Origin of the sequence: Roseococcus sp. SYP-B2431 (assembly GCF_004336745.1) — a bacterium.
Classification (GTDB): Bacteria; Pseudomonadota; Alphaproteobacteria; order Acetobacterales; family Acetobacteraceae; genus Roseococcus.
On the sequence record NZ_SJXD01000022.1, the window covers coordinates 609224 to 664092 of the forward strand.

A 54869-nucleotide genomic window follows, 5' to 3' on the forward strand; every position below is an offset into this window, starting at 1 on the left:
AGCCGATCACCGGGATATCCGGCCGCGCCGCCTTCAGCGCCGCCCGCAGCCGCTTCGTGGGGGCGATCACCCATTCGCGGAAGGCGCTCGGCGGCAACTGGCCGGCCCAGCTGTCGAAGATCATCAGCACCTCGGCGCCCGCCTCGGCCTGGGCCAGGAGATAGGCCAGGGTGGCCGCCTCGAGCTTCGCCATAAGCTCGCAGAAGAAGGCAGGGTCCTCGTGGACCAGCCGGCGGGCTTGCTTGAACTCGCCGCCGCCCTTGCCCTCGACCATGTAGCAGGCGACCGTCCACAGCCCGCCCGCGAAGCCGATGAGCGTGGTCCCGGGGTGCTCGGCCGCCAGCGCCGCGCGGACCCGCCGCACCGTCCCCATGATCGGTGCCGCCCTGGCCACGGCGCCCTCGACGTCCAGCGCCGCCAGCCCCGCGCGATCGCGGATCGGCGGCAGGCGCGGGCCTTCCCCTTCCGCGAAGGTCAGGCCCTGTCCCATCGCCCAGGGCACGATCAGGATGTCCGAGAAGAGGATCGCCGCATCCACGCCGTAGCGCCGGACCGGCTGCAGCGTGACCTCGGCCGCCAGCTCCGGGTTGAGGCAGAGCTGCATGAAGCTTCCGGCCTGGGCCCGCGTCGCGCGGTACTCGGGCAGATGCCGCCCTGCCTGGCGCATGAGCCAGGCGGGTGGCGGCCAGACGCTCTCCCCGGAGAGCACCTGCAGAACGGGTTTGGCTGACATGGCCGGGACCAAACCAGAGAAATAAGAAAAGAAGAAGAGTCTGTGGTGGTAGATAGGGCCTGTGGATAACGGGTAGGCAATTCGCCCCGGAACCATCCACAGGCTTGTCCCTGGGATTGACTCGACGGGAATCCCCCTGGCCGCCAGCCCGTCCCGCCGATGTCCCGAATCCCGGCCCTGGCCTTCCGGGATCATACAGGCCGGGGAAAGATGTTCCGGTTATCCCCGCTGACCCGGCCGGCATTGCGGCGGGCCCCGATCCATCCCCATGATCCCCGGAACACAGGCAATTCATCCACAGGCCCCCATGGCGATCCGCCAAACCAACCTTCACCTGGTCTCCGACAGCACCGGCGAGACGCTGAACAGCATCTCGCGCGCCGTCATCGCCCGTTTCGACAGTCCGGGCATCGTGCAGCACCGCTGGTTCCTGGTCCGCTCCCGGATGAACCTCGACCGCGTGATCGAGGGCATCGAGCAGGAGCCGGGGCCCGTCATCTTCACCCTGGTCGACCGCAGCCTGCGCCACACGCTGGAGGAGACCTGCTCGCGCCTCGGCATCTCCTGCCTTTCGGTGCTCGACGGCGTCACCGAGCTGCTCCAGGCCGAGATCGGCGCCCGGGCCATGGAGAAGCGCGCGGCCCAGCACGTCATGGACGCGGATTATTTCCGGCGGATCGACGCCATGCACTACGTGCTCAGCCACGACGACGGCCAGGGCACGGCCGGCATCGCCAATGCGGACGTCGTCCTCGTCGGCGTCTCGCGCAGCAGCAAGACGCCCACCTGCTTCTATCTCGCCAACCGCGGCGTGAAGGCGGCCAATATCCCGCTCGTCCCGGGCGCGGCCCTGCCGCCCGAGCTCGAGAACCCGCCCTGCCCCGTGGTGGGCCTGACCATCGACGCCGTCGCCCTGCTCGACATCCGCCGCCATCGCCTCCGCATCATCGGCGCCGACGGCATGCGCATGGGCGAGAGCGAATATGTGGACCCCGAGGCGGTGAAGAAGGAGATCCTTGCGGCCCGCCGCCTCTGCGCCGCCCGCGGCTGGCCCGTCATCGACGTCACGCGCCGCTCCATCGAGGAGACGGCGGCCACAGTGATGCAGCAGGTCGATCTCTGGCACGCCAAGCACGCCCGGCGGGCCGCGGCCCCGGAGGACCCGGCCGCCTCGATCCTGGGCACCAGGGCGTGAGGCTCATCCTCGCCTCGCAGAGCCTTGCCCGCCGCGCCCTGCTCGAGGGCGCGGGGCTGGAATTCGACTCCCTGCCCGCGTCGGTGGACGAGGCCACCATCAAGGAGAGCGCCAGGGCCGAGGGCCTGCCGCCGGCCGAGGCGGCGGCGCTGCTGGCCGATGCGAAGGCCTCGCGCATCGCCAGGCGCCATCCCGACGCGGTCGTCATCGGTGCCGACCAGCTCCTGGTCTGCGAAGGGGAATGGTTCGACAAGCCGGTCGATGTCGAGGCCGCGCGCGCGCATCTGCACCGGCTGCGCAACCGCGCGCACGAGCTCGTCACGGCGACCGTCGTCTGGCGGAACGGCGGGCGCGCCTGGCATCACGTCGCCACGCCGCGGCTCGCAATGCGCGATTTTTCGGAGGCCTTCCTCGACGAATACCTCGCCAGGGAAGGCGCCTATGTGACCTCCAGCGTCGGGGCCTATCGGTTGGAGGGGCTGGGGATCCAGCTCATGCGGGAGATTCGCGGCGACCACTCCGCGATCCTGGGGCTGCCGCTGCTGCCGCTGCTCGCCTATCTGAGGGAGTCGGGCGTCATCCCAAGGTAGCATCCGAGGGGGCTTTGCCCCGGGCAAGCCTGCGGGAAGCTTGCCTTCCTGCAGCACCGATCGGTTGCCGGCGGGCGAGCGCCGCGCTACCAAAAATCAAAACCAGGAACTGTCCCAGATGAACATCACCCGCCGCGCCGCATTCGGCACCGCCCTTGCCATGCCCGTTCTCGCCACGCCCGCCCTCGCTCAGGCTTGGCAGCCCACGCGACCTCTGCGCCTGATCGTCACCTATCCGCCCGGCGGCGTGAACGACATCGTCGGCCGCATCATCGCCGACAGTCTCGGCCGCGAGCTCGGCCAGCCCGTCATCATCGAGAACCGCGCGGGCGCCGGCGGCAATATCGGCACCGTCGCGGCAGCCCAGGCCGAGCCCGACGGCTATACGATCCTCTTCGGCACCACGGCCATGTTCGGCGTGAACCCCATCCTCTACGCCAGTTCCGGCGTGGACGCCGCCCGCGACTTCGTCAGCCTCGGCACCGTCGGCGAGGTCGCGAACGTCCTCTCCGTGGTGCCCGAGCGCGTGCGGGCCACCAATCTCCAGGACTTCATCCGGGAGGCGAAGAGCCGGCCACTCGTCTACGGCTCGGTCGGCAACGGCTCCTCCTCGCATCTCTCGGCGACGGTCTTCCTGCGCATGGCCGGCATCGAGGCGACCCACGTGCCCTATCGCGGCTCCTCGCCCCTCGTGGCCGCCATGCTGGCGAAGGAGGTGGATTTCGGCTTCGACACCACCGCCACCTCCACCGCGCAGATCCGCTCGGGGTCCTTGCGTCCGCTGGCGGTGACCACGACGCGCCGCGCCAGCGCCCTGCCCGACGTGCCGACCATGATCGAGGGCGGGTTGGCCGGCTATGATCTCGGCATCTGGTTCAACCTCGGCGTGGTGAAGCGCACGCCGGAGCCGATCGTCGCCCGCCTGACCGAGGCGCTGTCCAAGGCCCGCGACGAGCAGACCGCCCAGCGTCTGCGGACCGCCTTCGTCGAGCCCTTCATCGTGCCGGCCGCGGAGAACCAGAGCTTCGTGGCGCAGAGCGCGGCCCGTTGGCAGGACATTGCCCGCCAGGCCCGGATCGCAATCGACTGATCCTGCCGGATTTGGCATGATCCGGCCCGCGCGGGCGTGCCGGAATGGTAGACGGAAGGGACTAAAATTCTCGGGACTTTAGCCCCACCCCGGTCCTATCTCCGCAGCTAGGAAGCGTCCTTCCGCAAATCCTGTGCAATACAGCCGCATCTATATTAGATCGGGAAGCGTCCTATGTGACAGGCTTTAGATTGCGCATCAAAATTCGCTGAAATCACCTTCTTTGGCCCGCAAGAATCCGGCCTGAGGCGGGCCAATAACTGGCTTACTAGTTCCCGCTAGGCAGCGCTTCGGTGCAGCTTGCTGCACCATTCACTCACCATGTTTCCGCCGGGCCTCTTCCTCCTCCTCCGCTCGTCGTTCGTACTCTTCCTCAGCCCGTCGTTCGTTGAGCGCATCTCTTTCTAAATCAACATCGTACTCGGGAGGTGGTTCCTCTGAACGATTCGGGGGAGTCGGGGGAGGAGGGATGCTAGTGTTCTCCGGCTGTTCCATGTGCCTAAGAGGGCCAGCTACGGTGTCGCCCCATTCGGACAGACCCCATCCATAAGATCGGCTTGCAACAAAACGACCGTTCCCATAGCGAGCAAGTTGGTTTCCCAGATCGGTTGTAGCAGCCCCTGGCCTTCCTCTCCCGAGGTCAAAGCTTCCTTCGATATTGAGCATTTCCGCCAAATCGATGGGACGGATACGACGTTGCTCACGAGAAAGAATCTCAGCGGCCTTTTCGGCAATCATTGCTCCTCTGGGAGGCATTTTTGCAACCGATGGCCCCGGTACTCTGGTAGGATAAGCCGCTGAATCCAAGGTGAATGCTGTAATGCGCCTAGGCTTTTCAGGCTCCCCCGCCAATTTACGGAGGACCGCGAGGGAAGTCCTAAGGTCGTTGACCCAACGCTCTGCTTCTTCCGCGTCAATCCGCAGTTGAGCAGCTCTCTCCTCCGCCTCACTCAGCTCGGCTTCGAGTCTGTCAATATCCATCTTTCGATTCCCCGGCTCAAAACGACTATAGATGCCATCACTCGAACCACAAAGGGTGAATGAGTGAGGGGATGCTAGATAGGCCTTGACCGGCGCGATCGAACAACCGCACTGTCCTGAGCATGACGGTGGCTGCGGAATCGGCGGAACAGCCCGGGGTGGTCAATACCCCGGGCCGCCGTGAAGTGGATCATCATGCCGATTTCCCGGCGTGCGTCTCCCCGGAAGGGAGCCGGATCAACCCCGAGCGGTTGGATTCTGGCCCGCCCGAATGCGGAGGTCAAGGGAATAGCAACCGCATAAAGGCATATGCATATGCACACTATCCCCCTACCCTCTCCCCTCCCTCTCGTGCAAGTCCGCGCATATGAGCGCACGCGCCTCGGGCATCTTGAATACGTCATCAAACACGTGCGCAGCTGGCCCGGGAGCGGTCGCCGCTATCGCGGGGTGCCGCTCACGGCCGGTGATCCGACTCTGTTCTGACTGGAGTGGTTGGGCGGCGGCAAGACCGTCGCCCATCTGTTCGGCGTTTCAGGTGCAGCTATAACTACACCGCATCCCCCAGCGATCGCTTGGTTCGACAATACCCCGTCACAGGGTGTTGGCCGTCACAACGAGGGGGGTTGTGGCATCCGCCCGGATGGCGAAATGGTAGACGCAAGGGTCTTAAAAACCCTGACCTTTCAAGGGTATGCGGGTTCGAGTCCCGCTCCGGGCACCATGTATTGTGACGATGAAAAGGGACTTAAAATCCCTCGGCCGCAAGGCCGTGCGGGTTCGAGCCCCGCCGCCCGTACCAGATTTCGCCGCCCGATCGGCGTAGAAGGCGTCATGACCCTCTCCTTCTCCGAGGAGGAGCAGGCCGGCTGGCTGGCGGGCCGGCTCTCCGCCCGGCCGGCGCCGCCGGTCGCGCCGCCGCTGCCGCCCGGGCCGGGGCGCCCGCTCGGCGCGGGCGAGGACCGGCCCGTGCTGCACGTGCCGGCGGATCTGCCCGGGGGCGGCATCCCGCTGATCGTGATGCTGCACGGCGCCACCTCGAATCCCACCCGCGCGCTGGGGCGTCTCGGCGAGGAGCCGGACCGCCGGAAATGCCTCGTCCTCGCCACCAAGTCCCGCGGTTCCAGCTGGGACATCCTCGAGGGCGGCTATGGCTTCGACGTCGCGATGCTGGATTATGCGCTGACGGCGACCTTCCGCCGCTTCCCCATCGATCCCCGCCGCATCGCCATCGCCGGCTTTTCGGACGGGGCCTCCTATGCGCTGTCGCTCGGCGTGGCGAATGGCGACCTCTTCACCCATGCCATGGGCTTCTCGCCTGGCTTCGTGGTGCCCGGCCCGCGCCGCGGCCGGCCTTCCCTCTTCGTCTCGCACGGGCGCGAGGATGCGATCCTGCCCATCGACCGCTGCGGCCGCCCCGTCGCCGCCCGTCTGCGCGAGGAGGGCTATGCGGTGCGCTACCTGGAATTCGAGGGCGGCCACGTCCTGCCGCCGGAGATGGTCGCCGCGGCAATGGACGATTTCGAGGCAAACGCCCAGGACTCCGGCGGCGCCTGACCTCATCCCCGGCGAATTGCCGGTCTTCCGGCCGCATTTCGCTTGCATGCGGGACTTCCGGACGGACAGGCTCGCGCGGACAGGGAAAGGACCTCCGCATGCGCCTTGCCGCCATGGCCGTCTTTGCCGCCGCCCTCGCCCTTCCTGCCGCCCCTGGTCCCGCCGGCCTTCGCGCCGCCCGGGCCGCCGATCTGAACCTCGCCGTCGGCGGCGCCTTCTCGGCGATGGACCCGCATTACCACGACCTCTCGCCCAACCACGCGCTGACCCAGCACATCTTCGAGCAGCTGGTGATGACGGATTCGCGGATGCGGCCGATCCCCGGCCTCGCCCTTTCCTGGGAGGCGCTGAACGACAATCTCTGGGAAGTGAGGCTGCGCCGGGGCGTCATCTGGCACGACGGATCGCCCTTCACGGCCGATGACGTGGTCTTCACCTATTCGCGCATTCCCCACGTGATCAACAGCCCGACCTCGCTGGCGCGCTACACCCAGGTGGTGAGCCGCATCGAGGTGATCGACGACCACACGATCCGCCTTCACACCCCGACGCCCGTGCCGCTGATGCCGATGATGCTGGGCGCCTTCACCATCATCTCGCGCAGGCACGGCACCGGCGCGCTGACCAGCGACTACAATTCCGGCCGCGCCGCGATCGGCACCGGCCCCTACCGCTTCGTCAGCTACGCGCCGGGGGACCGTGCCGTCTTCGCGCGCCATCCCGGCTGGTGGGGCCCGACCCAGGCCTGGGACCGCGTGACCTACCGGATGATCCCGAATGACAGCGCCCGCGTGGCCGCGCTGCGCGCCGGCGACGTGGACGCGATCGACGCCGTGCCCACGCGCGACGTCGCCGCGCTGCGCCGCAGCGGCAACCTGCGCATCGTCGAGAAGCCGGGCCTGCGCCTCATCTACCTCTATGTCGACGTGAACCGGCCGGTCACGCCCTTCGTCACCGATCATAACGGCCGCGCGATGACGGTGAACCCGCTGGCCGACGTGCGGGTGCGCCGGGCGCTCTCCATCGCGATCAACCGGCCGGGCATGGCGCGCCAGCTCATGGAGGGCTTCGCCGTGCCCACCGGCCAGCTCATGCCCGAGGGCGCGCTGGGCTACGATCCCACCATTCCCGTTCCCGCCCATGACGTGGAGGGCGCGCGCCGCCTGTTGGCCGAGGCCGGCTATCCGCAGGGCTTCCGCATCACGCTGAACGGCCCGAACGACCGCTACGTGAACGACGCCGAGATCGTGCAGGCCATCGCGCAGTTCTGGACGCGCATCGGCGTGCGCACCGAGGTCGCCACCATGCCGGCCAGCATGTTCTTCAGCCGCGGCCTGCGCGACGAGTATTCGGTGAGCCTGACCGGCTGGTCCTCCTCAACCGGCGAGGCCGACACCTCGCTGACGGCGATGTCCGCCACGCCCGATCCGCCGCGCGGCCGCGGCTCGGCGCTGCGGCCCTCGCACTACACCAACCCGGCGGTGGATGCGCTCATCGACCGGGCGCTCGCCACCATCGACACGCGCCAGCGCGAGGCGCTCTACCAGCAGGCCATCCGGGATTCCATCCAGCGCGACATCGCGGTGATCCCGCTGCACCACCAGGTGAACATCTGGGCGACCAAACCGGCCCTCACCTATTCGCCGCGCATGCAGGAGCTCACGCGGGCGATGGAGTTCTCGCCCGTGACCGGTGCGGTCGCCGGTGCCGGCGGCCCCGCGCGGAACTGACACGGGAAGGGCGTCAGCCCTTCACGTCCATCGCCTGGCGCAGCCCGTCGCTGACGAGGTTGAAGCAGATCGAGGTGACGAAGATGCAGACGCCGGGCAGCACCGCCACCCAGGGCTGCACATAGATCGCGGTCCGCAGCGTGTTCAGCATCAGCCCCCATTCCGGCTCCGGCGGCCGGGTGCCGAGGCCGAGGAAGGAGAGGCCCGAGGCCAGGATCATGCAGACGCTGATGAGCGAGGTCGAATAGACGAAGATCGGCCCGAGCACGTTCCCCAGCACATGCACCCGCACGATGGTGAAGGCCGAGGCGCCGGAGGCGCGCGCCGCATCCACGAAGTCGAGGTTGCGGACGCCGGTCGTCACGGATTCGGCGACCCGGATGATCGGCGGCACGAAGACCAGCGTGAGCGCCAGGATGGCGTTCATGATGCCCGCCCCCAGCGCCCCCGAGATCGCCACCGCCAGCAGCACGGAGGGAAAGGCGTAGAAGACGTCGGTCACGCGCATGATCAGCATGTTCAGCCGTCCGCCCGCGAAGCCCGCCAGCACGCCCAGCGTGGTGCCGGCCAAGAAGGCCAGCGCCACGGGAACGATCCCCATGAACCAGGAGAGACGCCCGCCATAGATCAGCCGCGTCAGCATGTCCCGCCCCAGCTCGTCCGTGCCGAGCGGGTAGTTGGGCGTGCCCATCGGCCGCAGCCGGCGCATCATGCTGCCCTGATAGGGATCATGCGGCACGATCCAGGGCGCGGCGAGGATGACGAAGAGCATCGCCAGCAGCACGCAGGCGCAGGCGATCGCGACCGGGTCGCGCCGCAGCCGCTTCCACACCCCGGCCCAATAGCCCTGCGACTTCGCGACGGCCTGCCTGGCCTGGACGGCGAGTTCCGCGCTCGCGGCGGTGGTGGTGGTGCTCATGCGCGTTTGATCCGTCGCGCCGGAGGCGCGCTGAGGTGGGCGCGGATCATGCCCTTTTGATCCGCGGATCCAGTGTCGTCTGGATGAGGTCCACGACGAGGTTCAGCCCCACGAAGAACATCGCCAGCACCAGGATGGTTCCCTGGAGCACCGGCAGGTCGCGCTGGAAGATCGCGCTGTTCAGCAGCAGCCCCGTCCCCGGCCAGGAGAACACCGTCTCCACCAGGATCGAGCCGCCCATCAGATAGCCCAGCTGCAGGCCGATCACCGCCAGCGCGTTGGGCGCGGCGTTCTTCACGACATGGAGGAAGATGTTCCACGAGGTCAGCCCCTTGCCACGCAGCGCCGTCACGAACTCCTGGTTCATGATCTCGGCCACGATGCCGCGCACCGTCCGCGTCACGATGCCCATGGGGATCACCGAGAGCGTCACCGCCGGCAGGACCAGGTGCTGGATGTGCTCCCAGTTCCAGACCCAGTCGGAGCTTCCGCCCGGCCCCGCGCCCATGGCCGGCAGCCAGTTCAGCTGCACCGAGAAGATGACGACCAGCACCATGCCGAGCCAGTAATGCGGCACCGAGACGCCGGCGACGGCCACCGTCACCGCCGCGCGGTCCAGCAGGCTTCCCCGGAAGGTTCCCGCCAGCCCGCCCAGGATGCAGCCCAGGACGAAGCCGAGCATCGAGGCCGCGGCCGCCAGCATCAGCGTGTTGCCGATGGCCGAATGCAGGTCGCTCCACACCGGCCGGCCCGTCGCCAGCGAGCGCCCGAGGTCGCCCTGCACCACCTTCCACAGCCAGATGCCGAACTGTACGGGCAGCGGCTTGTCCAGCCCGTAATCCTTGCGGACCTGCTCCACCACATCCTGCGGCGCGTCGGGCGGGACGATCGCGTTGATCGGATCGCCCGGCGCGATCTGGACGAGCATGAAGCACACGAAGCCCACCGCCAGGGCGATCGGCACCGCATAGAGCAGGCGACGCAACAGGTAGAAGAACATCGCCTAGCCCCCCGTGCGCGGGGCTCTCGCGCCCCGGCCCATCGTTTCGCGATGTCCTTTCATGCCTCGGTTCCTTACTGAATGCTCGGCAGGCGCAGGTCCACGAACCAGCTCTGCGGCTGGACATGGCCGCGCACCCGGGGGCTCATGGCGCGCGGTCCGACGTCATGCGCGATCCAGATGAACAGCGCCTCGTCCACGCCGGCCGCATGCAGCCGCGCGAGCGCCGCGTCGCGCTCCGCCGGCGCGAAGGAGTTGCGCGCGGCGGCCACCAGCTCGTCGAAGCGCGGGCTGTTGAACATGCCCCAATTGTTGCTCGTGGGTGCGGCCATCTTGCTGTCCCAGAAGCGGACCATGGCGAAGAAGGGATCCATCGCCGCGAAGGAGACGTTGATGGCATGCGCGCCGCGCGCCGAGGCATGGCCGCAGCCATTGCGCCAATTGGTGAAGAGCGCGTTCCACTCGATCACGTCGAACTCGATGTTGATGCCGACTTCGCGCAGATCCTGCTGCAGGAACTCGTTCATCGAGAGCGGCTGCATCTGGCCCGAGCCCGAGGCGCTGATCTGCACCCGCAGGGTCAACGGCCGCTGCGGCCCATAGCCGGCTTCGGCCAGCAGGCGCCGCGCCTCGGCCTTGTCGGTGCGGATGTTGAAGGAGGGATTGCCCCACCAGGGATGTCCCGGCGGCACCGTGCCCACGGCCGGCTGCATCATGCCGCCCAGCAGCGTGCGCAGCCCGTCACGGTCGATCGCGAGGTTCACCGCGCGGCGGACCCGCACGTCGCTGAGCGGCGAGGAGGGCAGGAAGCAAGGCTGCCAGGGCCAGACATGCGGCTGCGGGTTCGAGGCGATCTGCATGCCGCGCTGGCGCAGCTGCGGCACCGCGTCCGGCGAGGGCGCCTCGATCCAGTCCACCTGGCCCGAGAGCAGCGCGGCCGTGCGCGCATTGGCCTCGGGGATCGGCAGCAGCACCACCCGCTCCAGCTTCGCCTTGGTGCCCCAGTAGTTGTCGTTGCGCGTCATCTCCGCCCGCTCACGCGGGACGAAGCGCGTGAGCCGGAAGGGCCCGGTGCCGCTGGGCTGCGCGGCGAAGGCGTTCCATGTCGCCTCGGCCGTCGGGTGGCGTGCGCGCAGCGCCTCCCAATGCGTGGGGCTCGCCATGAAGAGGTTGGTGAGATTGATGGGCAGCAGGCTGTCCGGCTCGCTCGTGATGAGCGCGACGGTCATGTCGTCCACCTTCTCGGCGCGGCGTAGCGTGGGCATGCGGCTCGCGGTCAGGCCCACCTGGCGCGGGTCGAAGTGCGGCGCCTCGCGGTCCAGCACCTTGCGCACGTTCCAGACCACGGCATCGGCGTTGAAGGGGCTGCCGTCATGGAAGGTGACGCCGGGGCGCAGGCGGAACACCCAGCGCGTGCGGTCGTTCGCGTCCACCGCCCATTCGGTGGCGAGCCCCGCGATGACGACCGAGGCGCGCTCGGCGCTCGAGAGGTCCCAGGCGGTCAGGCCGTCATAGAGCGGGATGCCGGTGAAGCGGTTGCCCTCGAAGCCCTGGTCGGGCTGGCCGTGGGTCAGCGGGATGTCGGCCGCCGTCATGCCGATCCGCAGCGTGCCCTGCGCCTGGGCGGGCGCGGCAAGCGCGAGGCCTGCTGGCAGCAGCGCTGCGAGAAGAAGGTGGCGCAGACGCATGTTGTCTCCCATCGCGTTTCTTGCAGGGATCTATCTAGCGCCCTGGGGACCTGGCGGGGCAAGCAGCATGAAGGCCGGTTTAGCGGACAGCCCTCTTGCCTTTGCCCAAGCCTGGGGCAGAACTGCCTGCCGATGAAGCTCCTCCTCCTCAACGGCAACACCGACCCCGCGATCACCGAAAGGCTCGCGGCCGCGGCGCGTGGGATGTGCGGCCACGAGATCGTCCCGGCCACCGCCCGCTTCGGCGCGCGCTACATCGCCACGCGCGCGGCCTCGGCCATCGCGGCGCATGCGGTGCTGGACCTGCTGGCCGAGCGCGTCGGCGCCGACAACCCGGAGGGCTTCGGCGCCGCCATCATCGCCTGCTTCGGCGACCCTGGGCTCGACGCCGCGCGCGAGATGCTGCCCATCCCCGTCCTCGGCCTGGCCGACGCCTCCATCCCCGCGGCCCTGCGCCTCGGCGCGCGCGTGGCGCTGCTGACGGGCGGGACGGCCTGGGTGCCCATGCTCCGGGAATTCGCGTTGCTGCGCGGGTATGCGGCCGACCAGGTGCGCGTCGCCGCCGTCGCGCCCACCGGCGACATGATCGCCCGAGAGCCCGACCGCGCGCTGGACCTGCTGGCCGAGGCGGCGGAGGAGCAGGCCGCGGCCGGGGCGGATGCGGTGGTGCTCGGCGGGGCGGGGCTGGTGGGCCTTGCGGACCGGCTGCGATCGCGCGTGAGCGTGCCGGTGCTGGACTGCCTGCGGGTGACCCTCGAATCCGCCCAGGACGCACGGCCCGGCACCACGCCGATGCAGCCGGCGCCGAGCGTGGGACTGAGCGACGCGCTCGCGCGCGCCCTGGAGGGCTGAGACGGGTCACGGATCACGGCCAGCAGGCCTTCAGCGCCCGCGGGATGTATCGGCGCCCGGCGACGACGCCGATGCAGCGCCGCATGGCGCGGAGCCAGGCGATGGCGCGCGCCTTCGGCTGGTCCCGCAGGGTGGGAAGGCGCCTCCACTGCAGGTCGAAGAGGATTTCGGACAAATCCGGATCGGGGCACATCCAGGGCGGGGCCGGCAGGGCGCGCTTGAGGTTCAGGCGGCGGGCGAGAAGGATGATGCGCAGGCCGCGGAGGCGGATGGCGCGGCGGGCGGCGCGGCAGATGGGGCCGAGGAGGCGGCGGAGCGGGTGCGATTCCGGCACCGCGGCGAGGGCGAGCAGGATGCGCTCCCAGAAGCCCTCATGGGCGAGGCGGCGGAAGTAGCGGGAGATGGTGTCGGGCTTGCCGTAGGTCTCGGGGAGGTCGCGCCAGGGGCCGTCGGTGGCGGCGAGGCGGAAGATGGCGTCGAAGCGGGCGCGGTGGTCGCAGGGGCGGCCGCGGTGGCAGCGGAGGACGAAGGGGCCCAGGGCCTCCCATTCGGCATCGGAGAGGGGGGCGTGGGGGATGCGGAGGGGAGAGGCCATCTCCTGAGAATAGGAAAAAAGTCTGGAACAAAGCAAGAAAATTCAGGGAAGAGCGGGGCCTCGCCCCGCACCCCGCCCGGGGCCGAAAGGCCCCGGACCCCAAGACTTCAGTCGCTCTCGGGGGGGATGACGTTGGTCTGGAGGCCGCGGACCAGCACGTCGCGCATCGTCTCGGCGGACTTCAGGCGGATGTCGTCCCAGGCCTCGGGGCTGTGGAAGGCGACATGCGGCATGATCACGAGGCGGCCCATCAGCCACTCCTCCTTCGCGCGATAGGCGCGCAGCAGGTTGGGGATGGGCTCGACCGGGGGCTCCACCGGCAGCACGTCCAGGCCCGCCGCCGCGACGTGGCCGGAGCGCAGGGCGGCCTCCAGCGCGTCGATGTCCAGGATCGGGCCGCGCGCCGTGTTGATCACCACCGCGTTCTTCGGCAGCAGCGCCAGCTCCTTCGCGCCGACCAGGCCGCGCGTGCTGCGCGTGAGCGGGCAGTGGATGGAGAGCACGTCGGAGACGGCCATCAGCGCCTCCAGGCTCTCCATCCGCTGCACGCCGATCGCGCGGTCGGCGCCGTTGGGCAAAGCCGGGTCGTAGAAGGCGACCTTGAAGCCGAGCGCCTTGGCCCGCAGCGCCGCCGCCGTGCCGATGCGCCCCAGGCCGAGCACGCCGAAGGTCTGCACCTCGAAGCGGCGGACGATGGGGTTTGGGATGACGGCCCAGGGTGCCGGCGGGTCCTGCCGCTGGGCGTCGTGATGCAGCACCAGCCCGCGCCGAAGTGCCACGGTGAGGGCGATGGCGGTGTCCGCGACCTCCTGCGTGCCGTAGTCGGGCACGTTGCAGACCTTGATGCCGCGGCGCGCGCATTCGGCGCGGTCCACGCGGTCGTAGCCCACGCCCATGCGGATCACGACTTTGAGCCTGGGGAATTTGGCGAGCGCCTCCGCGGGGACGGCGAGGCGGAGGGTCATGAGGCCGTCAACCTCGGCGCAGAGCGCGTCGGGGAGTTCCATGAGGGATTTTTTGGCGGTGCCGGTGACGATGCGGACGCCGTCGCCCATGATGCGCTGTTCCAGCGCGGTGTCGGGGTAGAGGGATTCAGGTTCTAGGACGAGAATAGACAATGCTTTACTTCCCTGATCTATGTTTTTTGCGTAATATGCGTTAGGAAGGCAGTAACTTCCTCGTCTATTTCATCTGATGGAATAATACTCGCAATTCTCGGTCCATCCACAACTTTATCGTATCTAAGATTATACACAGAAAAAATCCCCTCCAAAATCAATGATCCGGGGCTTAGATCTGTTTGGTGTGTTTCCCATTGAGTTTCGATTTGATCAGTTATTCTTTGTATTTCAGTTGCTGCGGTTTCTATTAAACTATCCAGATTTTGTTTGGCCTTTTCTAATTTATCCAAAACAGAACCATCTAAGCGTTGAGGATATAAAGGCTTTAATAAGAGATTTCCTAAATGTAAATCTTGCACCCGTGACTTTAATCCGGCAACAATCTTCTCTATATGTCCAGAAATAATTTCTACAGATAAGTCAGATTTTGGTTTTTTTAACTTTTCAAGTCTGTCAGAAATTACTTGGAAAATAGCTCCCGTATTTATCAAATAATTTTCGATCTCTCTTTTCTGAAAAACTTTCAACTGCGCTCGCGCACCCAGTCGAGCAAGCATTTTTTCTACATCTCGATCATTTTTTTCGTCCCTATCTATTATAAACCACATCTTAATTTGACGCCGCGAAAGTAGATTTATTGTTGCTTCCGCAGAAAAGCTGGAAAAACCAGCAGATCCTCCTGTGTGTATGAAATTAATTCCCGCTGAAGCAACATCTATTTGCAAGTTATTAGCAAAAGCCCGGAATACACCTTCATCTGTAGGGCCCTCAACAAATATAAGACGATCAAACATTAAAACGGAACTTGGCCGAAGACCGATATTTTCCGGTATCTGGAGCATATTTTCTTCAGATTCAATTTGATTGACTATAGAAGTTTTGTCAGATTTTCGATCTAATAAATATATTGTTTGATTCGATGATATGTCAACAAAACTAGTCGAATGGGTTGCAATAAAAATTTGCCGCTCCTTCGATTTATCTACCAAATAATTGTGCATAATTTTTTCTAATCCTGGATGTAAATGTACTTCCGGCTCCTCAATTAAGACTATGCCTGGATCTCCTAGTTCCACATCTAAAACGATACGTAACGCTTCTCGGATACCAGCTCCATTTATTTCTACTAAAAAATCATCTACGTCGATTTCAGCAGCTCGCAGCGGTTCGCCACGAGAATTCCGTGTGTTTGTACGGCGTGTTGGACGAACAACACGTCGATCATCTTGTTGCGCTGCTTCGAATGCATCCAAGCGCACCCCCAAAAGACCTTGAATTGTCTGCTGGAGTTTCGTTAAACGAGGCATACCGCCGCGTTGATTTTTCATAGATAGAAGCTGAGAAGCCTCCTCTATTCCTACAGCTGATCTATCTTCTGTAAGATGTAATAATTCGCAATTCATGATATTTCGGCATATTTCAGAAACATATTGAGGTACTATATAAACGACACCTGAAAAGGCTTGTATAGGATTTGTTGTTTGGGTTGCAGTATAACCTTCAATTTTATTTTCAGTTTCACGGGTCAACCAATCTACAAATTGCATAAAAATATCTCGCGATGAAATCTTTGTAAAAGAAGTATCATACTCAATTATAGAACTTTCAATGCGTGTTATTCTTTGGGTATTATTAGAATAATTTCGTAACACAGAGGATATACCAGCTCTAGGACCTCCAGGATAATCACGGAAATAGTACTCAAGATTAGGATGTTCCCTCAAATTTTCAAGAGCTGTAATGTCGCCTCGAAGTCCGGTAATTTCGTTGCTAATTTTCAGAAGTTCCTCTGCTGTTGTAGCGGACAAACCAAAAAACGGCCTTTCTTTAACCCTTAGTACATTATCACTTCGATCAATATCTCCTCGTGCAAGTGATTCTATGTAAATTGTCGGTTGAGAATTTAATATTCCTGCGCTAACTATGGCGGAAAATGTCGCGCAGGGTCTTAGATCTCTAAGTATCGCATCCGAACCAGGACTCTCTTTCGCGACAAGACTACGAATTTCTTCGTCTTGAGCAGGCGTGACCATAAAGGTCATTTCAATTTGTATGGGATTATCGAGGTTTTTGTGAGAAAACTCGCTCTCTGGCTGACTGCGTGTTCTCCAGTTGTGTGCAACTCTGGCGGACTTCAAATGGTTTAAAGCCATATCTATGGCTGCTAAGACAGTCGACTTTCCTGCGTTATTTTTCCCGATGAAGACATTAAAATTGGAGATGTCATCGATATTCGCATCAAAGAGACTACGAAAACGACGCAGGTAAAGAGATTTTATGAACAACTCAATTCCCCCGCACTATCTTCGATAATTTTACCAAAATTGCCATTTTATCGCAATGGTGAGACTTACATTGTCGCTCCCAAAACCCAAGGCGCAAACTTCGCATCGCCAAACCCCAGCACCTCGCTCTTCGCCACCTGGTTGGCCTCGCCCACCACCTCGCCGAAGAGGGTCGATCCCGGCCTCGGCGGTTGGACCACGCCGCTCGCGGCAGGCGCATCCGCGATCCTGTCCATGGCTCGTCCCCCCTCGCCGCCGGATCGGGCTTCTCCGCCCCGCTTCCTCGGTCTCCGGGCGCCATCCGGCCGCGCGTTTCCTTGTTGCGGAAGGCCGGTCCTTGGCGGCAGCATCGCGGCCACAGACGAAAGATCCCGGGAGACAGGTCCATGATCCGTCGTCGCTCGCTGGGATTGGGCCTCGGCGCCGCCGCCCTCCCCGCCCCTTTCCTCGGGAACCCGGCCGTCGCGCAGGGCACGCGGCTGCGCTGGGCGCATGGCTACGAGGTCGAGGAGCCCTATCACGCCGAGGCGCAATGGGCGGCGGGCGAGATCGCGCGGCGCACCGGCGGCCGCTGGAACATCCAGGTCTTCGCCGCCTCGGCGCTCGGCAACGAGCCGCAGATCAACCAGGGGCTGACGCTGGGCAGCGTGGACATGATCTACACGGGCGTGGCCTTCGCGGCCGCGAGCCACCGGCCCATCTCCATCTCCCACGCGCCCTACATGCTGCGCGACTACGACCACTTCCAGAAGTACCGCGCCTCGGAGCTGCATCGCGAGCTGGTGGCCGGCTACGACCGGCAGACCGGCCATCACGCCCTGGCGCTCACCTATTACGGCGAACGGCACGTGACGGCGAACCGCAGCATCCTGCAGCCCGGCGACATGCGCGGGCTGAAGCTGCGCGTGCCGCAGGCGCCCTCCTTCCTGATGTTCACGCGCGCGGTCGGCGCCCATGCCACGCCGATGCCCTTCGCCGAGGTGTACCAGGCGCTGTAGGCCGGCACGGTGGACGCGCAGGAGAACCCGCTGCCGACGATCCAGGCGAAGAAGTTCCACGAGGTGCAGAGCCATATCAGCCTGACGGGCCACATCACCGAAAGCCTGCTGACCATCGTCGGCAACCGGACCTGGCGGCGGCTTTCGCCGGCGGACCGGCAGGTGTTCCAGGCGGTGCTGAAGCAGGCCTCCGACCGCGCCGGCGAGAACATCCGCGGTCAGGAGCAGGCGCTGGCCGGCTGGTTCCGCGCCCAGGGCAAGACGGTGCAGGAGCCGGATCGCGCGGCCTTCCGCGCCGCCTGCACGCCGCGGCACAACGAGGGCGTGGGCTGGACGCGGGCGCTCTACGACCGGCTGCAGGCCCTCTGACGCGCGGGCTCCGGCGCGTCGTGGCGCCCGAGCTTGAGCTGCTCCGTCTCGATCACGTCTTCCAGCCGTTCCAGCAGCTCCTCGCGCGGGACCACCAGCGGCGGCAGCACGCGAACCTCCAGCACGCCGGGGCGCTTGATGAAGTTGCGACGGCCCCAGAACTCGCCCGAATTGGTCGCGACGGGGATCACCGGGAGCTTCAGCGTGGAGGCCAGCGCGACGACGCCGGGCTGGTAGGGCACGCGCTGCCCGGGCGAGGTCCGGGTGCCTTCCGGGAAGATCACGATCTGGCGGCCCTGGCGCGTCAGCTCCTGCGCCTCGCGGATCATCTGCCGCATGGCCCTGCCGCCGGCGGCGCGGTCCACGCCGATCATCGGCGCGCGGCGCGCGAACCAGCCGTAGAAGGGGATGAGGAAGAGCTCCTTCTTCATCACATAGGCGACGTCCGGCACCAGGGTGAACCAGATCACCGTGTCGAAGGCCGACTGGTGCTTGGCGGCGATGAGCGCGCCGCCCTCGACGGGCAGGTGCTCGCGCCCGGTGACGCGGATCTTGACGCCGACCGACCAGCCCATGATCCAGACCAGCGCCTGGGCCATCCACCGCATCGCCCGGCGCTGCAGCCGTCGCGGGCCGAGCAGCAGCGGCACGCCGAGGATCAGGTAGCCTCCCCCGAAGCCGAAGAAGGCCAGGTTGAACAACAGCGAGCGCAGCACAAGCATCGGCATCAGATCGCGACGCGGGCGCCCAGCTCGACCACGCGGTCGGAGGGGATCTTGAAGAACTCCGTGGCCGGCACGGAATTGCGGCTCAGCAGCGTGAAGAGCCATTGCTGCCAGCGGGCCATCTTCGGCACGGTGGCCGCGACGATGGTCTCGCGGCCGAGGAAGTAGCTGGCCTGCATCGTCTCGAAGGTGATGAGGCCCTCGGCCGCCAGCCGCTCCAGCTCGCGCGGGATGTTGGGGCTCTCCTGGAAGCCGTAGCAGAGGATGATGCGGTGGATGTCGCCGCCGAAATCCGTCACCTCGGCGCGCTTCTCGATCGCGACCGTCGGGATGTCCTCGTTGCGGACGGTCACGAAGAGCACGCGCTCATGCAGCACCTTGTTGTGCTTGAGGTTGTGCAGCAGCGCGCCGGGCAGGTAGTCGGCCTGGCCAGTCATGAAGACGGCGATGCCGGGCACCCGCGTCGTGCGCGACTGCGGCAGGCGGGCGAGGAAGGATTTCAGCGGCAGGCTGTCCTGCCGGAAGCGGGCGAAGAGCAGCTGCCGGCCGCGGTACCAGGTGAGCATCATGGTGAAGGTGACGAGGCCGATGATCACCGGCACGTAGCCGCCCTCGGGAATCTTCAGCGCCGTCGCGATGAAATAGGAGACGTCGAGCATCAGCAGCGGCACGAAGACGATCAGCACCAGCGACCAGTGCCAGCCGAACTGGCGGCGGAAGACCAGCAGGGCCAGGATCGTGGTGCAGAGGAAGGTGCCCGTGACCGCGAGGCCGTAGGCGGCGGCGAGGCTGTCGCTGTTCTTGAACTCCAGCACCAGGATCATGACGCCGACGAGCAGCGCGAAGTTCACCTGGGGCATGTAGATCTGCCCCTCCTCGGTGTTGCTGGTGTGGACGACCTCGAGGCGCGGCGCGAAGCCGAGCTGCACGCATTGCCGCGCGATGGAGAAGGCGCCCGAGATCATCGCCTGGCTGGCGATGATGGTCGCCGCCGTGGCCAGGATGACGAGGGGGAGCCGGAACCACTCCGGGGCCAGAAGGAAGAAGGGGTTGGAGATGGCGCCCGGCTCCTGCAGCAGCAGCGCGCCCTGGCCGAAGTAGTTCAGCGCCAGCGCCGGCAGGACGAAGAAGAGCCAGGCCATCTGGATCGGCCTGCGGCCGAAATGCCCCATGTCGGCATAGAGGGCCTCGGCGCCGGTCACGGCCAGCACCACGGCGCCCATCGCGATGAAGGCGGCCAGGTGGTAGTGGATGCAGAACTCGATGGCGGGCCAGGGCGAGAGCGCGGCGAAGACGGCCGGGTTCTGCACGCATTCGATCAGGCCGAGCAGTCCGATCGTGCCGAACCACAGCGCGCAGACCGGGCCGAAGACCTTCCCCACGCTGCCGGTGCCCCGGTACTGGATCAGGAAGAGCGCCAGCAGGACCCCGAGCGTCAGCGGGATCACGACGTTCTCGAAGACCGGGTTGATGACCTTGAGGCCCTCGACCGCCGAGAGGACGGAGATGGCCGGGGTGATCATCCCGTCGCCGAGGAAGAGGGCGGCGCCCGAGATGCCGATCAGCGAGATGACGAACTTGCCGCGATCCGTCGTGGCGGAGCGCTGGGCCAGCGCCATGAGGGCCATGATGCCGCCCTCGCCCTTGTTGTCGGCGCGCATGACGAAGGCCACGTATTTCAGCGTGACCGTCAGCATCAGCGACCAGAAGATCAGGGAGAGGACGCCCAGGATCTCCCAGTGCTCGATCCCGCCCTCGTCGAAATGCAGCAGGGCGGCCTTGAGCGCGTAGAGGGGCGAGGTGCCGATATCGCCATAGACGACACCCAGGACGCCGAGCAGCGAGGCGGCGGTCAGCTTCTCGGAAGCATGCGATGGGGCGGTCAATGACGGGCCTTGAAAGGAGGGGGCGCGGTGTCGGTCCGCCCCCTCTCTACCAGAGCCCGGCGGCGGATGGCAGCCCGGGGTGCGGGGCCGCAAGGGAAGCCTCGCGCGCCCCGGTCAGCCTGCCGCCTGGGGGGATCAGTGTCCCCGAAGGATCTGGCTGAGGAAGGTCTTCAGCCGGTCCGTCCTGGGATTGGCGAAGAGTTCCTCCGGCACGCCCTGCTCGACGATCTCGCCGCGGTCCATGAAGACCACCCGGTCGGCCACGGTGCGGGCGAAGCCCATCTCGTGGGTCACGCAGATCATGGTCATGCCGGTCTCGGCGAGCATGACCATGGTGTCGAGCACCTCCTTGATCATCTCGGGGTCGAGCGCCGAGGTCGGCTCGTCGAAGAGCATGATCTTGGGCTTCATGCAGAGCGCCCGGGCGATCGCCACCCGCTGCTGCTGCCCGCCCGAGAGCTGGCCGGGGTACTTGGCCGCCTGCTCGGGGATGCGGACGCGCTCCAGATACTCCATCGCCAGCGCCTCGGCCTCCTTCTTCGGCATCTTGCGGACCCAGATGGGGGCGAGGGTGCAGTTCTCCAGGATGGTCAGGTGCGGGAAGAGGTTGAAGGACTGGAACACCATGCCGACCTCGCGGCGGATGGCGTCCAGGCTGCGCAGGTCGTTGGACAGCTCGATGCCGTCCACGACGATCTGGCCCTCCTGGTGCTCCTCCAGCCGGTTGATGCAGCGGATGAGCGTGGACTTGCCGGAGCCCGAGGGGCCGCAGACCACCACGCGCTCACCCATGGCGACGTCGAGGTTGATGTCGCGCAGCACGTGAAGCGCGCCGAACCACTTGTTCACGCCGGCGAGGGTGATGGCAGGCGCGCCCTTGCGGACGGAAGAGGCGAGGGTTTCAGCAGCCGACATGGAATGCGGGTCTCCGGAAGGTCGGGAAAGGGGCGGAGGAAGCGGTCACCGGCGGCGATGGCGGTTGAACTCCGCCTCCAGCCCCGAGCTGTACTTCGACATGGCGAAGCAGAAGCAGAAGTAGATGAGACCGAGCGTGATGTAGACCTCGACGCCGAAGCCCTGCCAGGCCGGCTCGATGATCGCCGTCTTGCCCGCGGTCAGCAGGTCGAAGATGCCGATGATCAGCACCAGCGAGGTGTCCTTGAAGAAGCCGATGAAGGTGTTCACCAGCGGCGGGATCACCAGGCGCAGCGCCTGCGGCAGGATGATGAAGCCGGTCTTCTTCCAGTAGCTGAGGCCCAGCGCCTCGGCCGCCTCGTACTGGCCGCGCGGCAGGGCCTGCAGGCCGGCGCGCACGACCTCGGCGAGATAGGCGCCCGCGAAGAGGATGATGGCGATCTGCGCGCGCAGCAGCTTGTCGATGTTCAGCCCCTCGGGGAGGAAGAGCGGGAACATCACGCTCGCCATGAAGAGCAGGGAGATCAACGGCACGCCGCGGATCAGCTCGACATAGAGCACGCAGAGCGCCTTGATCGCCGGCAGCCTCGACCGCCGGCCGAGGGCCACCAGGATCGAGAGCGGGAAGGCGAAGGCCAGCCCGAAGGTGGCGAGGATCAGGGTGATCGGCAGGCCGCCCCAGCGCTCCTGCGGGACATAGGGCATGCCCAGGATGCCGCCCCACATCAGGACGCCGATCAGGGTCAGCACGCCGATCCAGACCAGCGCCAGCTCCCAGCGCCAGAAGCGCCGCATGGCCGAGACGATGTAGAGGCCGATGAAGAGCAGGCAGACGATCAGCGGCCGCCAGTGCTGCTCATAGGGATAGGTGCCGAAGAGGATGAAGCGGTGCTTCTCGGTGATCACGGCCCAGCAGGCGCCGACCCCCTTGAGAGCCCGGCAGGCCTCGGTGTTCGCGATGCCCTGCGGGCTCACCGGCACGACCCAGACCGCGTTCAGGAAGGCCCAGCTGACGAAGCTGACCGCGAACTTCACGATGAGGTAGATCATCGCCAGGGTGATCGCGGTGGACCACCAATTGGCGAAGAGGTTTTCGCGCGCCCAGGCGACGGGGCCGATCATGGTGATCGGCGCGCGGCGGGGCTCGGGGGGGGCGACGAGGGGCGTGCCGTCGGCGGCGATTTCGCTCATGTGGCGCTCCTCAACGTTCCACCGGCGAAGCGAACGGTCGACAACAAGCGCATGGTTCGGCCTCCCCTCATCGTTCGACCAGCGCAATGCGCTTGTTGTACCAGTTCATGAACAGGCTGATCGACAGGCTGATGGTCAGGTAAACCAGCATGATGATGGCGATGCCCTCGATCGCCTGCCCCGTCTGGTTCAGCGTCGTATTGGCGATCGACACGATGTCCTGGTAGCCGATGGCCACGGCGAGCGACGAGTTCTTCGTGATATTCAGGAACTGGCTGGTCATCGGCGGGATGATCACGCGCATGGCCTGGGGCAGCACGATCAGGTTCATCACCCGGCCGCGGGGCAGGCCCAGCGCCTGGGCCGCCTCCCACTGCCCCTGGCTCACGGCCAGGATGCCGGCGCGCACGATCTCGGCGATGAAGCCCGCCGTGTAGAGGGTGAGGCCGAGCAGCAGGGCGAAGAATTCGGGGCTGACGTCGAGGCCGCCGCGGAAGTTGAAGCCGCGCAACTCCGGCACGTCGGGCGTGAAGGGCGCGCCCAGCGCGGCCCAGACCAGGAGGGGCAGGCCCAGGATCGCCGCGAGCGCGAAGGGCCAGATGGGCCGGATCTGGCCATCCCGCATCTGCTTCGCGCGCGCCGCCCGACGATAGAAGTAGGTGATCACGACGCCCACGACGAAGGCCAGCAGCGCCCAGCTATGGGCCGCCTCCCACTGGATATAGGGGAGCTTCAGGCCGCGATTCGAGAGGAACACGCCCGTCACGGGGTTGAAGGCCTGGCGCGGCCCGGGCAGGCCCTGGAGCAGCGAGTACCAGAAGAGCAGCTGCAGCAGCAGCGGCAGGTCGCGCACGATCTCGACATAGGCGCCGGCGAACTTCGCCAGCATCCAGTTCCGGGAGAGCCGCGCCACGCCGAGCAGCGTGCCCAGGACGGTCGCCAGCACGATGCCGATGATCGCCACCTTCAGCGTGTTCAGGACGCCGACCAGCAGCGCCCGGAAATAGGACATGGAGGGATCGTAGTCGATCAGGTGCTCGCCGATGGGCAGCCCGGCCTCCCGCGAGAGGAAGCCCCAGCCGGTGGCGATGCGCCGGACCTCGAGGTTGTAGCGCGTGTTCGACCAGAGCCAGCCGAAGAGCGTCAGGACGGCAGCGACGACGAGGACCTGGTAGACGATGTTGCGGAATCGCTCATCCGACCAGGAGATCCGGAGCGGTCGCGGCGGCGCCTTGCGCAGCAGGCGCGGGTCGGTGGAGGCCCCTGACATGTAATCTGTCCCTGTCTCAGTTAGGCCCAGGGCGGTCTTCCGCCTTCTGGGAGAGGGGCCGGCGCGGCTGGCGCCCCGGCCCCGAAGTCATTCAACAGCCCTGGACTGAGCGCCTCACCGGAAGGGCGGAGCGTATTGCAGGCCGCCTTGCGCCGTCCACAAGCCATTCCGGCCCCTTTGCAGGCCGATCGGCGTCAGGTTCCGCTCGAAGACCTCGCTATAGTTGCCGACCGTGCGGATGACGTTGACCATCCAGGCATTGTCCAGCCCGAGCATCCGGCCGAGATCGCCCGTCTTGCCGAGCAGGCGCTGCGCCTCGGGCCGGGTCTCGGTGCCGACGGCCGCCTGGACATTGGTGGAGTTCAAGCCGAGCTCCTCGGCGGCGAGCATGCCGAAATGCGTCCAGCGCACGATGTCGGCGAAGCGCTGGTCGCCATGGCGCACCGCCGGGCCGAGCGGCTCCTTGCTGATCACGTCCGGCAGGATGACGTGGTCATTGGGAGTCGTCTGCGCCGAGCGGACGGCGGCAAGACCCGAGACGTCGGTCGTATAAGCGTCGCAGCGGCCGGCGATATAGGCGGAGACGTTGTCCTCGACGCGCTCGATCACCACGGGGCGGATCGAGACGCGGGCCGCACGGGACCAGTCGGCGAGGTTCTGCTCGGTGGTGGTGCCGGGCTGGACGCAGACGGTGGCGCCCTCCAGCTGGGCGGCGCTCGTCACGTTCAGGCTGCGCTTCACCATGAAGCCCTGGCCGTCATAGAAGGTGGTCGTCGGGAAATCGAGGCCGAGCGACGTGTCCCGCGAGAGCGTCCAGGTCGTGTTGCGGCTCAGGATGTCGACCTCGCCGGACTGCAGCGCCGTGAAGCGGACCTGCGCGGTCGTCGGCACGAAGCGGACCTTGCTGGGGTCGCCGAAGATGGCGGCCGCGAGGGCGCGGCAGAAGTCGACGTCGAAGCCGCGCCACGCGCCCTGGCTGTCGGGCATCGAGAAGCCGGCCAGGCCCGTGCTGACGCCGCAGATCAGGTTGCCGCGGGCGCGGATGGCATCGAGGGTATTGGCATTCGCGGCGGGGGCGGCAGCCGGCGCCGCGGGAGCGGGGGCCGGGGCCGGCGCCTGGGCCAGGGCGGGCAGGGCCGCCGCGGTCAGGAGGGCCGCGAACGCCCCCATCATCGTTTTCGTCATGGATTTCATGTCCTTGAAGTCTCCCGCAGTCTCGTCAGGGCACGGAGGTGGCCCATATCGCCGATCCGCCGATGCTGCGCTAGGAAGCGCCGAGGATCAATCGCACAATGATCCGTCGCCCCAGGCCCGGAACCCCATGCTGCAACTCGATAAGGCAGAAATCGCCGCCCGCCTGCCCTGGCCCGCCCTGGTCGAGGCATTGCGCGCCGTGTTCGTCGAGGGATGTCACGCGCCCCTGCGCCACCGGCACCCGCTCCCGGCCGATGGAACCCTGCTGCTGATGCCGGCCGTCAGCGCGACGCATTCGGGGGTGAAGATCGTCCATGTGGCGCCCGGCAACACGGCAAGGGGGCAGGCCTCGGTCCAGGCCGCCTATCTGCTGTCGGACGCGGTGACGGGCATGCCGATCGCGCTGCTGGACGGCGGGGAGCTGACCGACCGGCGGACGGCGGCGGCCTCGGTCCTCGCGGCGCGCTACCTGGCGCGGCCGGAGGCCCGGCGCCTGCTGGTGCTGGGCTCCGGCAAGGTCGCCGCGGCGCTGGCCGAGGCCTATGCCGCCAGCTTCCCGCTGGAGGAGGTCGCCATCTGGTCGCGCCGGGAGGAGAAGGCCCGGGCGCTGGCGGAGCGGCTCGCGGCGCATGGCGTGCCGGCCCGGGCCACGGCCCATGCCGACCCGGCCGGCTTCGACATCGTGAGCGCCGCGACCCTCGCGCGCGAGCCGCTGATCCATGGGGCGGCGCTCTCGCCCGGGACGCATCTGGACCTGGTGGGCGCCTTCCGGGCCGACATGCGCGAGGCGGACGGCGCGGCCCTGGCCCGGGCGCTCTGCGTGGTGGACACGCGCGCGGGCGGCCTCGCCGAGGCGGGGGACGTGGTGCAGGCCATCGCCGAGGGGCACATCACGGAGGCCGATATCGCGGCCGAGCTGTCGGAGCTCTGCAGGGGCCGCCACCCGGGCCGGACCAGCGCGGAGCAGATCACCCTGTTCAAGTCGGTGGGCTGGGCCGGCGAGGATCTCGCCGCGGCGGTGCTGGCCACCCAGGCCTGAGCAGCCGGCGGCAGCGCCTGCGCCGCCGCCCATGGCCGAAGCCGGCACCGGCCATTCCGTGATTCAAGGCTCCTGATCCGGCCCGTTGGGATCGCCGGCCGTCGTCTCCCACCCGAGGCCCACCAGCGCGATCGAGCGCTTGCCGCCGCGCTCGCTCCGCAGGACCACCGCCTTCTGCTCCTCCATCCAGGTCAGCAGCCGCCGCGCCCGCCCGGCCGAACGGGTGCCATAGGCGCGGGCGATGGTCGCGTCCGAGGGACAGGGCAGGCCGTCCCGCGCCGCCCGGGCCAGCAGGAGGTAGACGCCTTGCGCATCCTCCGGCAGCGCCTCGGCCCGGGCCACGGCGGCCTGCCACTCCTCGCCCTCGGCGACCCCGGGGGCGACGCCGGCGCGCGCGGTGGCCAGCATCCGGCGGAAGGCGGCGAGATCCGGCGGCCCCTCGATCTCCTGGATCCGCAGGCGGACCAGGAAATCCTGGTAGAGCACGCCGGCCGGCCGGAAGGCGGCCTCCTCGTCGGCGAGCACATGATGGAGGGTCGCGTCGATCCGTGCCTTCCGAAGCTCCATTTCCTCGGCGGTCAGGGGCGCGGGCGCCTCGGCCTGATGCACCGGCGGCGGCCGGAACTGGGCGAGCTGCAGGAGGATGTCCGGCGCCGGCGGGCGCGGCGCGCGGCGCGGCGCGGGGAGGCGAGCCTCGGGCTCCGGCCCTTCCAGGATCAGCTCCCGCGCCTCCTCCGCCGTCGCCGGCATGGGCGGCGCCATCAGCTGCGGTCCGGCGCTGCGGGATGCCGTCTCCACGCCGCCGATCCGGATGGCGACCGGGCGGCGGGAAAGGGCGGGCCCGAGCCCGACGAAATGCCCCCGCTCGAGGTCGCGGAAGGATTCCGCCTGGCGCCGCTCCATGCCCAGGAGGTCGGCCGCGCGGGCCATGTCGATGTCGAGGAAGGTGCGGCCCATCATGAAGTTGGAGGCCTCGGCGGCCACGTTCTTCGCCAGCTTGGCGAGCCGCTGCGTGGCGATCACCCCGGCCAGCCCGCGCTTCCGCCCCCGGCACATCAGGTTCGTCATGGCGGCGAGCGAGGCGCGGCGCGCCTCGTCCGAGGCCTCGCCGGCCATGGCGGGGGCGAAGAGCTGCGCCTCGTCCACCACCACCATCACGGGGCTCCAGGCGTCGCGCTCGACGTCGAAGAGCCCGCCCAGGAAGGCGGCGGCGCAGCGCAGCTGCTGCTCGACCTCGACGCTGTCGAGGTTCAGCACGACCGAGACGCGGTGCCGCCGGGCACGGTCGGCCGCGCGGGCCAGGGTGGCCTCGGAATGATCGGCGGCGTCGATGACCAGATGGCCGAAGCGGTCGGCCAGGGTGACGAAGTCGCCCTCCGGATCGATCACCACCTGTTGGACCCAGAGGGCGCTCTGCTCCAGCAGCCGCCGCAGCAGATGCGACTTGCCCGAGCCGGAATTGCCCTGCACCAGCAGCCTTGTGGAGATCAGCTCCTCCAGGTCGAGCGTCGCTGCCGCGCCCTGGCGCGTCTGGCCCATCTCGATCCCGATCGTCATGGGCACCTCCTACAGCCTCGCGGCCGGAAGGGGCAGGGGCGGGTCGCGGATTCCCGCCCCGCGCGCGAATCGAGGCGACTCACCCGCACGAAGCGCGAACGGCCTTGGGATGCGATAGGCGGACGACCACAATACGTTGTGTTCCAGTGGAATCTGAGGAGCGTCAGCGATTCGTTCCTGCGAATCGGGTCACGGCCCTGATTCGACGAGATTCCGGATCGACGACTCGCGGGGGCGATTCACGAAGCGTTCCCGGCCTGGCACGGTATATTCCTGGGACATAATCCCTGCCGTGGCTGCCGGGAATCCTGCGGCATGAGGAAGCCTGGGCCATCTCGCCGCCGGCCCGCGCTATGTCCCGAGCCTGTCCGTGGCCTATGATCCCGGCATGGCCCGAAGCGTGATCTTCCTCTCGACGCCGACCAGCGCCTCGGAGTCCATGTTCCGCTGGCTCGCGGCGATCGCCGCCCAGAGCTACAGGACCGATCGCTGGGTCGACCGCCTCCTTCGCGAGGGCCGGCTCCGGGACGTGGCGACCGAGTTTCCGCCGGCGCAGGACCGGCTCGTGCTGCACCGGGCGCCGCAGCTCTTCAACCCACGGACGTCGCTCTCGGACTACCGGTTCGTCCTGAATGCGCGGGATCCGCGGGACCTGGTCTGCAACCAGTATCACTGGCAGTTCGAGCATCCGGTGCCGAGCGAGACGTCGGAGCAGACCGAGGCGCGCCGGGCCCGGGTGGCGGCCGCCGGCATCGATCATTTCGCCCTGGCGCAGGGCAACGAGGCCTATCTCCGCCGGTTCTTCGAGGTCACGCGGAAGATCGCCCCGCCGGACCGGCTCTTCGTCGGCTATGCGATGTTCTGCCTCGGCTTCGATACGGTGGTCGAGCGGGCCTGCGCCTTTTTCGGCCTTCGGCCGGAGGAGATGACGGAGGACCAGCGTCGGCGGATCGAGCTGGAGAGGGTCTCGAACCTGGCGGCGAACGAGGAGTGGATCGGCCATCGATGGGCCGGGACCGATACCGCGCCGGGGCGGCACCGGCGCGAGCTCCAGCCCGAGACGATCCGGATCCTGACGGAACGGCACCGCTGGTTCCTCGACTTCCTCCGCCGGATGGACGATCCGCGCGTCGCGGAGACGTATTCCTAGCCCTCAGGCGGCGCCAGCCGCTTTGCGGCTGGATGCTCCCGTGTCCCTCCGACGCCTGGCGCTGGATCCTCCGTGTTCAGAATTCGTAGAGCCGCGCCGGGTTCTCCACGAGGATAGCCTGGCGCGTGGCCTCGTCCGGCGCCCAGTCGCCGAGCAGGTCCAGCAGCGCCGCCTCGTCCGGCTTGTTCTCGAGGACGTTGGGATGCGGCCAGTTGGACCCCCAGACCACCCGCTCCGGCGCCGCCGCGACGAGCGCGCGCGCGACGGCGGACACGTCGGCATAGCCGGGCGGGCCGGAGCGCGACACGCCATAGGGCGAGGAGGCCTTCATCCAGACATGCCCCGCCTGCAGCAGCCGCTTCAGCGCCTGGACCGGCGGCGCTTCAGCCGTCACGGGATCGTGGAAGCGCCCGATGTGGTCGATCACGACCGGGCAGGGCAGCGCGCGGATCAGCGCCTCGCGCTCCGGCATCTCGCCGCCGTCGAACTGGAGCTGCAGGTGCCAGCCGAGCGGGCCGACCTTCGCGCCCATCTCGTGCAGCTTCTCCCAGGGGATCAGCCCGCCCTTCAGCAGGAAGCAGCGCGCGCCGCGGGCGCCGGCCGCGTGCAGCCGCGCGAGCTCGGCCTCCGGCGTGTCGAGGGTGACGACCACCACGGCGCGCGCGGCGTCGAGACCGAGCGCCGCCACGGCATCCATGGTGCAGGCATTGTCGGCGCCATAGGCGGTGGGCTGCACGATCACGGTGCGCGAGAGGCCGAGCGCCGCTTTCATCTTCCGGTAAGCCTCCAGGTCGTAAGCGAAGGGCACCGGCGACGGATTGCTGGGCGCGACGGGATAGCGCCCGGCCGGGCCGTAGATGTGCATGTGGCAGTCCGTCGCGCCCTCGGGCACGGAAAGGCGGGGCATGGTCGGCATGGAGACTCCTCGGGAGCGGAGCGAAGCCCGGCGCAGACCCGTTGTCCATCCACGCGGGGCGGTCCATCTTCCCGCGCAAATCCTTGGGAGGATCTGATGTTCGGTCGCAGAAGCCTGCTGGCAGGCGGCGCCACTCTCGCCACCATGAGCGCGGCAAGCACGGCAAGCTCAAGCGCGGCCTGGGCGCCGGCACGGCCGGTCCAGCTCATCGTCGGCTTCGCGCCCGGCGGCGGCGCCGACCTCGCGGCGCGTGCCGCGGGCGAGGCGGCGACGCCCTTCTTCCAGACGCCGCTCGTCGTGGTGAACCGGCCGGGCGCGGGCGGCGCCATCGCGGCGCAGGCCGTGGCGGGCATGGCGCCGGACGGGCTCAACCTGCTGGTCGGCGGCGGCAGCGAGAGCATCTCCCTGCCCGCCTTCCGCGACCTGCCCTATGACCCGAAGCGCTCCTTCCGCGCGATCATCCGCCTGACGCGCCAGCCGCTGATGATCGTCGCCAAGCGCGGCGGGCGGTTCGGCGATATCCGACAGGCCGTGGAGGCCGCGAAGGCGCAGCCGGGCACGATCCCGCACGCCTCCTCGGGCATCGGCTCGATCTACCACGCGGTCTTCGTGCTGCTGCAGCAGGCGGCGGGCGTGGACTTCCTGCACATTCCCTTCACCGGCGGCGCGCCCTCGCTGGCGGCGCTGATGTCCAACACCGTCGAGCTCGCGGTGCTGGCGCCGGAGGAAATGGCCGGCCTCTCCAATGCGGGCGAGGTCGTGCCGCTCGCCGTCGCGTCGGAGGAGCGGCTGCCCGCCTTCCGCAACGTGCCGACGCTGAAGGAGAACGGCTGGAACGTCATCATCGAGAACATGAAGGGCCTCTCCGCCCCTGCCGGCCTGCCCGACGAGATCTACGCCTCGCTGCATGACCGCTTCCGCCGCGGCATGCAGGCGCCGGCCTGGAACACCTTCCTCGAGCGCACCGGCGCGCTGGACGGCTATCTCGATGGCCCCGGCTTCCAGCGGGCGATGGATGAGGTGCTGGACGCCTTGAGGGTCGCGGTCCGGCGATAGACCCGTATAACCTTCTCTCGCACCGATTCGAGGGAGGGCGAGCTTGGAAGCCGCACGCAGACCGATCGCCAGCCGGTCTTCGGGCTGGGCCATCGCGCTGGCCGGACGACTGGCGCGGGCCGGCGTCACGCCCAACAGCATCTCCGTGGCCTCGGTGGGCTTCGCCGCCATCGGCGGCGCGCTGATGCTGGTGCCGCATCCGCTGGCCTGGGTCGTCGCGGCGCTCTGCGTGCAGGCGCGGCTGGTGTGCAACCTGCTGGACGGCATGGTCGCCATCGAGGGGGGCATGAAGACGGCGACGGGCGCGCTCTACAACGAGTTCCCGGACCGCATCGCCGACACGCTCTTCCTCGTGCCGCTCGGCTATGCGGCGGGGATGCCCTGGCTCGGCTGGGCCTGCGCGCTGCTGGCGGCGCTGACGGCCTATGTGCGCGTCTTCGGCGGATCGGTCGGCCTGGCGCAGGATTTTTCCGGAATCATGGCGAAGCAGCGCCGCATGGCCGCGCTCACGGCCGCGCTGGTGCTGGCGGCGATCGAACTGCCGCTCTTCGGCACGCGCTGGGCGCTGCTGGTCTGCGGCGGGGCGATCGCGCTCGGCAGCCTGGTGACCTGCGTGACCCGCAGCCAGGGCATCGCGCGCGGATTGCGCGCATGACCGCGCTGATCCGCCGGGTGCTGATCCTCCTGGTGCGCTTCCTCGTCGGCGCCCGGGCCGACTGGCGCGGCTGCGCGCCCTCCACCGCCCAGCGCATCTACTTCGCCAATCATGGCAGCCATCTCGACACGGTCGCGGTCATGGCGGCCCTGCCCTGGCCGGTGCGGCGCCTCACCCATCCCGTCGCGGCGCGCGACTACTGGGGCCGCAACGCCGTGCTGCGCTGGATCGCCGAGACGGGGCTGCGCGCCGTGCTCATCGACCGCAAGCCGGTGCGCGGCGAGGACCCGCTCGGCCCTGCCGCCGCGGTGCTGGAGCGCGGCCGCTCCATCCTGATCTTCCCCGAGGGCACGCGCGGCTCGGGCGAGGAGATGGGGCCCTTCCGCGGCGGGCTGCACCGCATCGCCGCGCGGTTTCCGGAGGTGGAGCTGATCCCGGTGCATCTCGACAACCTCCAGCGCATCCTGCCGAAGGGGAGCCTGCTGATCGTGCCGATCACCTGCACCGCGCGCTTCGGCGCGCCGATCCGGCTGGAGGAGGGTGAGGACAGGGGCGCCTTCCTGCGCCGCGCCCGCCAATCCGTGCTGGACCTCGTCGCATGAACGGCCCGCTGCTGCATGTCGTCGCGACGATCCTGACGATCCTAGTCGTCGCCTCCGTCGCCGGCTTCGTGCTGGCCCGTCGCGCGGGGGACGAGAAGGCCCGGGCCACGATCCACAACCTGAATGCGCGCACGCGCTCCTGGTGGGTGATGGTGGCCGTGCTGGGCGGCGCGATCTGGGCAGGCGCGACGACGACCATCCTGCTCTTCGCGCTGCTCTCCTTCACCGCGCTGCGCGAGTTCTGGACGCTGACGCCCGCACGGCGCGGCGACCAGCTCGCGCTCTTCCTCTCCTTCTTCGTGGTCCTGCCGATCCACTTCGCGCTGCTGCTCGACGGCTGGTACGGCCTGGCCTCGATCTTCATCCCCGTCTACGCCTTCCTGATCCTGCCCGCGCTCACCACGCTCTCCGGCGACGCGAAGGATTTTCTCGCGCGCAGCGCGAAGGTGCAGTGGGGGCTGATGCTCTGCGTCTATTCGGTGAGCCACGCGCCCGCGCTGCTGCTGCTCGACACCGGCACGCCGTCCTCCCTGCTGCTGGTCTACCTCATCGTCGTCGTGCAGCTCAGCGACGTGTTCCAGTACGTCTGGGGCAAGCTGATCGGCAAACGCCGCTTCGCGCCGGGAATCAGCCCGTCCAAGACGCTGGAAGGGCTGATCGGCGGCGGGCTGACGGCGATCGCGATCGGCGTGCTGCTGCATGGGCTGACGCCCTTTTCGCCGCTGGAGGCCGCTGGCGTCTCTGCCGTGATCGTCACCGCCGGCTTCTTCGGCGGCTTCGTGCTCTCGGCCATCAAGCGCGACCTCGGCGCGAAGGACTGGGGCTACGTCATCGAGGGCCACGGCGGCGTGCTGGACCGTGTCGATTCGCTGACCTTCGCGGCCCCGCTCTTCTTCCACATCACGCGCTACTTCTGGACCGTTTAGAGCACGATCCGCTGAGGCGGAATCGCCCTCTCAGCCAAGGCCTGGACCGTGACCCACCCAAGTGGATCACGGTCTAGAGGAGCGCGATGGTCCTCTCGTCCTCGGCGCCGCCGGAGCAACGGTCCAGCGCCTCGCGGAAGATCGCCTCGCCCGAGGCGTGCAGGAAGAGCGTCATGCTCGAACGGAATTTTTGGGCATCCACGCTGCCCAGGATCTCGACGAGAGGCCTGCCCTTCACGTCCAGGACCGCCTGCGTGCATTCCCGCAGGCGCTGCCCCAGCACGTCATGCGCCAGATAGGCTTTCGCCTCGTCCAGCGAGGCGATGCCGTAGAGCTGCGCGTGGGACGAAGACCCCAACCCGCGCATCTGCGGGAAGACGAACCACATCCAATGCGTGCGCTTGTGGCCGGCCTTCAGCTCCGCGAGCGCGGTGGCGTAGATGGCGTCCTGCGCGTCGACGAAGCGTTGCAGGCCGCTCATCCCAGCCGGCGGCGATACAGCGCGATCAGCCGCTCCCAATGCCGCTCGGCGGCGGGCTTGTCGTAGCACCAGCGCTGCGGGAAGGCGAAGCCGTGATGGACGCCGGGGCTGATCTCCAGCTCGCCGTCCACGTCCGAGGCGTCGAGCAGCTTCTGAAGCTCCGCCACCATGGGCAGCGGCGCGAGCTCGTCATGCTCGGCGCAGGAGATGTAGAGCTCGGCCCTGCCCTTGCCGAGCGTCAGATGCGGGCTCTCCTCCGCATCGCTGACCAGCCAGGTTCCATAGAAGGACGCGGCCGCGGCGATGCGGCCCGGGTAGCGGGCGGCGGCGGCGAGCGCATAGGGCCCGCTCATGCAATAGCCGTGCACGCCCACCGGGCCGGGCTCGACCTCGGCCTGGGTGTCGAGGAAGGCGAGCATGTTGGCCACGTCGCGCATCACCGGCGGGATGGTCATCTTCGTGCGGATGGCGCGCATGCGGTCGCGCTCGGGATCGTCCTTCACGAGCACGCCGGGGCCGAACTTCGCCCCGCGCCCGGCGCGGTAATACAGATTCGGCAGGACCACGTAGTAGCCCACGCTCGCGAGCCGCCGCGCCATGTCGTGCAGCTCCTCGCGGATGCCGGGCGCGTCCATGAGCATGAGCACGGCGGGATGCGGCCCGTTGCGCTCCGGCCTCACGAGGAAGGTCTCCATCGCGCCGTCGCGCGTGGGGATGTCGAGCGTGGTTTCGAGCATGGCGTCTCTCCTTATGGGGAAAGCTTAGGCGCCATGCCGCCCTTCGGAAATGCCTAGGCCGCCGCCTGCTCCAGCGTCGGCGCGACGTCCGAAAGCGTCACGCGCCGCATGTCGCGCTTGTAGGTCTTGTCGTCATAGGCGCGGCCGCGATGCATCGTGCTGCGGTTGTCCCACATCACGAGGTCGCCGACCTTCCAGCCGTGCGAATAGACGAAGCGCGGCTGGGTCGCGAACTCCATCAGGTCGCGGATCAGCATCATCGCCTCGGGCTTGGGCAGCCCATGGATGCGGCCGATATGCGCCGAGAGGTAGATCGAGGTGCGGCCCGAGCCCAGGTGCCGGCGCACCAGGCGCTGCGGCACCGGCGCCCACATCTTCTTCTCCTCCTCCTTGTAGTCGTCGAAGCCGAGCTGCGCGCGCGAGTAGATCAGCGAGTGGTCGCAGACATAGTTGCGCACCTCGGCCCTCGTCTTCTCCGGCAGCGCGTCCCAGGCGGCGCGCATATCGGCGAACTCGGTCTCGCCGCCCTCGGGCGGGATGCTGCGGGCATGCAGCATGGAGTATTTCGCCGGCGTCGCCTTGAAGCTGGAATCCGAATGCCACAGCCGGTTGCCGAGCGAGAAGAAGCGGCGCCGGTCGTCGGCGGCGAGGATCTCGCCCTTCTCGTCCAGGTTGGAGATGTCGTTGATCGACGAATTGGCGAGGCGCTGCTTGTGCACGTCCACCGTCGCGCGCGTGCCCTCGATGGGACCGAAATTCTCGCCGAAGGCGGCCTGCTGCTCGTCGGTGATGTCCTGCGCGGGGAAGAGCAGCACGGCGTAACGGTCCATCGCATCCTCGACCTCGCGCGCCTGCTCGGGCGTGAGCGGCCGGCGGAGGTCGGCCCCCTCGACGCGGGCACCGAAGACGGGGGTGAGCGGCGTATAGGCGAACATCTCGATCCTCCTCTGAAGGGCTATTGCGCCCGAAGGTTGGCGGCCCGGATCACCTCGAGCCACTTGGCCCGGTCGGCGGCGAGGCGCGTGGCCAGAACGTCCGGCCCCTCGTAATGCGGCGTGAAGCCGGACTCCGTGAGGCGTTGGCGGAAGGCCGGATCCTGCATGGCCTTGCGGATCGCCTCGTCCCAGCGGGCGACGACGGCGGCCGGCGTGGCGCGCGGCAGGCAGAAGCCGAACCAGCCCGTCACCTCGAAGCCGGGCAGCGTGTCGGCGATGCGCGGCAGGTCGGGGAAGACGGGGAAGCGCGAGGGATCGCCCTGGGCCAGCAGCCGCACGGCGCCGGACTGCACCTGGCGGGTCATGTCGCCGAGATTGGTCATCATGAAGTCGATGCGGCCCGCGATCAGGTCGACCAGGGCCGGGGCGGCGCCGCGATAGGGGACGTGCTGCATGGTCACATCCGCCATGCGGTTCATGAGCTCGCCCGAAAGGTGCTGGGCCGAGCCGGGGCCCGGGCTGCCGAAGCTCACGGCGCCGGGCCGCGCCCGCGCGGCGGCGAGGATGTCGGCGATGCTGTGGTAGGGGCTGCCGGGCGAGACCACGAGTCCGTAGGAGGAAAGGACGACGTTGGAGATGGGCACCAGCTCCACGCCCGCATCGACCAGGCCGGAGCCGGGCAGCTGGGCCGTGATGGACATGGTGCTCATGGGGCACTGGAAGGCGGTGTAGCCGTCGGGCGCGCTGCGCGCGACGAACTCGGCGCCGATCGCGCCGTTCACCCCCGGCCGGTTCTCGATGACGACGCGCTGGCCCAGATCGGCCGAGACCGCGTCGGCGACCATGCGCGCGATCGTGTCCGACGAGCCGCCGGCGGCCTGCCCCACGACGATGCGCGGCGAGCGGTCCGGGAATTGCGCGAAGGCGGGCACGGCCGAGAGGGCGATCGCCAGCAGCGACAGCACCAATCGTGAAGGGGCGGGACGCTTCACTCCGTTTCTCCTCCCAGGAGGATGCGAAGCGTCCCGGTTGCTGCGCTGCGATGTCAAGCCCGCAGTGCCGCTCGCCGCTCCGCGATCAGGATGAGAAGCATCCAGGTCAGGCCCGTTCCCCCCATCACCAGAATGGCCAGCCGCGGGCCGAAGGCATCGGAGAGCGCGCCGATGGTCAGCACCCCGACGGGGCTCATGCCGATGCAGGTGGTGACGAGGCCCAGCACGCGGGAGCGGATCTCCACGGGCGCGGTCGTCATCACCACCGAGGTCTGCATGGCGCCGAAGCGCGCCGTGCCCAGCCCGCCCAGCGCCAGCAGCGCCCAGGCCAGGAGATAGGACGGGCTGAAGGCCACCCCCATCATCAGCACCAGGAACAGCAGCGATCCCGCCACCAGCGGGCCCGTCCCGGGCCGGGTCCGCGGCCCGAGCGCGAGCCAGAGCCCGCCGACCAGCGCCCCCAGGGGCTCCGCCGCGGCCAGCAGCCCGACCGCCGCGCCCGAGACCCCGAAGGCGATGGCGCCGAAGGCCGGGAGGATGGCGCCGTAGGCGAAGGCGAAGACGTTCATCACCAGCGTCACCAGGATCACCATGCGCAGCGCGGGCGTCGCCGCGACCAGCCGCGCGGCCTCGGCGATGCCGGCCAGCGCGCCGCGTCCGCCCGCCCGGGCCGGCCTCGGCGGCGGCGTCACCCGCAGGACCAGAAGCAGGGCCGCCAGGTGGAAGGCGCAGGCGATCCCGGCCGCGACGGGCAGCCCCACCCATTGGAACAGCGCGCCGCCCAGCAGCGGGCCGATGGCGCGGGTGGTGCTGCCGGTCATGGTGTCGAGCGCGACGGCGGAGACGAGGTCCTCGGGCGGCGCGGCGTCGGCCACCATGCGGCGGCGCGTGGCCATCTCGCCGGCCCAGGCGAGGCCGGCCAGCAGCCCCTGCCCCATCAGGTGCCAGGGCGCGAGCCAGCCCAGGGCCGCGAGGATCGCCACGGCGCCGGCGCCCGCGGCCGAGGTCGATTGCAGGAAGACCAGCAGGCGGCGCCGGTCGAAGCGCTCGGCCAGCACGCCCGCCACCGCGCCCAGCAGCAGCATGGGCAAGGCCCGCATCATGGTGACGGCGGCGACCGCCAGCGCGGATTGCGTGACCTCGAAGGTCCAGAGCGAGGCGGCCAGCATCTCCAGCCAGCGCATGGCATTGGCGATGCCGCCGAGCAGCCAGAGCCGCCGGAAATCGGGCGTGCGCAGCAGCCGCAGGATGGCGCCCCGAGGCTGGCCGGCGGCCGGCCGCGCCCCCGCGCTGGCGGCGGCGCCCGCCGGGCTCATCTGGTCGTTTCCACCCATGGTCGAGCGAAGGGTAATGCCGGATCGGAAGGTGCCGCCAGATCGGGCCCGGGCTAAATCTCCGCAGCCGGCGAAAGGTTTCGTCAACGGATGGGGTGCTACGCCTGCGCCGTTCAGACGCGGGATCGACATGGACGGCTTTCACCAGCATGCCGGGGTGCAGCAGGACGGCGAGGCGACGCCCGCGCGCGTCCTGGCGCTGGCCGACCGCGCGGCGGCGGTGGCGGCCGCCAAGGTCCGCGGCATCCACGACATCACCAGGCAGACACGGATCCTGGCGCTCAACGCCACCATCGAGGCCGCCCGCGCCGGCGAGGCGGGCCGCGGCTTCGCAGTCGTCGCCGGCGAGGTGAAGACCGTCGCCGCCGAGGTCGCGCGGCTCTCCGCCGAGATGGACAGCGAGCTGCGCGACGCCTTCGCGGCGCTCCGGGCCGTGGGCCAGCGCATGGGCGAGGAACTGCGCGGCCAGCGGCTCGTGGACCTCGCGCTCAACGCCATCGAGATCATCGACCGCAACCTCTACGAGCGTACCTGCGACGTGCGCTGGTGGGCGACCGACGCCGCCCTGGTCGAGGCCGTGGCCGAGCCGGCGCCGGAACGGCTGGCGCATGCGACGCGGCGGCTCGGCATCATCCTGGGCGCCTATACGGTCTATCTCGACCTCTGGCTCTGCGACCTCTCGGGCCGCGTGATCGCGCATGGAAGGCCGGACCGCTACCCCGGCGTGGCGGGCATGGACGTCTCGCGCGAGAGCTGGTTCCGCGGCGCCATGACCTCGGCGAGCGGCGACGAGTTTTCGGCCGCGGACGTGGCCCGCTGCGCGGGCCTGTCCCACGCGCCCGTCGCCACCTATGCCGCCGCGGTGCGGGAAGGCGGCGAGGCGAAGGGCCGGGCCATCGGCGTGCTCGGCATCCATTTCGACTGGGAGCCGCAGGCGCGGGCCGTGCTGCGCGGCGTGCGCCTCACGCCGGGCGAGGCGGCGCGCACGCGCGTGCTGCTGGCGGACGGCGCGGGGCGCGTGCTGGCCGCCTCGGACGGCGCCGGCGCACTGGAGGAAGTGCTGCCGGTGGCATGGCGCGCGCGTGATTCGGGCTGCGACCGGGACGAGAAGGGCCGCACCATCGCCTTCCACCGCACGCCGGGCTACGAGACCTATCGGGGTCTCGGCTGGTACGGCGTGCTGGTGCAGAGCTAGGCTAGAGAACGCGGATCGGCCGGCCCGCCAGGAAGGCCAGCACGTCCTCCAGGGCGTCGTGATAGCGCGCCAGGACATTCTCGCGCGTGCGGCCGCCGATATGCGCGGTGAGCAGCGTATTGGGCAGCTTGCGCAACGGGTGGTCGGCCGGCAGGGGCTCGCGGTCGAAGACGTCCAGGCCCGCGCCGGCGATCTTGCCGCGCCGGAGCGCCTGGATCAGCGCTTCCTCGTCCAGGATGGGGCCGCGCGAGGTGTTGACGAGGATGGCGTCCGGCTTCATCGCGCCGATCTCGTCGCGCCCCACCAGCCCGCGCGTGCGCGCGCTCAGCCGCGTGTGGATGCTCACGACGTCGGACCGCGCGAAGAGCTCGCCCTTCGTCACCAGCCGCGCCCCGGCCTCGGCGCAGCGCGCGGCGGTGAGGTTCTCGCTCCAGGCGATCACCTCCATGCCGAAGGCCAGCCCCACCCGAGCCAGGCCGGCGCCCAGGAGCCCCAGCCCGAGCACGCCGAGCGTCCGCCCCGTCAGGCCGCGCCCGAGCCCCGCGCCCCAGCCGCCGTGCCGGATCGCCCGGTCCTCGGCGGGAATATGCTTCACCAGGCCGAGGATGAGTCCCCAGGCCAGCTCCACCGTCGCCATCTCGAGGCCCAGCGTCGTGCCGCAGACCGTCACGCCCCGCGCGGCCAGCGCCGGCAGGTCGAGCGCGGCGTTGCTGGAACCGTGCGTCACCAGCAGCTTCAATCGCGGCAGCTGCGCGAGCAGGGCCGCATCGAAGCGCGTCTCCTCGCGCGAGGTCACGACCATGTCGCAATCGGCGAGCAGCGCGGGCGCCTCGGCATCGCTCACGCGGCCATGCAGGCTGAGCGTCACGCCCGGCGGCAGCCGCGACCAGTCCGCGGCCTCGCGCGCCAGGCCGTGATAGTCGTTGATGATGGCGAGCCGCATCAGGACGGCCGCAGCCCCGCCAGCTGCGCCGCGCGCCGTGCCTTCGCCAGCTCCTCGCGCAGGAAGCTGGCGAAGCCGGCCGGCGTCCGCTGCGCCGCGCTGCCCGGGATGGCGCCGACCTCGGACACGCGCGAGATCACCGCGGGTTCCGCCATCGTCGCGGCGAAGGCCGATTGCAGCGCGCCGAAGATCTCCGCCGGCGTGTTCGCGGGCGCGAGCAGCCCGCCGTAGCTTCCGGCGGTGAAGCCGGGGAAGCCGGCCTGGTCGAAGGTCTGCACGCCCCGCAGCAGCGGGAAGGGCTCCGGCGTCGCGATGGCGATGATGGGGGCCTGCCGGTCGCGGTGCAGCGGCAGGGCCGAGGGCAGCTCGACGAAGGCCGCATCCACCGTGCCGCTGATGAGGTCCGGGATCATCGCGCTGCCGCCGCGATAGGGCACGTGCTGGGCGCGCAGCTGCGCCGCCGCGAGGATCAGCTCCAGCGCGAGGTGCCCCGCGCTGCCCTGGCCCGGCGTCGCCACGGTGATCTCGCCCGGCCGCGCGCGCATCAGCGCCACGAATTCCGTCATGTCGCGCACCGGCACCTTGGTGCTGACCTGGCAGACCATCGGCAGGATGCCGACCATGCCGACGGGCATGAAGTCGCGCTCGACGTCGTAGGGGATGCGCGCCATCAGCACGGGATTCGCCGTCAGCGGCCCGCCCGCGCCGAAGAGCAGCGTGTAGCCGTCCGGCGCGGCGCGCGCGACCAGCTCGGCGCCCACGCTGCCGCCGGCGCCGGTGCGGTTCTCGACCACCATGGCCTGGCCCAGCCGCTCGGACATGCGCTGCGTGAGGATGCGGCCGAGGATGTCGGTATTGCCGCCGGCGGCGAAGGGCACGATCACGCGGATCGGCCGGTCCGGATAGGCGGCGCGCGCGGGGCGGGGCAGCAGGGCCAGAGCGGGTGCGGCGAGGCTGGCCTGCATCAGCAGTCGGCGTGAGGTCATCGGCGGTTCTCCCTGCCCGGCGTCTCCGGCCGGTGCGCGCCGATGATGACGCCCGGATCGCGGCGGAGACAAGCCGGTGCTGATACAGGCCGGCTTGCCGCGAGGGAGGGCATGGACCAGCATTCGCCGGATCGGGGAGAGACCAGGATGGAACAGCGGCGACTGGGTCGGACGGGCATTTCCGTCTCGGTGCTCGGCTATGGATGCGGCGCCATCGGCGGCCTGATGGTGAAGGGCAGCGAGGCCGAGCAGGACCGCGCCATCGGTCGCGCGCTCGATCACGGCATCACCTATTTCGACACCGCCTTCGCCTACGGCGAGGGCGGCTCCGAACGCAATCTCGGCCGCGCGCTGAGGAAGCTGGGCGCGAGGCCTGTGGTGGGCACGAAGGTGCGCGTCTACGACCCGCAGCGCGGCGACATCGCGGGCACCATCGCGGCCTCGCTGGAGGGGAGCCTGCAGCGCCTCGGCACGGAGTGCGTGGACCTCTTCCAGCTGCACAACCCTATCACCGCGTCGGGCGGGAAGCCCGCCTTCACCCCGGAGCAGATCCTGGGCGAGGCGGTGCCGGTGCTGCAGAAGCTGCACGCGCAGGGCAAGCTCAAGTTCTACGGCATCACCGGCCTCGGCGACGCGCCGGCGCTGCGGAAGGTGCTGGATCAGGGCGGCTTCTCCACCGCGCAGATGCCCTACAACCTGCTCCAGCCGAGCGGCCTCGTCGCGGGCTCCGCGACGCCCGATCTCGACGGCGTGATCGCGCATGCGGCGGCGCAGGATGTGGGCGTCATCGCGATCCGCATCCTGGCCGGCGGCGCGCTGAGCGGCACGGAGGCGCGGCACGCCTATGGGGCGCAAAAGGTGGAGCCCATCGCCTCCGGCGAGAGCTACGCGGCCGACGTGCAGGCGGCGCTGAAGCTGAGGCCGCTGGTGGAGGCGGGATGCGCCGGAGACCTCGTGGAGCTGGCGCTGCGCTACGCCATCGGGCCGCGCGAGATCTCGACCGTGCTGGTCGGCACCTCGAGCCTGGAGGAGCTCGACCACGCCGTGGCTTCGGTGAACAAGGGCCCGCTGCCGGAGAGGGCACTGGCGATGCTGCTAAAGTCACGATGAGCCTGGGGATTGAGCGGTCGGCATTGATCACTGCGCCGATTCGGGCCCGCTATTTCGGAATTCAAAGGAATTCGCGCACACTAAATCTTGTGTAGGGATCGAGGTTCTCCCTGGGTTTCCCAGAGATCAGATACTACCCCTGGGAATCTCGTTGACTCGCGGGGCTGACTTGTGCGGAGTCGATCGGTGCGGATTTGGATGAGCCGTCGGGTCTCGAACACCCGACGGCCCTGATGAATCCGATCCCGCGTGGCAGGCGCCGGGTGCGGGGCAGGAACTCACACAAGCGGATGGTGAATCCAACCGCCGTTCCAGGTCAAGCCCGGCGTCGTTGGCACGGCTCGCTTCAGGCCTGCCGTAGTCTGATGAGGTGCGACCATGGCCGTTCGGCCCTATCCTTCCTACTGGCTTTACAAAGACAATCGCGGCGAGTTCCGTTGGACTTACGATGCGTCCAACGGCCGAACGATCGCAGTGTCGAGCGAAGGCTATATGCGCAAAGCGGATTGCCTTCGCAGTATCGACATCATGAAAGCGTCCAGCGGCAGTCCTGTGTGGATGCCGTCCGACATCGCGAACGCCGCGTAGCCTATCAAGTAGCCCCGCCGCGTACGTCGTGGCGGGGCGTTTGAGTGCTGGCCTTCCTACCATGGCAACCACACATTCGTGGGTGCGTTGCCTGCGTCATGAAGCGCTATGCCAAGCAGGACTTCCCGGTCGGGAACACCCGGCGCCATCTGGAGCCGGGGCCCATCGTGCTGGTCAGCTCCGCCTGGAAGGGCGAGACCAACATCATGACCATGGGCTGGCACATGATGCTGGGTTTCTCGCCCGCGCTCTTCGGCTGCTACATCTGGGACGCGAACCACAGCTACGAGCTGCTGCGGCGCTCGAAGGAATGCGTGATCAACGTGCCGGAGGTCCATCTGCTGGACAGGGTGATCGGCATCGGCAACAGCAGGGGCGGCGATCTCGACAAGTTCGCGGAGTTCGGCCTGACGGCCGAGCCGGCGGAGAAGGTCTCCGCGCCGCTGATCCGCGAGTGCTACGCGAATTTCGAATGCCGCCTCCATGACGCGAAGCTCATCCGCACCTACGGCATCTTCGTCTGGGAGGTGGTGAAGGCGCATGTCGCGAAGTCGCCGAGGAAGCCGAGGACGGTGCACTACCGCGGCGAGGCGGAGTTCATGGTGGCCGGCGAGGCCGTGAAGCGGCCGAAGCTGTTCAAGCCGGCAAATCTGTAGCGGCGGGCCGCCGCCCGGGGCCGGAACTCATCTCACTTCACGAAATCGACGATCAGCGAGATCGGCAGCCCGCCCGCCCGCCGGTCGTGCGGCGGGGCCCGCATCACGAACATCTCGTCCTCCGGATAGTCGAGCATCACGTACTCGGCCGTGTTCACGAAGTAGTGGTGGAACCGGATCTCCGCGCAATGCTCCAGCTTCGAGCGGCGGATGAGGCCCCAGACCAGCTGCCAGGTGGGGAACCAGAGGTGCGCGTTGCCGTTGGGCTGGAACTCCACCTTCCGGCGCTTGCCTTTCCGGTCCCAGGCGACGCTGCCTCCCATCCGCAGATCGGCGAGAATCTGGCCCTCCTCGTCGAAGACGCAGCGCTTCAGCAGGAGGGGCGAGCCATAGTCCGGCAGGCTCAGCCGGAAGATGCCGCCCGGCTTCAGGGCGCGATGGATGTCGTCCAGCACGGGCGGCAGCTCGTCGTAGGGCAGGTGCTCGAAGACGTCCTGCGACTGGATCTTCTCCACGGAGCCGTCGGCGACCGGCAGGCTTTCCCGCGCGTCGTGCCGGATCTCCCGGCTGTGCTGCGGGAAGAGCGCGAGGCCCATGAAGCGGCCGGAGGCATATTGCCGCTCGCCGGTGGTGAGGTTGCCGAAATACAGGTGCTTTCCGGCAAGCGCCGGGTGGATGGCTTGGCTCACGCGGTCGTCTCCCTGGTCGCGGCCCGGGCAGGCTAGGCGGAAAGGCGGCGCAGCCCCAGCCCTCCGGCGCCGGCCCTGCCCCCGGTTCATTCATGAACGAGAATGTTGACGGATCGCCCGGCTTCGGGCTTCGCTGCGCGGCCCTCCGACGGCGAGACGCGACGGCGCGGGCCAAGGATCGGAAGCCTCATGTCCTGGCACATCAGCCTCACCCGCTTCGCGAGCGCGCATATCGTGAAGAAGCAGGACGCCGTGAATTCCTGCGGGATCGCGTGCATCCTCATGGTCAACTTCAAGATCAAGAAGGGCCTGATGTTCGCCGGGCTCTCGGCCGGCAACGCCGTCTCGGCCGTGCCGGTGCCGGGCGCCTCCTATGTGGGCGCCACGCTCTCCCGGGCGGCCATCCAGATGGCGGTGAAGTCGGAGCCGCAGGTCTACAAGATCTATGGCCAGGTCGTGGGCACGATCTATGACGGCACCTCCTACACCGACGCGAAGAAGCATCCGGAGGTGCTGAACCGCCTGGGCCTGGGCAACTGGGAATGCTTCTGGGCCGGGCCGGACGGCGTCGCCGCGGCCATCCAGGCGCAGGCGAAGGCCGGCGTGCCCTGCATCGTGCATGTGAAGTGGAAGGCCGGCGGCGCGCATTTCGTCTGCATCGACGAAGTCCACAGCCCGTTCGGCACGGCCTATGCCTGCGTGAACGATCCCGCGGATGGCGAGGTGGTGGTCACCGCCCTGACTCCCAACCCGATCGCCTATCTCGACAATGCCGGCAGCTTCTCGGGCTGGATCGTGCGGCGCGTGTCGTCGCCGTGACAAACCGGGCCGGGCTCCCCACCTTGGCCCGATGTCGAAACATGATCGCCCCTGCATCAAGGTCTGCCGCTACGACGACGAAAGCGGCTGGTGCCTGGGCTGCGGGATGAGCCTGCGCGAGAAGAAGAGCTGGAAGCGGGTGGCGGCCTATCGTCCGGCCATCCGGGATTCGCTGCCGGCGCGGCTGGAGGCGCTGGCCTCGGAGGGCTTCGTCACCGGGCCGGAGGCGGACGGGAAGCGCCGCAAGGCTTGACGCCCCCGGCCGCTAAAGCCCCCGCAGGAAGTCGCTCAGCGGGCGGATGCCCTGTGCGTCCCACCCCGGCGGCTCGGCCCTGGCGCGGGCCCGCACCTCGCGCGGGGTCGCGCCGAAGGCCTGCCGGAAGGCCCGGCTGAACCGCGAGGCATCCTCGAAGCCGAGCTGCGCGGCGATCTCCGCGATCGTGCCGGGGTGGGAGGGGTCGCTCAGCCTCGCGAGGCCCACCTCCAGCCGCAGCTTCCGGATGTAGTGCGCCACGCCGCCCTCGCCCTGCAGCAGGCGGTAGAGCTGGGTGCGCGAGACGCCGAGCGCGCCGCAGAGCATCCCCGCATCCAGCTGCGGCGATTCGATGTTCCGCCGCACGATGCGGCGGAGCCTGTCTCGCCGCGTTGCGTCGATCTGCCCGGCGGCGAGGCGGATGCGCTCCGGCGTCGGGATCACGCAGGCGCCGATCATGGCCCGCGCCGCGGCGTTCACCTGCGGCAGGTCGGCCGGCGCCAGCTCCGGCAGGCTGCGGACCAGGTTGCGGAGGAAGTGGCCGAGCAGCCGGCCGAGGCCGGTTTCCAGGAGGAGTCCGCGGGCCGCGTCGAGCTGGGTGGCGATCTCGGCGAAGCTGTCGCGCGGCAGGTAGATGTGCAGCCGCTCGTCCGCCGCCCGCTCGCTCGCCAGGTCCACGCCCAGTGAGACGAGGAAGGGGATCCCGGCGGGCACGGCGACGGAATCCTCCGGCGTGCGGATGCCGGTGTCGTGCTGGCCGAGCGTGAGGCACCAGTGGTCCACCGGATTGCGCCGCACCAGCTCGCGGCTCCGCACCGCCCGCAGGCCGGGCGCGGAGACCTGGCCGATGCCGAAGCCGTCCAGCGCCCAGTAGCGGCTCTCGGCGAGGAAGCCCTGGCGCGCCTCGTCCGGCTTCTCCACCTCGAAGACCGAGGAGAACCAGCCGCGCCAGGCGTCGAGCTGATGCGCGCGCGGCAGGCCATGGGTGGACATGATCTCGGGCGTCATGGTGCTCCTGTCGGGATCGGACCGGGTCAGGCAAGTTCGCGAGCTTCCTATAGAGGCAGGCCGGCATCTCCGGCACGCAACGATCGCGGGACGGCCATGGGAAGGGATCAGGGCTGGCTTTCACGGCGCCGGCCCGCCATCCTACGATGGCGGGCGGCCCCTGGATCGGGAGCGCCAGGGGAGTGTTGTCGCGCCCGCCCTCCGGCCGCCGACGACCCGGCCTGGCCCCGCCCCGACCTGGCCATGGGAGCCGACATGACTGCACCCGCGAAACCCGTCCTGCTCACGGGCGCCTCCGGCAATCTCGGCCGCCACCTGGCGCGGAGCCTCGGCGCGCTCGGCTGGAACCTGCGCCTCACCGACATCGCGCCCTTCCCGGACCCGCTGCCGGAGGGCGCGGTCTTCGTGAAGGCGGATCTCAACGAAGGCCTCGCCATCCTGCGGCAGGCGGAGGGCTGCGGGGCCATCCTGCATTTCGGCGGCGTCTCCGTGGAGCGCCCCTTCGAGGAGATCCTCGGCCCCAACCTGCGCGGCGCCTACCACATCTACGAGGCGGCGCGGCGCGAGGGCGCCCGGGTGGTCTTCGCCAGCTCCAACCACGCCATCGGCTTCCACGAGCGGCCGCAAGGCAATCAGCCCAGGCTGGACTTCGACGACGACTTCCGTCCCGACGGCCATTACGGGCTGTCAAAGGCCTATACCGAGCTGATGGGCCGCATGTACTGGGACAAGCACGGCGTCGAGAACGTGAACCTGCGCATCGGCTCCTGCTTCCCCAAGCCGGTCGACCGCCGGATGCTCTCCACCTGGCTGTCCTACGCGGACCTGACGCGGCTGGTCGAGCGCTGCGTCGGCGCCGAGCGGTCCGGGCACGCGGTGATCTGGGCCTGCTCCGACAATCCGGCCTCCTATTGGGGGGCGGACCATCGCGAGCGGATCGGCTGGGCGCCGCAGGACAGTTCGGAGCCCTTCCGGGCGGAGGTGGAGCACATCACCGCCGATGCGGTGGCGGAGCGCTACCAGGGCGGGGGCTATACGGCGATCGAGTATTCGCGGAAGGCGCCCTCGCCACGCGACGCCTTCTCGCTGGAGGGGCCGGAATAGCGCCGGTCACGCCAGCTCGGCGTCGACCATCTCCGCCGTGCCGTAGACGAGCCTTCGCTCGCGCGGGCGGTCGTGGAGGCCGAGCAGGGCCTTCGCGCGCTCGACGGCCTGGGGCGCGCCCTCGAAGGCGATCGGCCGGGCTGCCTCCTCGGCGAGGCCGATATAGCCCATCCAGGCGCGGGTGAAGGTCTCGAGGGAGGCCGCTATGGTCACGTCCACCTCGTAGCCCGGGTTCTTCATGCAGAGCTCGATCTCGGGATGGGCGATGACGAACCACCAGCGCCGCGAGGCCACCCGCGCGCCCGGAATGCCGCGGAACTCGAAGCAGATGACGAAGCGCCCGGCGGGATGGGCCGAGCGCGGGATCTGGCCGCGGACCGACATCAGCAAGAAGGCCGGGTCGAGATCCTCCGGCTGCAGGATGTTCTTCGTGTAGCGCTGCCCCCAGAGGCTGAGCGCCTGGATGATCGGCCGGAAATCCTCGCCGGCCGGCGTCAGCGCGTAGATGTTCCCGGGCCCCGCCGGCTTCTCCCGGATGGAGACGACGCCGTGCTGCTCCAGGTCGCGGAGGCGCTGGGCCAGCAGCGTCTTCGACATCAGCGGCAGCCGGCGCCGCAGGTCGTTGAACTGCGCCGGGCCGCAGCAGAGCTCCCGCAGGACGAGCGGCGTCCATCGCTCCGCGAAGAGCTCGCAGGTCTTCGCCACGGGGCAGAACTGTCCATAGCCGGGCATGCCGCTAGATCATCCAGTCGGGGACATGAAAGCAAGTCCATTTTCTGTCCTTGAAGCCCGGCGCCCTGACGAGCGAGGGTCCGGCCATTCAAAATACTGGGATGGAGAAGAAATATGCCTGACACGATCATGTCAAAAGCGCCGACAACGGACTGGATCGGCCTCGCCGATCGCATCGGCCAGGTCATCTCGGAAGCGGCATCACGCCATGACCGGGAGGAGAGCTTCGTCCGCGAGGGCTTCGAGGCGCTGCGCGCCGCCGGCTTCTTCCGGGCGCTGGTGCCCGCCGAGCTCGGCGGCGGCGGTGCCGACTACCGCGAGATGTGCGGCGCGATCCAGCGGCTGGGCCATCACTGCGGCGCGACGGCGCTGGCCTTCTCGATGCATTGCCATCTCGTGGCCGTGCCGGCCTGGCGCTGGCGGCACGAGAAGGCGCCGGTCGAGGGCCTGCTGAAGCGCGTGGCGCAGGAGGACCTGATCCTCATCTCCAGCGGCGGCTCCGACTGGCTGCCCGGCTCGGGCAAGGCCGTGAAGGTGGAGGGCGGCTACCGCATCCACGGACGCAAGATCTTCGCGAGCGGCTGCCCGATGGGCGACCTGCTGATGACCAGCGCCATCCACGACGACCCGGAAAAGGGACCGGAGGTGCTGCACTTCCCCGTCTCCTTCAAGGCGGAAGGCGTGCGGCTGCTCGACACCTGGCACGTGATGGGCATGCGCGGCACCGGCTCGCAGGATGTGGAGCTGGACGGCGTCTTCGTGCCCGATGCGGCGATCGCGGCGCGGCGTGAGCCGGGCAAGTGGCACATGCTGTTCCACCACATCTTCGCGATGGCCTTTCCGCTGGTCTATGCGGCCTATGTCGGCGTGGCCGAGGGCGCGCGGGCGAAGGCGCTCACGATCGCCCGGCTGAAGGGCGAGCCGGCGAAGCTGGCCGCCGCGGCCGGCAAGCTGGAGAACGCCTTCGCCAAGGCGGAGATGGCGCTGGACCGGATGATCACCATCGCGGAGACGGAAGCGCCCGGCCCGGCGCGGACCGGCCGCGCGGCCACGGCGCGCACGCTGACCGGCCAAGCCGCGATCGAGACGGTGGAGCGCGCGATGGAGCTGGTGGGCGGCGCCTCCTTCTATCGCGACCTGGGGCTGGAGCGGGCCTTCCGGGACGTGCAGGGGGCGCGGTTCCATCCGCTGCAGGAGATGCCGCAGCTGGAGATGACGGGGCGGCTCGCGCTGGGGCTGCCCATCGACGGCTGAGCGGGCGCCGGCAAAGGGCCCTTGCGGCGCGGCCAGGCCTGGCCGCGCCGCATTCCTCGGCCGCTCAGCGGGGGCGGGGGGCGAAGGAGCAGGTGAAGCGGATCTGCGCGCCGACCTCGTTCGCCTGCGGGGCGCCCTGGCCGCCGGCGTTGTGCCGGCGCAGGACCATCAGGACGACGTCCTTCTGCTCGTTGGGCGCCACGGTGAAGCGCGAGAGCGGGCGGGTGATCTCCCAGTTGCCGAACCGCGCGACGACGATCGACATGGTGGCCGTGATCGTGCGCTGGTGCTGATAGTCCTGGTTCTGGAACTGGCCGTGATACTCCACCTCGGAGGTCTGCCCGTTCGACAGCACGTTGCTGTAGAAGGAGTTCGTGGCGAGGACGTTGGGATTGCAGAACCGCGGCAGTCCCTGGGCGGCGACGGGGTTGGCGAAGGCGCCGAGACTCGCGACCGTGGCGAGGGCGGCGGCCGTCCTGGTGAAATTCAGCATGATTTTTCTCCTCTCCTGATTCCTGCCCGGGTTGGGCTTAGCGAGAGGATATTGCGCGGCATGCGTGATCTCGGCCATGTCGCTTCGCCTATCGCGGAAATAGGCGGCGGCCTATCGCCCGATCGGGCTCCGCCCGGCAGGGAAGCGAAGGTCAGGCCGGCTCCCAGCCGGCGAAACGCATGCAGCGCAGGATATGGGCGCGGCGGCCCTCGTCGATGGCCGCCATCATCGCGGGCGCGTAGCCGGACATCTGGGCCGCGGGCGTCATGGTCCGCTCGGCGCGGTCGCCGGCCCAGCGGTCGCCTTCCAGGATGCAGGCGTCCCGCGCCTGGGCCATCTGCGCGTCGCCGCGCCGGGTGCCGGTGAAATCCTTCCAGGCGAGGGGCAGGCCCGGCTCGAGGCCGGGCGGCGGCTCGGGATAGATCGGGGCGCAGGCGGCCAGGGCGGCGGTCAGGGCCGCTGCCAGGATAGGGCCGCGTATCGGGCCGCGTATCGGGCCGATCGAAATCCTCATGGTCTTCTCCCTCTCCTCGAAGCGGGCCGGGCTCGGCCGAGGATACCAGAGCTTTCATGCTTCGCCCCAGGGCGCTCCCCTTGTCCGCGTGGCGCGGGCCGGCCATGCTCGGGGCGGAAGCACGCCAATCGCATCACGCAGGAAGAGCACCCACGCCTGAGGAGGGCGAGTGATGCATCGTCGTAGGGTTCTGGCCGCGCCCGCGCTGCTCGTGACGTCGGGCGTGGGGGCGTCGCGCGCGGGAGCGCAATCCCTCTCGGGACGGACGCTGCAGCTCATCGTCCCCTACCCGCCCGGCGGTGGGAACGACATCGGCGCGCGGGCGCTCGCGCCGCTGCTGGAGCGGGAGCTCGGCCTTACCGTCGTCGTCCAGAACCGGGCCGGCGCGGCCAGCCAGCTCGGCATGGCGCAGGTGGCGCGCGCCGCGCCGGACGGGCTGACCATCGGCTACGGGCTCTGGCCGCAGACCACGACCCTCTACCTCGATCCCGGCCGGCAGACGCCCTTCACGCGCGAGAGCTTCACCCCGCTCTGCATCCATGTGACCGATCCGGGCGCCATCACGGTGAAGGCCGAGAGCCCGCTCCGCAGCCTGGCCGACCTGATCGCCGCCGCGCGGGCCCGGCCGGACGACTTCCGGATGACCGACAACGGCAGGTTCGGCCATGAGCATCTGGCCTCGGTCCAGCTCCAGCGGCTGGCGGGAGTGCGGTTCAACCAGGTGCACTTCCAGGGCGCGGGGCCGGCCGCGGTCGCGCTGGTCGGCGGGCAGACGGAGGCGGGAATCTTCGCCGTCGGCACCGCGAGCTCCAATGTGCGGCAGGGGGTGATGCGCGCGCTGGCGGTGTTGTCGCGGCGGGAGAGCCCCTTCCTGCCGGGCGTCCCGACGGCAGCGGCGCAGGGCTTCGACATCGTGGCGGGCTCCACCCGGGCCTTCGTGGCGCCGGCCGGACTGCCGGCAGGGCTGCGGCAGGCGCTGGCCGCCGGGCTGGAGCGGGCCATCCTCTCGCCGGAGCATGCCGAGAAGATGCAGCAGCTGTCCATTCCCATCACCCATCAGGGACCGGAGGCGTTTTCCCGCTATTGGCAGCAGGAGGAGGCGGCGCTCCGGCCGCTGATGGAGGAGCTGCTGAAGGCCGGCGGGAATTGAGGGCGGCCGGTCCGGCCTCCCGGCGGGGCGCCATGGCTCCGTCTTCCGTCCGCCAGGCGCCCTCGGGCCGCAAGGGCCAGCCCGTCGCATCCCGGATATTCAACCGGCCCACCTGCCGCGGGCAGTCCACGGGCCGCAGGAGAAAAGCATGAGAGTCGGCGTCTTCCTGTTTCACGAATCGCGCGACCCCTCGGCCGATTCCCAGGTCATCGACGAGGCGGTGCGCGAAGCCCAGCTCGCCGAGGCGGAGGGCATGGATGCCGTGTTCCTGGCCGAGCACCATTTCGACGGCAACTGCGCCTATGTCGATCCGCCGACCTTCGCCGCCGCGCTGGCCATGGCGACCCAGCGCATCAAGATCGGCTTCGCCGTCCTGCAGACCTCGCTCTACCACCCGATCCGCGTGGCCGAGCAGATCTCGCTGCTCGACAATCTGAGCAAGGGCCGCCTGATCGTCGGCCTCGGGCGCGGCAGCATGGTCAATCTGCACGAGTACAGCGGCTACGAGATCGATCCCGACAGCGCGCAGGAGCGGTTCGAGGAGATCGAGAAGATCCTGCTGCAATGCTGGACGAGCGAGTCGCTCCAGCATGCGGGGAAGTACTGGAACTTCGACGTCCCGCTGATGCTGCGGCCGCGGCCCTATACCAAGCCCCACCCGCAGCTCCTGCGCGCGGTCGCCTCCGAGGCCTCGCTCGCGGCCCAGGCCCGCCAGGGGCGCCCCGTGCTGATGGCGGCGGCGACCGCCCCGGGCGCCGCGCGCAACATCGACATCTACCGCAAGGCCGCGCGGGAGGCCGGCGTCGGCACGGACCGGATCGACTGGGCCATCTCGGAGAGCTGGGTGTCCCGCACCGCCATCCTGGCGCCGACCGACGAGGAGGCGCGGGAGGTCGGCCTGCCTTATTTCCGGCAGATGCAGACCTATCGCGCGGCCCAGAGCTCGGCCTTCGAGGCGATGGTCGCCAAGGCCAACGCGCAGCCCAACCTGCCGGTCCTCTGCGGCGCGCCCGACAGCATGATGGAGGATTTCGTCACCCTCGCGAGAACGGGCATCGGCGGGGTGAGCATCCGCTTCCGGACCGGCCCGATGCCCGCGGAGTTTTCCGCCCGCGCGCTGAAGCTGTTCATGAAGGAGATCGCGCCGCGGATCCGGGACACCGCCCTGGCGCCCGCCGCCTCCTGATCCCGTCCTGGCCGGCCTATTCCGCCCGGATGTTGTGGGACTGGATAAGCCGGGTATAGGCCGCGGTCTGCTGTGCCAGCCAGCTTGCGAAGGGCTCCGGCCCATCGGCCCGCGGCGTGGCGCCCAGCTCGGCGATCCGCGTCGCGATCATGGGCGTCGCCAGGGCGTCGCGCACCGCCGTGTGCAGCCGGTCGATCCTGGCGGCCGGCGCGCCGGCGGCCACCAGCATGCCCTGCCAGGTCCCGGCATCGGTGCCCGGCCAGCCGAGCTCGCCGAAGGTGGGCACCTGCGGCAGGCTGGCGAAGCGGGCGGGGCCGGTCACGGCCACCGGCCGCATCTGGCCATTCGTGGCGAAGGGCAGGGATTGCGTCGCGCCGGCCAGGGTCAGGCTCGCCTCGCCCGTGCTGACGGCGAGCAGCGCGGGGGCGCCGCCGCGATAGGGCACGTGCTCCATCGGGCTGCCCCAGGCGTCCGCCAGCATGACGGCGGTGAGGTGCGAGGCGGTCCCGGTGCCCGAATTCGCCGCGTTCAGCCGGTTCGGATTGGCCTTGGCATAGGCGACGAGCTCGGCCGCGTTCCGGATCGGCAGGTTGTTGGCCACGCCCAGGATATAGGGCGCGTAGATCACCATGCTGACGGGCGCGAGGTCCGACGGCTTGTAGGACAGGCGCGGGAAGAGGGCCGGGTTGGTCGCGATCGTCGTCACGTCCATCAGCACGATGGTGTGGCCGTCCGGCGGGCTCTTGGCCACGAGATCGGCGCCGATATTGCCGCCGGCGCCGGCACGGTTCTCGACCACGACGTTCTGCCCGAGGGTGCGCGTCAGCTCCGGCGCCATGAGGCGCGCCAGGATGTCGCTGGTGCCCCCCGGCGCATTGGGGATGATGAAGCGGATCGTGTGGTCGAAGGCCTGGGCCCGCAGGGCCGGGGCGGCGAGCGGCGCCGATGCGGCGCCGAGCGCCAGGCGCATGATGGAGCGACGGTTCATTCTTGTTTCCTCCCGAAGCCCGATCCTATCCCGCCCTTCAGGTCGCTGTCGCGCTTTCTCCTGCATCGCCCGCCAAGGTCGGTCCTCATTCGGAGGAAGGGCCGGCCATGCCTTTCGTCCGCAGGATCCGGTTCACGCGCTGGCCGAGCTCATCGACGGCGAAGGGCTTGGTGATGATCTCCATCCCGGCGTCGAGGAACTGCGCCTGGTCGGCCGCCTCCCTGGCGTAGCCGGTCATGAAGAGCACGGGCAGGCCGGGCCGGCTCGCCCGCGCGATCTCGGCGAGCCGGCGCCCGCTCATGCCGGGCAGCCCCACGTCGCTGATCAGGAGGTCCAGGTGACGCGCGGATTGCAGGATGGGGACGGCATCCCGCTCGTCGGCCGTCTCGATCGCACGGTATCCCAGCTCCTGCAGCACCTGCAGGACCAGCAGGCGGACGGCGGGATCGTCCTCGATCACCAGGACCGTCTCCCCCGTCCCGGGCAGCGCCGCCGCCCGCGGCTTGGCGGGGGTTTCGTCCGGCGCGCCATGATGCCGCGGCAGGAAGAGCCGGATGGTCGTGCCCGACCCCTCGCGGCTCTCGATCATCACATCGCCCCGCGACTGCTGGATGAAGCCATAGACCATCGACAGGCCCAGCCCGGTGCCCTGCCCCTGCGGCTTGGTGGTGTAGAAGGGGTCGAAGGCCTTGGCGAGCACGTCGGCCGGCATGCCCAGGCCGGTATCGGCCACGCGGATCTCGACATAGTCCCCGGCCTCGCCGCGATCGCTGTGCGCGAGATCCGTCGCGGACAGATGCACGTTGCGCCCGCCGATGGTCAGGCGGCCGCCATCGGGCATCGCGTCGCGGGAATTGATCGCCAGGTTGAGGATCGCGCTTTCGAGCTGGTTGTCGTCGGCCACCGCGGACCAGAGGTCGGGGCCCATGTCGATGACCAGCTCGATCTGCTCGCCGAGCGTGCGCCGCAGCAGGTCCTCGATCGACCGCACGAGGACCGCGACGTCCAGCGGACGGCTGTCCAGCGTCTGGCGGCGGGAGAAGGCCAGCAGGCGGTGCGTCAGCGCCGCCGCCCGCTGGCCCGATTGCATCGCGGCCTCCAGGAAGCGGTCCACGTCGTCCAGCCGGCCCTGGCTCACCCGGCGCCGCACCATGTCGATGCCGCCCAGGATGCCGGTCAGCATATTGTTGAAGTCGTGCGCGATGCCGCCCGTGAGCTGGCCGACCGCTTCCATCTTCTGGCTCTGGCGAAGCTGGTCCTCCAGCAGCTTGCGCTGCGTGACGTCGCGGCCGATCCCGTAGATCGCCCCGCCTTCCGGCACGACGGTCCAGCTCACCCAGCGAGGGTCGCCGCCCTTCGTCCGCATGCGGATGTCGAATTCCGCGATCGCCTCGCCGTGCAGCAGATGCGCGAGATGCGACCTGGCGGTCGCCGCATCCTCCGGATGCGTCAGCGCCTCGATCGAGGTGCCGATGAGCTCCGCCTCGTCATGGCCCAGCAGCCGCGTCCAGGCCGGGTTGACGGCCCGCAGCCGCCCGTCGGGGCCGATGACGTTGAGCAGGTCGCGCGAGAGGTTCCACAGCCGGTCGCGCTCCTGCGTGCGCTCCTCGACGCGCTCCTCCAGCTTCTCCGTCAGCAGGCGCAGCGCGGCCTCGGAGCGCTTCGTCGTGGTGATGTCGTAGATGACGCCCGTGAAGATCGTTCCTCCCGCCAGGCCCGCGCGATACTCGCCGCGCGAGGCCAGCCAACGTTCCTCGCCCGTATCGGCGCGGGTGATGCGGAACTCGTGGGAGGCCGTGCCGGAGCTGATGCGGCCGTCGCGGTTCTGGATGAGCGCCGGATCCTCGGGATGCACCAGCGCGTTGATGGTGCGGACCGGCAGGCTCTGGGCCGGCCGGAGGCCGAGCAGGCGGCAGAATTGCTCCGACACCTCCGCC

At 68.7% G+C, this 54869-nt stretch carries 52 protein-coding genes, 1 tRNA gene and 1 pseudogene (2 of these 54 running past the window's edge); 24 read left to right on the forward strand and 30 right to left on the reverse strand.

Annotated elements, in window-relative coordinates; translation table 11 throughout:
- Nucleotides 1-733, reverse strand: partial view of a uroporphyrinogen decarboxylase gene (gene hemE / locus EJV46_RS10985; RefSeq protein ID WP_131548658.1) — the 5' portion only. The gene continues 305 nt to the left of window position 1, outside the view; the window shows 733 of its 1038 coding nt (coding positions 1-733); its start codon is at nucleotides 731-733; its stop codon lies off the left edge, out of view.
- Between the two features lie 307 nt (nucleotides 734-1040).
- Here hemE and EJV46_RS10990 point away from each other — a divergent pair, with 307 nt between their 5' ends.
- The 3 genes from EJV46_RS10990 (at nucleotide 1041) to EJV46_RS11000 (ending at nucleotide 3608) form a co-directional block, all read left to right on the forward strand.
- Nucleotides 1041-1928, forward strand: coding sequence for a pyruvate, water dikinase regulatory protein (locus EJV46_RS10990; protein WP_131548659.1), 888 nt, complete (start codon nucleotides 1041-1043; stop codon nucleotides 1926-1928).
- Nucleotides 1925-2518, forward strand: a complete 594-nt coding sequence (locus EJV46_RS10995) for a nucleoside triphosphate pyrophosphatase (protein WP_131548660.1) — start codon at nucleotides 1925-1927, stop codon at nucleotides 2516-2518. Before EJV46_RS10990 ends, EJV46_RS10995 begins: the two co-directional genes overlap by 4 nt.
- A gap of 118 nt (nucleotides 2519-2636) precedes the next feature.
- Nucleotides 2637-3608, forward strand: coding sequence for a tripartite tricarboxylate transporter substrate binding protein (locus EJV46_RS11000; RefSeq protein ID WP_131548661.1), 972 nt, complete (start codon nucleotides 2637-2639; stop codon nucleotides 3606-3608).
- Between the two features lie 312 nt (nucleotides 3609-3920).
- Here the strand turns inward: EJV46_RS11000 and EJV46_RS22795 are convergent, their stop codons facing one another.
- A complete protein-coding gene (locus EJV46_RS22795) occupies nucleotides 3921-4589 on the reverse strand; it encodes a hypothetical protein (protein ID WP_165585475.1) in 669 nt (222 codons plus the stop codon).
- A gap of 637 nt (nucleotides 4590-5226) precedes the next feature.
- On the opposite strand from EJV46_RS22795, the gene EJV46_RS11005 reads away from it, so the two are divergent.
- The 3 genes from EJV46_RS11005 (at nucleotide 5227) to EJV46_RS11015 (ending at nucleotide 7876) form a co-directional block, all read left to right on the forward strand.
- Nucleotides 5227-5313: transfer RNA gene (locus EJV46_RS11005), tRNA-Leu, on the forward strand.
- A 110-nt stretch (nucleotides 5314-5423) separates the two neighbouring features.
- Nucleotides 5424-6146 carry an alpha/beta hydrolase gene (locus tag EJV46_RS11010; RefSeq protein WP_131548662.1) on the forward strand — a complete coding sequence of 241 codons (723 nt, stop codon included), beginning with the start codon at nucleotides 5424-5426 and terminating at the stop codon, nucleotides 6144-6146.
- A gap of 98 nt (nucleotides 6147-6244) precedes the next feature.
- Complete coding sequence (locus EJV46_RS11015; protein WP_131548663.1) at nucleotides 6245-7876, forward strand: ABC transporter substrate-binding protein; 1632 nt, start codon at nucleotides 6245-6247, stop codon at nucleotides 7874-7876.
- 13 nt (nucleotides 7877-7889) lie between these two features.
- Here EJV46_RS11015 and EJV46_RS11020 read toward each other — a convergent pair whose 3' ends face one another.
- From EJV46_RS11020 to EJV46_RS11030, 3 genes are all read right to left on the reverse strand, one after another.
- Nucleotides 7890-8795 (reverse strand): ABC transporter permease, encoded by a 906-nt coding sequence (locus EJV46_RS11020; protein WP_131548664.1) that lies wholly within the window; start codon nucleotides 8793-8795, stop codon nucleotides 7890-7892.
- A 46-nt stretch (nucleotides 8796-8841) separates the two neighbouring features.
- Nucleotides 8842-9795 (reverse strand): ABC transporter permease, encoded by a 954-nt coding sequence (locus EJV46_RS11025; RefSeq protein ID WP_131548665.1) that lies wholly within the window; start codon nucleotides 9793-9795, stop codon nucleotides 8842-8844.
- 74 nt (nucleotides 9796-9869) lie between these two features.
- Nucleotides 9870-11483 (reverse strand): ABC transporter substrate-binding protein, encoded by a 1614-nt coding sequence (locus tag EJV46_RS11030; RefSeq protein ID WP_131548666.1) that lies wholly within the window; start codon nucleotides 11481-11483, stop codon nucleotides 9870-9872.
- A 132-nt stretch (nucleotides 11484-11615) separates the two neighbouring features.
- Here EJV46_RS11030 and EJV46_RS11035 point away from each other — a divergent pair, with 132 nt between their 5' ends.
- Complete coding sequence (locus tag EJV46_RS11035) at nucleotides 11616-12335, forward strand: aspartate/glutamate racemase family protein (protein WP_131548667.1); 720 nt, start codon at nucleotides 11616-11618, stop codon at nucleotides 12333-12335.
- Nucleotides 12336-12348: 13 nt separating this feature from the next.
- On the opposite strand, the gene EJV46_RS11040 is transcribed toward EJV46_RS11035, so the two are convergent.
- The 3 genes from EJV46_RS11040 to EJV46_RS11050 form a co-directional block, all read right to left on the reverse strand.
- Nucleotides 12349-12930, reverse strand: coding sequence for a transposase (locus tag EJV46_RS11040; protein WP_131548668.1), 582 nt, complete (start codon nucleotides 12928-12930; stop codon nucleotides 12349-12351).
- 107 nt (nucleotides 12931-13037) lie between these two features.
- Nucleotides 13038-14048, reverse strand: a complete 1011-nt coding sequence (locus EJV46_RS11045) for a C-terminal binding protein (RefSeq protein ID WP_240782506.1) — start codon at nucleotides 14046-14048, stop codon at nucleotides 13038-13040.
- A 17-nt stretch (nucleotides 14049-14065) separates the two neighbouring features.
- Entirely contained in the window at nucleotides 14066-16336 is a 2271-nt protein-coding gene (locus EJV46_RS11050) for an AAA family ATPase (protein WP_165585476.1), read from the reverse strand.
- Between the two features lie 386 nt (nucleotides 16337-16722).
- Between EJV46_RS11050 and EJV46_RS11055 the strand changes: the two are divergent.
- Nucleotides 16723-17703: pseudogene (locus EJV46_RS11055) on the forward strand (sialic acid TRAP transporter substrate-binding protein SiaP).
- On the opposite strand, the gene EJV46_RS11060 reads toward EJV46_RS11055, so the two are convergent.
- The 6 genes from EJV46_RS11060 to EJV46_RS11085 all read right to left on the reverse strand — a co-directional run bounded on the left by EJV46_RS11060 (nucleotide 17679) and on the right by EJV46_RS11085 (nucleotide 24875).
- Nucleotides 17679-18431, reverse strand: coding sequence for a 1-acyl-sn-glycerol-3-phosphate acyltransferase (locus EJV46_RS11060; protein ID WP_240782507.1), 753 nt, complete (start codon nucleotides 18429-18431; stop codon nucleotides 17679-17681). The pseudogene EJV46_RS11055 and the gene EJV46_RS11060 overlap by 25 nt on opposite strands.
- The gene (locus tag EJV46_RS11065) at nucleotides 18431-20314 is read right to left on the reverse strand and encodes a potassium transporter Kup (protein WP_240782508.1); all 1884 of its coding nucleotides are present in this window, start codon (nucleotides 20312-20314) and stop codon (nucleotides 18431-18433) included. Before EJV46_RS11065 ends, EJV46_RS11060 begins: the two co-directional genes overlap by 1 nt.
- A 135-nt stretch (nucleotides 20315-20449) precedes the next feature.
- Nucleotides 20450-21229, reverse strand: coding sequence for an amino acid ABC transporter ATP-binding protein (locus tag EJV46_RS11070; protein WP_131548671.1), 780 nt, complete (start codon nucleotides 21227-21229; stop codon nucleotides 20450-20452).
- 45 nt (nucleotides 21230-21274) lie between these two features.
- Entirely contained in the window at nucleotides 21275-22420 is a 1146-nt protein-coding gene (locus EJV46_RS11075; RefSeq protein ID WP_131548672.1) for an amino acid ABC transporter permease, read from the reverse strand.
- Between the two features lie 67 nt (nucleotides 22421-22487).
- Nucleotides 22488-23690: an amino acid ABC transporter permease gene (locus EJV46_RS11080; protein ID WP_131548673.1), complete on the reverse strand. Its 1203-nt coding sequence runs from the start codon at nucleotides 23688-23690 to the stop codon at nucleotides 22488-22490.
- A 114-nt stretch (nucleotides 23691-23804) separates the two neighbouring features.
- Nucleotides 23805-24875, reverse strand: coding sequence for an amino acid ABC transporter substrate-binding protein (locus EJV46_RS11085; RefSeq protein ID WP_240782509.1), 1071 nt, complete (start codon nucleotides 24873-24875; stop codon nucleotides 23805-23807).
- A gap of 136 nt (nucleotides 24876-25011) precedes the next feature.
- On the opposite strand from EJV46_RS11085, the gene EJV46_RS11090 reads away from it, so the two are divergent.
- Complete coding sequence (locus tag EJV46_RS11090; protein ID WP_131548674.1) at nucleotides 25012-25923, forward strand: ornithine cyclodeaminase family protein; 912 nt, start codon at nucleotides 25012-25014, stop codon at nucleotides 25921-25923.
- A gap of 63 nt (nucleotides 25924-25986) precedes the next feature.
- Here the strand turns inward: EJV46_RS11090 and EJV46_RS11095 are convergent, their stop codons facing one another.
- Nucleotides 25987-27480: an ATP-binding protein gene (locus EJV46_RS11095; protein WP_131548675.1), complete on the reverse strand. Its 1494-nt coding sequence runs from the start codon at nucleotides 27478-27480 to the stop codon at nucleotides 25987-25989.
- 388 nt (nucleotides 27481-27868) lie between these two features.
- On the opposite strand from EJV46_RS11095, the gene EJV46_RS11100 reads away from it, so the two are divergent.
- Nucleotides 27869-28630, forward strand: a complete 762-nt coding sequence (locus tag EJV46_RS11100) for a hypothetical protein (RefSeq protein WP_131548676.1) — start codon at nucleotides 27869-27871, stop codon at nucleotides 28628-28630.
- A gap of 76 nt (nucleotides 28631-28706) precedes the next feature.
- Here EJV46_RS11100 and EJV46_RS11105 read toward each other — a convergent pair whose 3' ends face one another.
- A complete protein-coding gene (locus EJV46_RS11105) occupies nucleotides 28707-29546 on the reverse strand; it encodes an amidohydrolase family protein (RefSeq protein WP_131548677.1) in 840 nt (279 codons plus the stop codon).
- Nucleotides 29547-29642: 96 nt separating this feature from the next.
- Here EJV46_RS11105 and EJV46_RS11110 point away from each other — a divergent pair, with 96 nt between their 5' ends.
- Genes EJV46_RS11110 through EJV46_RS11125 form a run of 4 tightly spaced genes read left to right on the forward strand, consistent with a single transcriptional unit; the run spans nucleotide 29643 to nucleotide 32785 of the window.
- Nucleotides 29643-30602: a tripartite tricarboxylate transporter substrate binding protein gene (locus EJV46_RS11110; RefSeq protein WP_131548678.1), complete on the forward strand. Its 960-nt coding sequence runs from the start codon at nucleotides 29643-29645 to the stop codon at nucleotides 30600-30602.
- A 43-nt stretch (nucleotides 30603-30645) separates the two neighbouring features.
- A complete protein-coding gene (locus tag EJV46_RS11115; RefSeq protein WP_131548679.1) occupies nucleotides 30646-31257 on the forward strand; it encodes a CDP-alcohol phosphatidyltransferase family protein in 612 nt (203 codons plus the stop codon).
- On the forward strand, nucleotides 31254-31859 hold the full coding sequence (locus EJV46_RS11120) for a lysophospholipid acyltransferase family protein (protein WP_131548680.1): 606 nt from the start codon (nucleotides 31254-31256) through the stop codon (nucleotides 31857-31859). The genes EJV46_RS11115 and EJV46_RS11120 overlap by 4 nt, the downstream gene beginning before the upstream one ends.
- Nucleotides 31856-32785 carry a phosphatidate cytidylyltransferase gene (locus tag EJV46_RS11125; RefSeq protein ID WP_131548681.1) on the forward strand — a complete coding sequence of 310 codons (930 nt, stop codon included), beginning with the start codon at nucleotides 31856-31858 and terminating at the stop codon, nucleotides 32783-32785. Before EJV46_RS11120 ends, EJV46_RS11125 begins: the two co-directional genes overlap by 4 nt.
- A 73-nt stretch (nucleotides 32786-32858) precedes the next feature.
- Here the strand turns inward: EJV46_RS11125 and EJV46_RS11130 are convergent, their stop codons facing one another.
- Genes EJV46_RS11130 through EJV46_RS23035 form a run of 5 tightly spaced genes read right to left on the reverse strand, consistent with a single transcriptional unit; the run spans nucleotide 32859 to nucleotide 37246 of the window.
- Nucleotides 32859-33266, reverse strand: a complete 408-nt coding sequence (locus tag EJV46_RS11130) for a DUF1810 domain-containing protein (RefSeq protein WP_131548682.1) — start codon at nucleotides 33264-33266, stop codon at nucleotides 32859-32861.
- A complete protein-coding gene (locus EJV46_RS11135; RefSeq protein ID WP_131548683.1) occupies nucleotides 33263-34003 on the reverse strand; it encodes a dienelactone hydrolase family protein in 741 nt (246 codons plus the stop codon). The genes EJV46_RS11130 and EJV46_RS11135 overlap by 4 nt, the downstream gene beginning before the upstream one ends.
- A gap of 53 nt (nucleotides 34004-34056) precedes the next feature.
- A complete protein-coding gene (locus tag EJV46_RS11140; RefSeq protein WP_131548684.1) occupies nucleotides 34057-34938 on the reverse strand; it encodes a TauD/TfdA family dioxygenase in 882 nt (293 codons plus the stop codon).
- 20 nt (nucleotides 34939-34958) lie between these two features.
- Nucleotides 34959-35930 carry a tripartite tricarboxylate transporter substrate binding protein gene (locus tag EJV46_RS11145; RefSeq protein WP_131548685.1) on the reverse strand — a complete coding sequence of 324 codons (972 nt, stop codon included), beginning with the start codon at nucleotides 35928-35930 and terminating at the stop codon, nucleotides 34959-34961.
- Between the two features lie 53 nt (nucleotides 35931-35983).
- Entirely contained in the window at nucleotides 35984-37246 is a 1263-nt protein-coding gene (locus EJV46_RS23035; protein WP_206020769.1) for an MFS transporter, read from the reverse strand.
- 148 nt (nucleotides 37247-37394) lie between these two features.
- Here EJV46_RS23035 and EJV46_RS23425 point away from each other — a divergent pair, with 148 nt between their 5' ends.
- The gene (locus tag EJV46_RS23425; RefSeq protein WP_206020770.1) at nucleotides 37395-38459 is read left to right on the forward strand and encodes a methyl-accepting chemotaxis protein; all 1065 of its coding nucleotides are present in this window, start codon (nucleotides 37395-37397) and stop codon (nucleotides 38457-38459) included.
- Between the two features lies 1 nt (nucleotide 38460).
- Here the strand turns inward: EJV46_RS23425 and EJV46_RS11160 are convergent, their stop codons facing one another.
- Entirely contained in the window at nucleotides 38461-39402 is a 942-nt protein-coding gene (locus EJV46_RS11160; protein ID WP_131548688.1) for a D-2-hydroxyacid dehydrogenase family protein, read from the reverse strand.
- Nucleotides 39402-40388, reverse strand: a complete 987-nt coding sequence (locus EJV46_RS11165) for a tripartite tricarboxylate transporter substrate binding protein (RefSeq protein WP_165585477.1) — start codon at nucleotides 40386-40388, stop codon at nucleotides 39402-39404. The genes EJV46_RS11160 and EJV46_RS11165 overlap by 1 nt, the downstream gene beginning before the upstream one ends.
- Before the next feature lie 147 nt (nucleotides 40389-40535).
- Between EJV46_RS11165 and EJV46_RS11170 the strand changes: the two genes are divergently transcribed.
- From EJV46_RS11170 to EJV46_RS11180, 3 genes are all read left to right on the forward strand, one after another.
- On the forward strand, nucleotides 40536-41498 hold the full coding sequence (locus EJV46_RS11170) for an aldo/keto reductase (protein ID WP_165585478.1): 963 nt from the start codon (nucleotides 40536-40538) through the stop codon (nucleotides 41496-41498).
- Between the two features lie 378 nt (nucleotides 41499-41876).
- Nucleotides 41877-42086 (forward strand): DUF1508 domain-containing protein, encoded by a 210-nt coding sequence (locus tag EJV46_RS11175; RefSeq protein ID WP_131548691.1) that lies wholly within the window; start codon nucleotides 41877-41879, stop codon nucleotides 42084-42086.
- Nucleotides 42087-42184: 98 nt separating this feature from the next.
- Nucleotides 42185-42742 carry a flavin reductase family protein gene (locus tag EJV46_RS11180; RefSeq protein ID WP_131548692.1) on the forward strand — a complete coding sequence of 186 codons (558 nt, stop codon included), beginning with the start codon at nucleotides 42185-42187 and terminating at the stop codon, nucleotides 42740-42742.
- Nucleotides 42743-42774: 32 nt separating this feature from the next.
- On the opposite strand, the gene EJV46_RS11185 is transcribed toward EJV46_RS11180, so the two are convergent.
- Complete coding sequence (locus EJV46_RS11185; RefSeq protein ID WP_165585479.1) at nucleotides 42775-43431, reverse strand: class I SAM-dependent methyltransferase; 657 nt, start codon at nucleotides 43429-43431, stop codon at nucleotides 42775-42777.
- 189 nt (nucleotides 43432-43620) lie between these two features.
- On the opposite strand from EJV46_RS11185, the gene EJV46_RS11190 reads away from it, so the two are divergent.
- Nucleotides 43621-44250 carry a hypothetical protein gene (locus EJV46_RS11190; protein ID WP_131548694.1) on the forward strand — a complete coding sequence of 210 codons (630 nt, stop codon included), beginning with the start codon at nucleotides 43621-43623 and terminating at the stop codon, nucleotides 44248-44250.
- Between the two features lie 31 nt (nucleotides 44251-44281).
- Nucleotides 44282-44503: a DUF1289 domain-containing protein gene (locus EJV46_RS11195; protein ID WP_131548695.1), complete on the forward strand. Its 222-nt coding sequence runs from the start codon at nucleotides 44282-44284 to the stop codon at nucleotides 44501-44503.
- Nucleotides 44504-44515: 12 nt separating this feature from the next.
- On the opposite strand, the gene EJV46_RS11200 is transcribed toward EJV46_RS11195, so the two are convergent.
- On the reverse strand, nucleotides 44516-45511 hold the full coding sequence (locus tag EJV46_RS11200) for a helix-turn-helix transcriptional regulator (RefSeq protein ID WP_131548696.1): 996 nt from the start codon (nucleotides 45509-45511) through the stop codon (nucleotides 44516-44518).
- A 255-nt stretch (nucleotides 45512-45766) separates the two neighbouring features.
- Between EJV46_RS11200 and EJV46_RS11205 the strand changes: the two genes are divergently transcribed.
- Nucleotides 45767-46615, forward strand: a complete 849-nt coding sequence (locus EJV46_RS11205) for an NAD(P)-dependent oxidoreductase (protein ID WP_131548697.1) — start codon at nucleotides 45767-45769, stop codon at nucleotides 46613-46615.
- 6 nt (nucleotides 46616-46621) lie between these two features.
- On the opposite strand, the gene EJV46_RS11210 is transcribed toward EJV46_RS11205, so the two are convergent.
- On the reverse strand, nucleotides 46622-47347 hold the full coding sequence (locus EJV46_RS11210; protein ID WP_131548698.1) for a helix-turn-helix domain-containing protein: 726 nt from the start codon (nucleotides 47345-47347) through the stop codon (nucleotides 46622-46624).
- 114 nt (nucleotides 47348-47461) lie between these two features.
- Here EJV46_RS11210 and EJV46_RS11215 point away from each other — a divergent pair, with 114 nt between their 5' ends.
- Nucleotides 47462-48601 carry an acyl-CoA dehydrogenase family protein gene (locus EJV46_RS11215; RefSeq protein WP_131548699.1) on the forward strand — a complete coding sequence of 380 codons (1140 nt, stop codon included), beginning with the start codon at nucleotides 47462-47464 and terminating at the stop codon, nucleotides 48599-48601.
- Between the two features lie 64 nt (nucleotides 48602-48665).
- Here the strand turns inward: EJV46_RS11215 and EJV46_RS11220 are convergent, their stop codons facing one another.
- Together EJV46_RS11220 and EJV46_RS22800 are read right to left on the reverse strand one after the other, a co-directional pair.
- On the reverse strand, nucleotides 48666-49094 hold the full coding sequence (locus EJV46_RS11220) for a hypothetical protein (protein ID WP_131548700.1): 429 nt from the start codon (nucleotides 49092-49094) through the stop codon (nucleotides 48666-48668).
- 151 nt (nucleotides 49095-49245) lie between these two features.
- Complete coding sequence (locus tag EJV46_RS22800; RefSeq protein WP_165585480.1) at nucleotides 49246-49608, reverse strand: hypothetical protein; 363 nt, start codon at nucleotides 49606-49608, stop codon at nucleotides 49246-49248.
- Nucleotides 49609-49780: 172 nt separating this feature from the next.
- Here EJV46_RS22800 and EJV46_RS11230 point away from each other — a divergent pair, with 172 nt between their 5' ends.
- Nucleotides 49781-50758, forward strand: coding sequence for a tripartite tricarboxylate transporter substrate binding protein (locus EJV46_RS11230; RefSeq protein ID WP_131548702.1), 978 nt, complete (start codon nucleotides 49781-49783; stop codon nucleotides 50756-50758).
- Nucleotides 50759-50906: 148 nt separating this feature from the next.
- Nucleotides 50907-51944 carry an LLM class flavin-dependent oxidoreductase gene (locus EJV46_RS11235; RefSeq protein WP_131548703.1) on the forward strand — a complete coding sequence of 346 codons (1038 nt, stop codon included), beginning with the start codon at nucleotides 50907-50909 and terminating at the stop codon, nucleotides 51942-51944.
- A gap of 16 nt (nucleotides 51945-51960) precedes the next feature.
- Here the strand turns inward: EJV46_RS11235 and EJV46_RS11240 are convergent, their stop codons facing one another.
- Both EJV46_RS11240 and EJV46_RS11245 read right to left on the reverse strand, forming a co-directional pair.
- On the reverse strand, nucleotides 51961-52932 hold the full coding sequence (locus EJV46_RS11240; RefSeq protein ID WP_131548704.1) for a tripartite tricarboxylate transporter substrate binding protein: 972 nt from the start codon (nucleotides 52930-52932) through the stop codon (nucleotides 51961-51963).
- 85 nt (nucleotides 52933-53017) lie between these two features.
- A protein-coding gene (locus EJV46_RS11245) for a PAS domain-containing sensor histidine kinase (RefSeq protein ID WP_131548705.1) crosses the window boundary here: on the reverse strand, nucleotides 53018-54869 show its 3' portion. 929 nt of this gene lie beyond the right edge of the window; the window shows 1852 of its 2781 coding nt (coding positions 930-2781); its start codon lies off the right edge, out of view; it ends in the stop codon at nucleotides 53018-53020.

What these genes read in the sequence shown, in the direction of transcription:
- EJV46_RS11165 (WP_165585477.1), bottom strand. Translation starts at nt 40,388, where the DNA reads ATGACCTCACGCCGACTGCTGATGCAGGCCAGCCTCGCCGCACCCGCT.
- EJV46_RS11210 (WP_131548698.1), bottom strand. Translation starts at nt 47,347, where the DNA reads ATGCCCGGCTATGGACAGTTCTGCCCCGTGGCGAAGACCTGCGAGCTC.
- EJV46_RS11130 (WP_131548682.1), bottom strand. Translation starts at nt 33,266, where the DNA reads ATGAGCGGCCTGCAACGCTTCGTCGACGCGCAGGACGCCATCTACGCC.
- EJV46_RS11240 (WP_131548704.1), bottom strand. Translation starts at nt 52,932, where the DNA reads ATGAACCGTCGCTCCATCATGCGCCTGGCGCTCGGCGCCGCATCGGCG.
- EJV46_RS11060 (WP_240782507.1), bottom strand. Translation starts at nt 18,431, where the DNA reads ATGCCGATGCTTGTGCTGCGCTCGCTGTTGTTCAACCTGGCCTTCTTC.
- EJV46_RS11080 (WP_131548673.1), bottom strand. Translation starts at nt 23,690, where the DNA reads ATGTCAGGGGCCTCCACCGACCCGCGCCTGCTGCGCAAGGCGCCGCCG.
- EJV46_RS11160 (WP_131548688.1), bottom strand. Translation starts at nt 39,402, where the DNA reads ATGCGGCTCGCCATCATCAACGACTATCACGGCCTGGCGCGCGAGGCC.
- EJV46_RS22795 (WP_165585475.1), bottom strand. Translation starts at nt 4,589, where the DNA reads ATGGATATTGACAGACTCGAAGCCGAGCTGAGTGAGGCGGAGGAGAGA.
- EJV46_RS11180 (WP_131548692.1), top strand. Translation starts at nt 42,185, where the DNA reads ATGAAGCGCTATGCCAAGCAGGACTTCCCGGTCGGGAACACCCGGCGC.
- EJV46_RS11085 (WP_240782509.1), bottom strand. Translation starts at nt 24,875, where the DNA reads ATGACGAAAACGATGATGGGGGCGTTCGCGGCCCTCCTGACCGCGGCG.
- EJV46_RS11215 (WP_131548699.1), top strand. Translation starts at nt 47,462, where the DNA reads ATGCCTGACACGATCATGTCAAAAGCGCCGACAACGGACTGGATCGGC.
- EJV46_RS11030 (WP_131548666.1), bottom strand. Translation starts at nt 11,483, where the DNA reads ATGCGTCTGCGCCACCTTCTTCTCGCAGCGCTGCTGCCAGCAGGCCTC.
- EJV46_RS11100 (WP_131548676.1), top strand. Translation starts at nt 27,869, where the DNA reads ATGGCCCGAAGCGTGATCTTCCTCTCGACGCCGACCAGCGCCTCGGAG.
- EJV46_RS11000 (WP_131548661.1), top strand. Translation starts at nt 2,637, where the DNA reads ATGAACATCACCCGCCGCGCCGCATTCGGCACCGCCCTTGCCATGCCC.
- EJV46_RS11110 (WP_131548678.1), top strand. Translation starts at nt 29,643, where the DNA reads ATGTTCGGTCGCAGAAGCCTGCTGGCAGGCGGCGCCACTCTCGCCACC.
- EJV46_RS10990 (WP_131548659.1), top strand. Translation starts at nt 1,041, where the DNA reads ATGGCGATCCGCCAAACCAACCTTCACCTGGTCTCCGACAGCACCGGC.
- EJV46_RS11015 (WP_131548663.1), top strand. Translation starts at nt 6,245, where the DNA reads ATGCGCCTTGCCGCCATGGCCGTCTTTGCCGCCGCCCTCGCCCTTCCT.
- EJV46_RS11170 (WP_165585478.1), top strand. Translation starts at nt 40,536, where the DNA reads ATGGAACAGCGGCGACTGGGTCGGACGGGCATTTCCGTCTCGGTGCTC.
- EJV46_RS11140 (WP_131548684.1), bottom strand. Translation starts at nt 34,938, where the DNA reads ATGTTCGCCTATACGCCGCTCACCCCCGTCTTCGGTGCCCGCGTCGAG.
- EJV46_RS11095 (WP_131548675.1), bottom strand. Translation starts at nt 27,480, where the DNA reads ATGACGATCGGGATCGAGATGGGCCAGACGCGCCAGGGCGCGGCAGCG.
- EJV46_RS23425 (WP_206020770.1), top strand. Translation starts at nt 37,395, where the DNA reads ATGGACGGCTTTCACCAGCATGCCGGGGTGCAGCAGGACGGCGAGGCG.
- EJV46_RS11020 (WP_131548664.1), bottom strand. Translation starts at nt 8,795, where the DNA reads ATGAGCACCACCACCACCGCCGCGAGCGCGGAACTCGCCGTCCAGGCC.
- EJV46_RS11190 (WP_131548694.1), top strand. Translation starts at nt 43,621, where the DNA reads ATGTCCTGGCACATCAGCCTCACCCGCTTCGCGAGCGCGCATATCGTG.
- EJV46_RS11200 (WP_131548696.1), bottom strand. Translation starts at nt 45,511, where the DNA reads ATGACGCCCGAGATCATGTCCACCCATGGCCTGCCGCGCGCGCATCAG.
- EJV46_RS11205 (WP_131548697.1), top strand. Translation starts at nt 45,767, where the DNA reads ATGACTGCACCCGCGAAACCCGTCCTGCTCACGGGCGCCTCCGGCAAT.
- EJV46_RS22800 (WP_165585480.1), bottom strand. Translation starts at nt 49,608, where the DNA reads ATGAGGATTTCGATCGGCCCGATACGCGGCCCGATACGCGGCCCTATC.
- EJV46_RS11040 (WP_131548668.1), bottom strand. Translation starts at nt 12,930, where the DNA reads ATGGCCTCTCCCCTCCGCATCCCCCACGCCCCCCTCTCCGATGCCGAA.
- EJV46_RS11230 (WP_131548702.1), top strand. Translation starts at nt 49,781, where the DNA reads ATGCATCGTCGTAGGGTTCTGGCCGCGCCCGCGCTGCTCGTGACGTCG.
- EJV46_RS11010 (WP_131548662.1), top strand. Translation starts at nt 5,424, where the DNA reads ATGACCCTCTCCTTCTCCGAGGAGGAGCAGGCCGGCTGGCTGGCGGGC.
- EJV46_RS11090 (WP_131548674.1), top strand. Translation starts at nt 25,012, where the DNA reads ATGCTGCAACTCGATAAGGCAGAAATCGCCGCCCGCCTGCCCTGGCCC.
- EJV46_RS11035 (WP_131548667.1), top strand. Translation starts at nt 11,616, where the DNA reads ATGAAGCTCCTCCTCCTCAACGGCAACACCGACCCCGCGATCACCGAA.
- EJV46_RS11075 (WP_131548672.1), bottom strand. Translation starts at nt 22,420, where the DNA reads ATGAGCGAAATCGCCGCCGACGGCACGCCCCTCGTCGCCCCCCCCGAG.
- EJV46_RS11235 (WP_131548703.1), top strand. Translation starts at nt 50,907, where the DNA reads ATGAGAGTCGGCGTCTTCCTGTTTCACGAATCGCGCGACCCCTCGGCC.
- EJV46_RS23035 (WP_206020769.1), bottom strand. Translation starts at nt 37,246, where the DNA reads ATGAGCCCGGCGGGCGCCGCCGCCAGCGCGGGGGCGCGGCCGGCCGCC.
- EJV46_RS11135 (WP_131548683.1), bottom strand. Translation starts at nt 34,003, where the DNA reads ATGCTCGAAACCACGCTCGACATCCCCACGCGCGACGGCGCGATGGAG.
- EJV46_RS11175 (WP_131548691.1), top strand. Translation starts at nt 41,877, where the DNA reads ATGGCCGTTCGGCCCTATCCTTCCTACTGGCTTTACAAAGACAATCGC.
- EJV46_RS11025 (WP_131548665.1), bottom strand. Translation starts at nt 9,795, where the DNA reads ATGTTCTTCTACCTGTTGCGTCGCCTGCTCTATGCGGTGCCGATCGCC.
- EJV46_RS11105 (WP_131548677.1), bottom strand. Translation starts at nt 29,546, where the DNA reads ATGCCGACCATGCCCCGCCTTTCCGTGCCCGAGGGCGCGACGGACTGC.
- EJV46_RS11070 (WP_131548671.1), bottom strand. Translation starts at nt 21,229, where the DNA reads ATGTCGGCTGCTGAAACCCTCGCCTCTTCCGTCCGCAAGGGCGCGCCT.
- EJV46_RS11220 (WP_131548700.1), bottom strand. Translation starts at nt 49,094, where the DNA reads ATGCTGAATTTCACCAGGACGGCCGCCGCCCTCGCCACGGTCGCGAGT.
- EJV46_RS11120 (WP_131548680.1), top strand. Translation starts at nt 31,254, where the DNA reads ATGACCGCGCTGATCCGCCGGGTGCTGATCCTCCTGGTGCGCTTCCTC.
- EJV46_RS11125 (WP_131548681.1), top strand. Translation starts at nt 31,856, where the DNA reads ATGAACGGCCCGCTGCTGCATGTCGTCGCGACGATCCTGACGATCCTA.
- EJV46_RS11195 (WP_131548695.1), top strand. Translation starts at nt 44,282, where the DNA reads ATGTCGAAACATGATCGCCCCTGCATCAAGGTCTGCCGCTACGACGAC.